Origin of the sequence: Streptomyces luteosporeus, from assembly GCF_039532865.1 — a bacterium.
GTDB lineage: Bacteria > Actinomycetota > Actinomycetes > Streptomycetales > Streptomycetaceae > Streptomyces > Streptomyces luteosporeus.
Genome location: NZ_BAAASL010000024.1, coordinates 57,115 through 102,501 on the forward strand (window position 1 = coordinate 57,115; position 45,387 = coordinate 102,501).

Sequence of the window (45,387 nt, forward strand, 5' to 3'; positions counted from 1 at the left end):
CGCCGAGCATGGTGTTGAAGCTGGTGGCCAGGCGGGTGATCTCGTCCCCGCGGCGGGCCTCGTGGGGGGCCAGCTCGATGCGGTGGGCCGCATCGCGGGTGGCGGCGATGCGCTCGGCGGTCGCGGTCAGCCGCGTCACCGGGCGCAGCGAGGTCCGCGAGGCGGCGTACCCCAGGCCCCCGGCGAGCAGGACGCCCGCGCCGCCGACCGCGCCGAGGAGCAGCCCGGCCTGGCGCACGCCCTGGTCGACGGAGTCGGAGCGCGCCGCGACCTGCAGGGCCTGGCCCGGGCGGCCGGGCAGGGGCGTGGTGAGCATCCGCATCGGACGGCCGTCGTGGGTGATGTCGCTGTAGTACGGGCCGAGGGTGCCGGCGGCGACGCGGCGGGTGGCGCCGGTGACGGGCAGGAGCAGGCCGCCGTGCGGGCCGGGGCCGGGGGCCGCCGGGTCGGCAACCACGACCTGGGCGCAGGCCGGTGCGGCCCGCCACGTGCACTGGTCCCCCAGCACGCCGGGGCCGCTGCCGCGGCTCTGCTGGGCGATGAGCTGGGCCTGCTGGCGCAGCTGCAGGTCGAGCTGGCGCACGAGCTCGTAGCGGATGACGACGTAGGCGGCCGCGAGGACGCCGAGGGCGACGACCGCCACGGCGGCGGTGGTCACCAGGGCGAGGCGGGCGCGCAGGGGCCTGCGGCGCAGCAGTGCTCTCATGGCGTCTCTTCCGGCGTCTCTTTGAGCCGGTAGCCGACGCCGTGCACGGTGTGCACCAGCCGGGAGGCGCCGCCGGCCTCCAGCTTGCGGCGCAGATAGCCGATGTAGACGGCGAGCGAGTTGGACTGCGGGCCGAAGTCGGCGCCCCACACCCGCTCCTGGATCAGCTCCCGCGGCAGCACCTGCCCGGGATGGCGCATCAAGAGCTCCAGCAGGGCGAACTCGGTCCGGGTGAACTCGATGGCCCGGCCCGCGCGCTCGCCGGTGCGGGTGGCCGGGTCGACGGTCAGATCGGCGAAGGCCAGCGGCCCCTCGGGGACGTCCTGCTGCTCGGGCCCGGGAGCTGCGCGGCGCAGCAGGGCCCGCAGCCGGGCGAAGAGCTCGTCGAGCGCGAACGGCTTGACGAGGTAGTCGTCGGCCCCGGCGTCCAGGCCGGCCACGCGGTCGGAGACCGCGTCGCGGGCGGTCAGCACGAGGACGGGCGTACGGTCGCCCAGCTCCCGCAGCCGGCGGCAGACGGCGAGGCCGTCGAGGACGGGCATGGCGAGGTCCAGGACGAGGGCGTCCGGGGGCGCGGCGGCCACGGCGGACAGGGCGGCGAGGCCGTCGGGGGCCTCGCGCACGGTGTAGCCCTCGACGGCGAGGCCGTCGGCGACGGCGGCACGGACGTCGGGATCGTCGTCGACGACGAGGATGGACGGCGGCGGCATGGTGCCCACGATCGCAGACGGCTCCAGTGCGCCCCCGCGCCCCTACGGGGCGCTCAGGTCGTGTCCGGCGGATCCGCCCCGTCAGGGGCGCGGGGAACTGCGCGATCAGCCCCCGACGGCCTGCAGCCGAACACGCCACCCCGGGGCCCGGGCGCGGCACGGTACTCCGCCTGCGGGCGCATCGTGGCTGGTCGCGCAGTTCCCCGCGCCCCTATGGGGCGCTGCATGATCCGCCACGGTGCCCCCTAAGGGGCGCGGGGAACTGCGCGATCGGCCACCGACGGCCCGCAGTCGACGTGCCCGCGTGCCCCGCGCCCCTTACGGGGCTCCGAAAGGGCCTCAGGCCCACTTCGTGCCGGTGAGGCGCTCGTACGCCTCCACGTACTTCGCTCGCGTCCGCTCGACGACCTCCGCCGGCAGCTCCGGCGGCGGCGTCGTGCCGTGGCGGTCCCAGCCGGACGCCGGCGAGGTCAGCCAGTCGCGGACGTACTGCTTGTCGAAGGACGGCTGGGCGCGCCCCGGCTGCCAGGTGTCCGCGGGCCAGAAGCGGGAGGAGTCCGGCGTGAGGACCTCGTCGGCGAGGACGAGCCCGGCCGCGCCGGCCTCGCCCTTCGCGAAGCCGAACTCGAACTTCGTGTCCGCGAGGAGGATCCCGCGCTCGCGCGCGATGTCGCGGGCGCGGCTGTAGACGGCGAGGGTGAGCTGCCGGAGCATGGCGGCGGTCTCGGCGCCGACGCGGCGGGCGACCTCCTCGTAGGAGACGTTCTCGTCGTGCTCGCCGACCTCCGCCTTCGTGGCGGGGGTGAAGATCGGGGAGGGGAGTTCGGAGCCGTCCTCGAGGCCCTCGGGCAGGGCGAGCCCGCACACGGTGCGGCTCTCCCGGTACTCGGCGAGGCCGGAGCCGGTGAGGTAGCCGCGGGCGACGCACTCGACGGGGACCATGTCGAGGTCGCGGCAGATCAGGGTGCGCCCGGCCCAGTCGGCGGGGGCGCCCGCGGGCACCTCGGCGGAGACGACGTGGTGGGGGGCGAGGTCGGCGAGGAGGTCGAACCACCACAGGGAGAGCTGGGTGAGGATCCGGCCCTTGTCGGGGATCTCGGTGGGCAGCACCCAGTCGTAGGCGGAGATGCGGTCGCTGGCGACCATCACCAGGTTTCCGGCGTCGTCGCGGTAGAGGTCGCGGACCTTGCCCGTGTGCAGGTGGACCAGGCCCGGCACCTGGGCCGGCTTGGGCTTCTCGACGAATCCGGACACGCGTCCTCCTGGTGGTTTGTCCAAACACCTCGATTCTGCCGCACGGCCGTGCGCTGCTGCCGGGAGGGGTCAGACGCGTTTGCAGATGCGGTCGAGGAGATTGGCGGTGGCGCGCTGGATGCGCGGGTCGACGTGGCCGGGCCGGTCGAGGGCGGGGGACCAGGCGAAGGTGCCGGAGGCGAAGACGAGCGCGCCGCTGGGGGCGCGGTAGAGCGAGGTCTCCTGGTGGCGGGTGACGCCCTCGCCGTCCTTGTACGGGGAGTGGGTGAGCAGGATGCGGCGGGTGTGCTCGGGCAGGGCGGTGCGCGGGAAGTAGCGGTCGGCCTCGCCGGCGACGAGGCCGGGCAGTTCGTCGCCCTCGCCGGCGCCGGTGGCCTCCCACAGCCAGTGGTCGGCGTTGCGGACGACCATGGGGGCCGGCTCGGGGACGCGGCCGGCGTACTGGATGCCGAGCAGCTGCTGTTCGGCCGGGGCCTGCTCGCGCCACAGGGCGGGGCGCCCGGGGCCGCGGCGCTTGCGGCAGGTCAGCAGCTGGTGGGGGCCGGCCGGGGAGGCGGCGAGCTCCACGCGCCAGTACATGGTGTTGGCGGAGAGGAAGACGAGCGAGGTGCCGCAGTCGCGGGCGTGCTCGACGGAGCGGCGCATCTCGGCCGTCCAGTACTCGTCGTGGCCGGGGAAGACGACGCCCCGGTGGCGTGCCGGATCGATTCGCCCGGCGTGCAGGTCGCGGGTTTCGGCGTAGGCGAGGTCGTAGCCGTAACGCTCGGCCCAGCGGATGAAGTCGTAGGCGTGGCCGACGTGCATGGGCAGGCCGGCGCCGGCGTAGGGGCGGTCGAAGGAGACGGTGGTGGCCGCGCCCTCCTCGCCGAGCAGCCGGCCCTCGTCGTCCCAGGCGTGGTAGAGGCTGGCGCCGGTGCGGCCGTCCTCCGGGTAGAGGTTGTAGGCCTGCCAGGTGATGTCGGGCAGGACCAGCAGCAGGTCGGCGGGCTTGCCGTCGCGAACGGTGAACGGGATGTGGCTGCGGTAGCCGTCGGCGGTGGTCAGCACGGCCACGTAGGCGCCGCTGCTCCAGAAGGCGGGGATCTGCAGCCGCCAGGACAGCCACCAGTGGTGGCAGGAGACGGTGCGCTCGGCGACGAGCGGCGGGGGCTGGACGATGCCGGACAGCCGGGGGCTGGTGGTGATCTTCGCGGCGCCGACGCCGCCGTAGTGCCCGATGCGGTAGATGTCGACGCTGAACTGCTGCGGCGGATCGACGGTGATGCGGAAGTCGATGGCCTCGCCGGGGGCGACGGCGCTGGCGGAGGCGAAGCCCTTGATCTGGCAGTGGACGTCGTCGGCGGCGCGCGGCCCGGGTCTGCGGGGCGGCGGGATGCGGGCCCCGGCGGGGGCCGGGACCGGGTCGACGTACCAGGGGATGATCTGCCCGGTGCCGTCGAAGTAGAACTCGCCGCCGCGCAGCCAGGGCAGGGGCCCCTGCCCGAAGGGGTCCGAGACGGCGTGCGCGAGCGCGCCGGACTCCCAGCGGCGGTTGTGCTCCCTCTCCATGTGCGCTCCCTCCCCTGGGCCACCGCATACCTTTTCGGTTTCCCGGCAGATTCCCAGCAGATCACATGACGCAACCGGTCCGTCACCGATCGTCGGGAAATTCCCCGAAAGTGATGGCTCTGCCCCTACGCTGCGTGATGCCGTCACCCAGCGTCACCGCGCCGGGGCGGTCACACCAGCCGTACGGGCTTCTCCACACGTACCCCGAGGTCGCCCAGCCAGGCCCGCAGGGGCTCGCCGTCGCCGTCCTCGATGAGGCTCAGGACGGAGTGGGCCAGGCCCGCGCAGCGGGCACCGCCGACCATCAGGGCGGGCCCGTCCAGCCAGTCCAGGCCGGGGGTGGCGCCCGCGGTGTCGACGGCGGCGCAGCACACCATGGCCGTCACGTGGTCGGTGAGCAGCTCGCGCCCGCTGCGGGGCGGCTGCAGGGGGAAGAGCGGGGCGAGGCCGTCGACCCAGGTGCCGGCCGGGGAGCCGAGGGCACCGCTTTTGGCGGCGCGCTCCTCGCGGGCCGCCTCGCGGGCGACCGCGGCGCTCAGCCGCAGCTCCAGCTCCTCCCCCACGCCGCCGCCGGCGGGCCCGGTGAGCCGCTCCAGGACCCGGGCGACGGTGGGGGCGCCGGGCGCCGAGTCCTGCGCGGCGGCGGGCGGCGCGGGTGCGGCCTCCTGCGGGCTGCCGGGGGCGGCGCCGCAGGCGGCGATCTCGTCGAGGACGCGGTGCAGGCGGGCGGCCTCCAGGCGCCATTTGCGGTCCACGACCTCCTGCGGGTACTGGCTCCAGGCGACCGGGGACCAGCCGGGGCCGGGCTCGGGCGGGCCGCCGTGGAAGAGCCGGGCGGCCAGCAGGGAGGCGGCCTCGTCGATCAGGCCGGGCTCCTCCAGCAGGTCGCAGGCGGGCCGCTCGCCCAGCCGGGAGGCGAAGCCCTCGGCGAGGCGGTCGCGGCGGGAGAGCTCGGTGAGGGCGGAGACCACGCCGGCGTCCAGCCGGGAGGGCCAGCGGCCCATGCGCCAGGCGGGCAGGGCCACGCGGTTGAGCAGCCGGTCCCAGCCGGCGTAGGCGAGGCCGACCTGCTCCTGGGCGACGATGCGCAGCCCGTAGTCGACGGCCTGGGCGCGCTCGGAGGCGGCCGCGGCCACCCCCCGCTCCATCTCCGCGGCGTGGTCGCGGCAGGCGCGCAGCAGCAGGCGCGCGATCCAGCCCACGAATGCGAGAGGGGGCCGGCCCGCCGCGACGGCCACGGCGGCGTCCAGGCCCCTGACGAAGCGGCGGGCGGCCGCTATGTCGGGGTGGGCGGCCGGGCCCGTGCCGGCCACGACGGGGGCCAGCAGGGCGCGCAGCTCGGCCACGCGCATCCACCACAGGAAGGGCGAGCCGATCACCAGCACGGGCGCGGCGGCCGTGCGCGGGCGCACCAGGGCGAACCGGCGCTGCGGGCCGTGCGCCGGATGGGTGCGGTCCTCCAGCCAGCTGTCGCAGTCGGGCGTGAGGGCTATGGCGGACGGCGGGGGGACCTCCAGCCGGTCGGCGAGGTCGCGCACCAGCCGGTACAGATCGGGGGCGGTCTCCTCGGGGATCGGCACGGTGGGGCTCAGGGCCGGCCGGGCCCGGGCGACGACGGCGGCGACGGCCGCGGTCAGCAGCAGGGCGAGCACGGCGGCCGCGGTGACGGCCGGGCGGGCCGCGGCCCAGGCCGAGCCGTCGGCGATGTGGCCGGTGGCGGAGCCGGCCGCCAGCACGACGGCGGTGGCCGCCGGCAGGAGGGCGAGGGCCAGTGCGGCGCTGCGCACCCGCAGCACCGCCAGGGCTCGGGTGCGCGCGGCCAGCGCGCCTGCTTCCGTACCTGCCACGAGACCGATCACCCCCAGTTGCCTGTCGTGCTCTGCCGAGGTGCGTTGCCTACCACCCCCACTGTGGCACCGGCCACTGACATCGCAATGCCGGTGGGCCGGTCGGGCCGGTGGACCGGCCATGCGCAGCCGCCCCGCGCCGCACCCTAGTTGGGGGCGGGGCGCGCGTCAGCAGGTTGGGCAACCGCTCACCCGATGGAATGGCTTTGGGCAAAGCCTCGTGCGGCGGCCGCGGGGGACGGCCGCACGCCACTCCAAGGGGCCCGGACGGGCGAACGACGGGACGGGGAGCCGGAAAACAGCCCGGAGAACAACCCCAGAACAGCCCGGGAAACAGCCCGGAACAACCGCCGCCAACAACGACCGGAAACGGCCGGAAGCGACCGGCCCGGGAAGCCGGTTCAGGCCGAGGCGGCCGCCTTCTCCGCGATGTCCGTACGGTGGTGGGAGCCGTCCAGCCGGACGCGGGCGACGGCCTCGTAGGCGCGCTCGCGGGCGACGGTCAGGTCCGGTCCGGTGGCGGTGACCGACAGCACGCGGCCGCCGGCGCTCACGATGCGCCCCTCGGCGTCGTGGGCGGTGCCCGCGTGGAGCACGTACGCGCCCTCGACCGCGTCCGCCTCGGCCAGGCCCTCGATCGCGTCACCCTTGCGGGGGGCGGCGGGGTAGCCCTGCGCGGCGACGACGACCGTCACGGCGGCCTCGTCGCGCCAGCGCAGCGGCGGTTCGGCGGCGAGGTTGCCGGTCGCGGCGTTGAGCAGGACGCTCGCCAGCGGCGTGCGCAGGCGGGCGAGGACGACCTGGGTCTCGGGGTCGCCGAAGCGGGCGTTGAACTCGATGACCCGCACGCCGCGCGAGGTGATCGCCAGGCCCGCGTAGAGCAGTCCGGAGAAGGGCGTGCCGCGGCGGCGCAGTTCGTCGACGGTGGGCTGCAGCACCGTGCGCAGCACCTCGTCCACCAGGCCCGGCTCGGCCCAGGGCAGCGGCGAGTAGGCGCCCATGCCGCCGGTGTTGGGGCCCTCGTCGCCGTCCAGGGCGCGCTTGAAGTCCTGGGCGGGCTGCAGGGGCAGCACGGTCTCGCCGTCGGTGATCGCGAACAGCGACACCTCAGGGCCGTCCAGGAACTCCTCGATCACCACGCGCCCGCAGGCCAGCGCGTGCTCCCGGGCGGCGACCGGGTCGGTGGTGACCACGACGCCCTTGCCGGCGGCCAGGCCGTCGTCCTTGACGACGTACGGGGCGCCGAAGGCGTCCAGCGCGGCGTCGATCTCCTCGGCGGTGGTGCACACGTAGCTGCGGGCGGTGGGCACGCCGGCGGCGGCCATGACGTCCTTGGCGAAGGCCTTGGAGCCCTCCAGCCGCGCCGCCTCGCCGGACGGGCCGAAGACGGCGAACCCGCGCTCGCGCAGCACGTCCGCGACGCCCGCCACGAGCGGTGCCTCGGGGCCGATGACCACCAGGTCGGCGCCGAGCCGCCCGGCCAGCTCCGCGACGGCCGCGCCGTCCTGTGCGTCCACCGGGTGCATCTCGGCGAGGGCGGCGATGCCGGCGTTGCCGGGGGCGCAGTGCAGCGCCGTGACGTCGGGGTCGAGGGACAGGGAGCGGCACAGGGCGTGTTCGCGGGCGCCGCCGCCGATGACGAGGACCTTCACGGGTGCCACCCTATTGCCTGCCTTGTGGATCACTACGACTCGGGGGTCGCCGCGTACTCGTAGGAACCTCTTGCCCGCTGTGCGGCGCACTCTTTCGGGTGAGGGCAGGGAGGGACCTCTACCGCATACCCCTGCACTTTGGGACGGAAAAGGCTGGATCTTGTGCGCAACGCCAGCCGTTCGGCGGTAGAAGGGAGGCTGCCCTTGCGGTTAGGGGCGTACGCGAACGCAACCGGATGCGGCACACGGCGGAGAGGGAGTGCAGGGGTGAGCCAGCCTGAGATGCAGCCCGAGGGGCTTCCGCGCGAGCAGGGAGGCCACCAAGGAGGGCAGCACCGGGGCGACCTGCGCGGCCGGACCTTCCCCCTCGGGGACTGGGGCGAGCCCGCCGAGCGGCTGGACGAGTTGTACAGATGGGTGGAGGGCGGTGCCCTCGCCCTGGCCGACTGGTACCTCACGGACCGCGCCTGGAAGCGCCGCTGGGCGCGCGGGCTGCGGTTGGCCACGGCGGCCTTCGCCGTGATCGGGGCCGCGCTGCCGCTGCTGGAGCTGACGAAAGTGCTGCACACGGGATCGGCGTGGGCGTTCCTGGCGCTGCTCGGCGCGGTGGCCTGCGTGGCGTGCGACCGCTACTTCGGGCTGACGTCCGGATGGATGCGGGGGGTGGCCACGGCCCAGGCGGTGCAGCGCCGGCTGGAGGTGCTGCAGTTCGACTGGGCGTCGGAGTGCGTGCGCGAGGTGCTCGGCCCGACGGAGGGCACGGCCAGCGAGGCGGCCGAGCGCTGTCTGACGGTGCTGCGGCGCTTCTCCGAGGACGTCTCGGAGCTCGTGCGGGCGGAGACGGCCGACTGGATGGTGGAGTTCCGGGCGGGCCCGGCGCCCCTGCTGACCCAGTCGCTGGTGGCCTGGGGGCCGCGGGGCGAGGCGGGTGGGCAGGTCGGCCGCTTCCCGCTGCCGCCCCACACCCGGCCGAACATGCCGCGCCAGCGTCCCCCGGAGTCGCCCCGCTGACGCACGGCGGCCGCACGGGCGGCGCGCGGCGGCCGGGTCAGCTGAAGACGATCATCGAGCCCTGGCCCAGGCTGCGCGTCGCCGCCGCGTGCAGTCCCAGCCACACGTGCCGCTCCCGCGCGAACGGACTGTCGTCGTGCGGGGGCGGCGCGGCGCGTTCCTCCAGCGTCGTCGGCCGCCGGGGGGCGGCGGGCGGCGCGGGCGGGTTGGCCGGGTCGATGCCCAGCACCGGTGCCACCGCCTCCAGTTCGCGCAGCAGGCCGTGGCTCGACCCCAAGGGGCCTCCTCCGGCGAGGAGTTCGTCGTTGGACAGCGGGTGGGCGAAGTCGACCGGGACGTACGCGCCGGCGTGGTCGTAGTGCCACACCAGGTGCGACTCCCGGGCCGTCGTCTCGAACATCTCCAGCAACTGCTCGTAGTCGCCGCCGAGTTCGTCCACGGGGGCGACCGGCAGCCCGCAAAGGTTCAGCATGTGGGCGCGCCGCAGGAAGTGCAGCGCGTCGTAGTCGAAGCCGGCGACCGGCGCCACGTCGCCGGACAGCCCGGGCATGTAGCCGAAGACCGGCACCGGTGGCAGTCCGGCCTCGCCGAGCGCCTTGTCGTACGCGGCGATCTCGTCGGCGAAGGGGTTGTCGGGGCTGTGGCACAGCACGTCCACGAGGGGCACTAGCCAGAGGTCACAGGCCAACGTGAGCTCACTTTCGCGTCTCGCCCGTCTGCGGTGGTCGGGACAGCGTAGTGCCGTTCAGCGTTTTGTCACACAGGGACGACAGCGGTCACCTTGCGTCGTCGGCGCGGGTGAGCCCGTCGACGAGGTCGAGGGTGAAGCGGTTGTACGCGTCGACGATCTCCTGCGCCCGGACCACGTCGCGGGCCCCCACCGCCGCCACGAGGTCGGCGTGCCCGTGCCACAGCCGGCCCCGCAGGTCCGGCAGCCGGCGCAGCAGCGGCACCGTGAAGATCCAGCTCTGCACCCGCACCCGGTCCAGGAAGTCGGCTATGTAGGAGTTGCCGACCAGGCCGGACATCTCCCGCCAGAAACGCAGGTCGTACCCGATGAGGATGTCCAGGTCCCCGGCGAGCGCGGCCCGCTCGGCCTCCTCCGCCCGCCGCCGCGCGGAGGCCAGCTGCTGCGGCGTGACCGCGCGCAGCACGTCCTCCGAGCGGCGGAACATGCCCTCGATGATCAAGGTGCGGGCCTCGACCATGTCCCGGAAGTCGGCGTAGGTGAACTCGCGCACCCGGAAGCCCTTGTGCAGCTCGACGTCGAGCAGGTCCTGGGAGCACAGGTCGAGCAGCGCCTCGCGTACGGGTGTGGCGGAGACGCCGTACTGCTCGGCGATCTCCTTGACCGTGAACTGCCGTCCCGCCGGGAGCCGGCCCGCGATGACCTCGTCGAGCAGGGCGTCGGCGATCTGCGAGCGCAGTGTGGTGCGCTTGACAGCCTCGCTGCCGGGCATCTGGTCTTCGTCTCCCCTTCCGGTGGCGGAGAAACGGTACCGGACGCCTGCGGCGGGCCGTGCAGCGCCCCGTAGGGGCGCGGGGAACTGCGCGATCAGCCACCGGCGGCCTGCAGCCGACGCGACACCCCGGGGCCCGGGCGCAGCACGGCGCTTTCGTCTGCGGGCGCGTCGTGGCTTGTCGCGCCCGCGCGGCGGCAGCCGCAGATCGACACTGCCCCGCGCCCCTGCGGGGCACCGGCCACGGCCTACGCCGCCGTGTACGCGTCCGCCACCGTCAGTGCCGTGTCCAGGACCGCGAGGCCCTCCTTCGCCTCCGCCTCGGTGATCGTGCAGGGCGGCACCACGTGCGTGCGGTTCATGTTCACGAACGGCCACAGGCCGCCCTCGCGGCAGGCCGCCGCGAACGCCGCCATGGGGCCGTTCGCCTCGCCCGTCGCGTTGTACGGCACCAGCGGCTCGCGCGTCTCGCGGTCCCGTACGAGTTCGAGGGCCCAGAAGACGCCCGTGCCGCGCACCTCCCCCACCGACGGGTGGCGCTCGGCGAGCTCCGCGAGGCCCGGTCCGAGGACGTCCGCGCCGATGCGGGCCGCGTTCTCGACGATGCCCTCGTCCGCCATCGCGTTGATCGTGGCCACTGCCGACGCGCAGGCCAGCGGGTGGCCGGAGTAGGTGAGGCCGCCCGGGTAGGGGCGGGTCGCGAAGGTGGCGGCGATCTCCGCGGAGATCGCGACGCCGCCGAGCGGCACGTAGCCGGAGTTCACGCCCTTGGCGAAGGTGAGCAGGTCGGGGACGACGCCCCAGTGGTCGGCCGCGAACCAGCGGCCCGTGCGGCCGAAGCCGGCCATGACCTCGTCCAGGACGAAGACGATGCCGTACCGGTCGCAGATCTCGCGGACGCCCGCGAGGTAGCCGGCCGGCGGCACGAGGATGCCGGCGGTGCCGACCACCGTCTCCAGCACGATGGCGGCGATCGTCTGCGGGCCCTCGAAGGCGACGACCTCCTCCAGGTGGGCGAGCGCCCGCTCGCACTCCTGCACCTCGCTCGTGGCGTGGAAGTGCGAGCGGTAGAGGTACGGGCCCCAGAAGTGCACGACGCCCGCGGAGGCCGTGTCGGAGGGCCAGCGGCGCGGGTCGCCGGTCAGGTTGATGGCGGCCGCGGTGGCGCCGTGGTACGAGCGGTAGGCGCTGAGGATCTTGGGGCGGCCGGTGTGCAGCCGGGCCATGCGGACGGCGTTCTCCACGGCCTCCGCGCCACCGTTGGTGAAGAAGATCTTGTCGAGGTCGCCGGGCGTGCGCCGGGCGATCAGCCGGGCCGCCTCGGAGCGGACGTCGACGGCGAAGCCCGGCGCGACGGTGCACAGCCGGGCCGCCTGTTCCTGGACGGCGGCGACGACCTTGGGGTGCTGGTGGCCGATGTTGGTGTTGACGAGCTGGGAGGAGAAGTCGAGGTAGCGGTTGCCGTCGTGGTCCCAGAAGTACGAGCCCTCGGCGCCGGCGACGACCAGCGGGTCGATGAGGTCCTGCGCGGACCAGGGGTGGAAGACGTGCGCGCGGTCGGCGGCCTTGACCGCGGCCTGCGTGCTCTTGCTGCTGCCGGTGCTCACGGGCGACCTCTGATCGGTGTGCGGGGGGCTGGCTGGGCTGGCTGCTGCTGTGCGCCGCAGCCTAGGCAGCCCCCTCGCGGCCCCGCCACCGGCACCGTGTCGCCGCCCTCGCGCCGTGCCTGGACACAGTGCCGGGCGGCGGCGCTCCGCGAATCGCCGGAGCCGCGGGAAATCCGTTTTCGACGGCAATGGGCTGCTACGGTCGATTGCGGTTTTCATGGGGCCGCACCCCATTTGCCATTTGTCATGTGCGCCTGAAGGTCCGTGACCTCGGGCGCACTTCAGTTTTGCTGGAGTACGGAATTCCGCCGTGCGCCCCCGATAAGGAGATCAGCTTGGCTACCGGCATCGTGAAGTGGTTCAACTCGGAAAAGGGCTTCGGCTTCATCCAGCAGGACGACGGGGGCGCCGACGTCTTCGCCCACTACTCGAACATCGCAACGCGCGGCTTCCGCGAACTCCAGCAGGGCCAGAAGGTCACGTTCGACATCACGCAGGGTCAGAAGGGCCCGCAGGCCGAGAACATCGTGCCGACGACCTGAGCGGAGCGGCCGGCTGGCACCCCCGCCCCCGTGCGCCGGGCCGGGTAACCGTACGTCTCCCCGTACCGGATACCCGGCCCCTCCTCGTGCCGCTATTCTCCGCGAGGAAACACGGGGGAAAACCCGGGGGAAGGAGCGCACCCGGTATGGAAGCACTGACACCGGAGGACCCGCGCACGCTGGGCGCCTACCGGCTGCTGGGCCGGCTCGGCGCGGGCGGGATGGGCCGGGTCTACCTGGCCCGCAACGACCGGGGCCGTACGGTCGCGGTGAAACTGATCCAGCCGGAACTGGCGGGGCAGGAGGAATTCCGCCGCCGCTTCCGCCAGGAGGTGCGCGCCGCCCGGCAGGTCGGCGGGGAATGGACGGCGCCCGTGCTGGACGCCGACACCGACGCCGACGTCCCCTGGGTCGCCACCGGCTACATAGCCGGGCCCTCCCTGCGGCAGGTCGTCGACCACGACTTCGGCCCGCTGCCCGAGCGCTCGGTGCGCATCCTCGGGGCGGGCCTGGCCCGCGCCCTGCAGGCGATCCACGCCGCCGGGATCGTGCACCGCGACCTCAAGCCCTCGAACGTGCTCGTCACCCTCGACGGCCCGCGCGTCATCGACTTCGGCATCGCCCGGGCCCTGCAGACGGTCACCGACGGCGGCGGCCTGACACGTACGGGCGCGACCGTCGGCTCCCCCGGTTTCATGTCGCCCGAGCAGGTGCGCGGTGAGCAGGTCACGCCGGCCAGCGACGTCTTCTGCCTGGGTTCGGTGCTCGCCTACGCCGCCAGCGGCCGGATGCCGTTCGGCAGCGCCGACAGCGGGGTGCACGCCCTGATGTTCCGCATCGCCGAGGAGGAGCCCGACCTCACCGGCGTACCCGCCGGGCTGCGCCCGCTCATCTCGGCCTTCCTCGCCAAGGACCCCGCCGACCGGCCCACGCCCGAGCAGGTCGCCGAGCGCACCGGCGTGCAGGACCTGCTGACCGACCTGCGCACCGCCGAGCCCTGGCTGCCCGCCGGCCTGGTGGCCCAGCTCGGCCGGCACGCCGTGCAGCTGCTGAACGTCGAGGGCCCGGCCGGCCCCACCGCGGGCGAGGCGATACCCGCGGCGCACCCGGCACCCGAGCCGCCGACCCAGGTGCAGCCGCCGGCCGTAATGCCACCGCAGCAGCCCACGGTCACCGCACCGGCCGCCCACGGCGCCGCGGGCCCGCCGCAGCCGCCCGCCGGCTACGGGCCGCCGTACCCGGGCCCGTACGGGGCCCCGTACCACCCGCCGACCGTGCAGGTCGCGCCGCTGCCGCCGGCACGCAGCGCGAAGACCCCGTACCTCGTCGCCGCGATCGTCACCGCCGGACTGCTCGCCGGCGGCGGCACGGTCTACCTGCTCAACCACAAGAACCAGGACGGCGGCCACAGCGCCGGCAACCAGGCCGCCCCGCCCGCCCCCGTCTCCTCCGCGCCGTCCTCTCCGGCCTCCGTCCCGGGAGGCACGCTCCCCTCGACGCCGGCCACGCCGCCGCCCGGTACGACGACGCCCGCCGCCACCGGGGCCGAGGCCTTCGCCGGCACCTGGCAGACCAGCTTCGACAGCGGCGGGGGCACCAACCGGCGCACGATCATCGTCTACCGCAGCGGTGCGGGCACCGACGTGACGATCCAGGGCGGCGGCGTCCTCGACGACGGCACGTCCTACACCTGCCAGTGGCGCACGCGCGCCACCGACGGCGGCACGGCCACCACCTTGCACCTGGGGCCGTCCTCCGTCACCCAGGCCAACCCCACCTCGGCCTGCCAGCCCGGGTCCGCCTCGGACCTGGTCCTGCTCCCGGACGGCCGGATGCGGCGCGACTTCGCCGACTCCGGCACGAAGGACGCCTCGCTGGTCTACCGCAAGACCGGCTGAACAACGGGCCGAACGCGACGGCGCCCCGGCGGCCTCGAAGGCCACCGGGGCGCCGTTGCGCGTACGGGGGTTACGACAGGAACGAGTTGATCTCGATCGTCTCGTCGCGGCCCGGGCCGACGCCGATCGCGGAGATCGGCGCGCCCGACATCTCCTCCAGCGCCTTCACGTACGCCTGCGCGTTCTTCGGCAGGTCGGAGAAGGTCTTGGCCTTGGAGATGTCCTCGGTCCAGCCCGGCAGCATCTCGTAGATCGGCTTCGCGTGGTGGAAGTCGCTCTGGCTGTAGGGCAGCTCCTCGACGCGCTTGCCGTCGATCTCGTACGCCACGCAGACCGGGATCTGCTCCCAGCCGGTGAGGACGTCGAGCTTGGTGAGGAAGAAGTCCGTCAGGCCGTTCACGCGGGTGGCGTAGCGGGCGATCACCGCGTCGAACCAGCCGCAGCGGCGGTCACGGCCGGTGGTCACACCGCGCTCGCCGCCGATGACGCGCAGCTTCTCGCCGTCCTCGTCGAACAGCTCCGTCGGGAACGGACCGGCGCCCACGCGGGTGGTGTACGCCTTCAGGATGCCGATCACGCGGTTGATCTTCGTCGGGCCCACGCCCGCGCCCGTGCAGGCACCGCCGGCGGTCGGGTTCGAGGAGGTGACGAAGGGGTACGTGCCGTGGTCGACGTCCAGCAGCGTGCCCTGGCCGCCCTCGAAGAGGACGACCTTGCCCTCGTCGATGGCGTTGTTCAGGATCAGCGTGGTGTCGGCGACGAACGGCTTGATCTGGTCGGCGTAGGCCAGCAGGCCGTCGACGATCTGCGCCGAGTCGATGGCGCGGCGGTTGTAGAGCTTCGCCAGGAGCTGGTTCTTCAGCTCCAGGGCCGCCTCGACCTTCTGGGTCAGGATCGACTCGTCGTACAGGTCCTGGACCCGGATGCCCACGCGGTTGATCTTGTCCGCGTAGGTCGGGCCGATGCCACGGCCGGTCGTACCGATCTTGCGCTTGCCGAGGAAGCGCTCGCCCACCTTGTCGAGGGTGACGTTGTAGGGCGTGATCAGGTGCGCGTTACCGCTGATGAGCAGCTTGGACGTGTCGACGCCGCGCTCGTTCAGCCCGCTCAGCTCGGAGAGCAGGACCGCCGGGTCGACGACGACACCGTTGCCGATGACCGGGGTGCACCCCGGCGAGAGGATCCCGGAAGGGAGGAGGTGGAGCGCGTATTTCTGGTCACCGACCACCACCGTGTGGCCGGCGTTGTTGCCACCTTGGTAGCGCACCACATAGTCCACGGAACCACCGAGCAGGTCGGTGGCCTTTCCCTTGCCCTCGTCACCCCACTGAGCACCGAGCAGCACAAGTGCGGGCACAGGCGTACACCCCTTCCGGGCGGGGCATGTCCAACGTGCACAGGCGGCGTGAGCCCGCTGGTTTCGGGCGTTCACCACCGCCGGAGCCGTCGAACCGGTGCCCCGGATAGACGAAGCCCCTGGCGCAACAGCGACAGGGGCTCTTGCACCGAGAGATTACCTGAGGAAGGACGAAGGTGTCGGCTGCAGACCCGAGCGGAGCGCAGCTGCTCGTCGTCGTCGACCCGGTCGCCAGGCGCGTGGACGGCGAGTCCACGCGGATCGCGCGGGACGTACTGTGCGCCGGAGCGGTGGCCAGAATCGCCCTCCCCGGCGGGCCCGAGGAAGTGGCACGGGCGGTCGCCAGACGCGGCCGCCGCCGCATCGTCGTCATCGGCGACGACCGGGCCCTGCTGCGCGTCGTCGCCCTCCTGCACCGGCGGCGCGAGCTGACCGAGACCCCGCTGGCCTGGGTGCCGGTGGGCGCCCTGCCCACCGTGAGCGTGGCCCGGACCCTGGGCGTGCCGCTCGGGGCCGTGGCGGCCGCCAGGGCCGTCCTGGACGGCGAACAGCACCGGCTGGGGCTGCTGGCCGACGAGGACGACGGCGTCGTCCTGGGCGGGCTCTGGGCACCCGCCACGGCCGCCGCCACGGCCGCCCACCGGCACGCGCCGGCACGCACCCCGGCCGAGGCGGCCGTACGCACCGCCGCCCGCACCGCCCTGACCCTCCTGACCGGGCCCTCCTCCGGGCGGCACACGGTGCCCGGGGCGGGGCTGCGGCTGCGCGTCGAGGCGGACGGGGAGGTCCTGGCCGACCTCGACCGGCCGCTCGGACGGGTGTCCGTCTCCGCCGGGCCGGACGGCGCGGCGGAGGTCGTCGTGCACGCGCCGGCGGCGTCCCCGGAGCCCTTGCGGGTGCGGGCGCGCACGGTGACCCTGTCCGGCCCGGACTTCCGCTACCGCGCGGACAACCGCGTCCGCGGCCCGGTGCGCACGCGCACGTGGACGGCCCTGCCGGAGGCGTGGCGCCTGACGCTGCCACGGGGGTAGCCCGGGGCTCTGCCCCGCCCCGTAGGGGCGCGGGGAACTGCGCGATCAGCCACCGGCGGCCTGCAGCCGAACGCGCCGTCCTGGGGGCCGGGCGAAGCCCGGTGCTTCGTCTGCGGGCGCGTCGTGGCTTGTCGCGCAGTTCCCCGCGCCCCTACGGGGCGCCCGGCGTGACCAACCCCGCCTCGTACGCGAAGACCGCCGCCTGCGTGCGGTCGCGCAGGCCGAGTTTCACCAGGATGCGGCTCACGTGCGTCTTCACCGTCGACTCCGCCACCACCAGGTGCTCCGCGATCTCCGCATTGGAGCGGCCCTTGGCGACGAGCACGAGCACCTCGGTCTCGCGCTCCGTGAGGTCGCCCACGCGTTCGGGCGCGGTCTGCGCCGCCGTGGGGGCGCCGAGGCGGGAGAACTCCTGGATGAGGCGTTTGGTGACGGCCGGGGCGAGGAGGGCTTCGCCGTCGGCGACGATGCGGACGCCGTCGGCGAGCTGCCGGGCGGAGGCGTCCTTGAGGAGGAAGCCGCTGGCTCCGGCGCGCAGCGCCTGGTAGACGTACTCGTCCAGGTCGAAGGTGGTCAGGACGAGCACCTTGGCCCCGGAGTCGGCGGCGACGATCTCGCGCGTGGCCTCCAGGCCGTTCATGCCGGGCATGCGGATGTCCATGAGGACGACGTCGGGGCGCAGTTCGGCGACCTTTTCGACGGCCTGCCGGCCGTCGACGGCCTCGCCGACGACGTCGATGTCGGGCTGGGCGCCGAGCAGGACGGAGAAGCCTTCGCGGACCATCATCTGGTCGTCGACGATGAGCACCTTGATCGTGTTCACGCGGCGGCCTCGGTGGTGGGGGCGACGGGGAGGAACGCGGCGATCTCGTAGCCGCCGTCGGGGGTGGCCCGTGCGGTCATCTCGCCGTCGAGCATGGTGACGCGTTCGCGCATGCCGGTGAGGCCGTGGCCGGCGCCCGGGGAGGGCTTGGCGAGGCGGTCGGGGCGGCCGTTGACGATGCGCAGGCCGAGGCCGACGGGTACGTAGCCGATCTCGACGCGGGCGGTGGCGCCGGGGGCGTGCCGCAGCACGTTGCTGAGGGCTTCCTGGACGATGCGGTAGGCGGACAGCTCCACTCCCTGCGGCAGTGGCCGCACCGCGCCGGTGGTGACGTGTTCGACGTGGAGGCCGGCGTCGCGGACGTTGGCGAGGAGGCCGCCGAGGTCGGCGAGGGTGGGCTGGGGTGCCTCGGGTTCGGCGGCGCCGAAGGCGTCGGGGTCCTCGGAGCGTACGACGCCGAGGACGCGCCGCAGCTCGGTGAGGGCGGCCACGGCGTTCTCCCGGATGGTGGCGAAGGCGGCGGCGAGCTCGGGCGGGGTGTCCTGGACGCGGTAGGGGGCGGCCTCGGCCTGGATGGCGACGACGGACATGTGGTGGGCGACGACGTCGTGCAGTTCGCGGGCGATGGTGGTGCGCTCTTCGAGGAGGGTGCGCCGGGAGCGTTCGACCTCGGTGACGGCGGCCTGGGCGGCGACCTGCTGCTTGGAGTCGCGCAGGCCGCGGACGGCGGCGACGACGAAGAGGACCATGCCGAAGAGGACGGCCATCTGCAGCACGTCCGCGGACCTGTAGCCGTAGCCGTTGAAGGCGCCGAGGAAGGCGCTGAAGCCGATGGTCAGCAGCCACATCTCGGCGGCGACGCGGGGGCGGGTGCGGGCGGCGACGACGGCGGTGACGGCGAGGTGGGAGGCGAATCCGGCGGGGTGCCAGGGGGTGCCGGTCAGCAGGACGCTGGTGACGAAGATGCCGCCCAGGGAGAGCCAGAACGCGCCGATGGGGCGGAAGAGGGTGACGACCAGCGGGGTGCAGGCCAGGAAAGTGAGCAGGAAGCCGGCGGTGCCGGGCTGCCGTTCGAGCATGAACAGGGCCAGCAGTGCCGCGAAGCCGGTGACGACGGCGTGCGGCAGCCAGCGCACGTACCGGCGCAGCCGGCGCGGCGTGCGGCGCAGGAGGGGGTTGTGCTCGGTGAGCGGCGCCATGGGCCGCAGGGCGAACGCCTCGGTGAACAGATCGTGGCGGATGCTGTCCGTGGCGCTCTGCACGACGCGCATCTCGCTGCGCAGGCCGTTGTGCTCGTACGTCTTGTTCACGGCATCAACGGTAGGCAGGGCGGAAGCCTGAGTCGTCAGCTTGCGAGCGGATATACGGGTGTCCCTCTCAAGTACTACGTGGCGCGCCGGCGCAGCACCGCGGCGAGCGTCCAGGCTGCCCGCTCGGCCTCGGCGAAGCGCGTGTAGAGCGGGGAGAAGCCGAAGCGCAGCAGGTCAGGGGGGCGGTGGTCGCCGACGACGCCGCGCCGGAGCAGCTCGTCCATGACCGCGGCGGCGTCGTCGGCGGGGCAGGCGAGCGATACCTGGCCGCCCCGCTCGCGGTGTGCTGCGGGGGTGACGGGCACGGCGCGTCCGGCGGGGACGTACGCCTCGATGCAGGCCAGGAAGAAGTCGGTCAGGGCCAGGCTCTTGGCCCGTACCGCCGCCGGGCGGACGCCGTCCCAGACGTCGAGGGCGGCGTCCAGGGCGAGCAGGGAGAGGATGTCGGGGGTGCCGCAGCGGCCTCGTGTGGCGCCGGGGGCGGGGGTGTGGTCGGCGGCCATGGCGAAGGGGTGGGCGTGGGAGTTCCAGCCGGGCAGGGGTGAGTCGAAGCGTTCCTGCAGGTCGCGGCGGACGTAGAGGAAGGCGGGCGCGCCGGGTCCGCCGTTGAGGTACTTGTACGTGCACCCGGCGGCGAGGTCCACGCCGTGGGTGTCGAGGCCGATGGGCAGGACGCCGGCGCTGTGGCTCACGTCCCACACCGCGTACGCCCCGGCGGCGTGCAGGGCGGCGGTGGTGGCGGGCAGGTCGTGGAGCCGGCCGGTGCGGTAGTCGACGTGGTTGACCAGGGCGGCGGCGGTGCGCGGCCCGGCGGCGCCCGGGATCTCGCCGGCCGGCACCGCGCGCACGGTGCAGCCGGTCAGGCGGGCGGCGGAGCGGGCGATGTAGGCGTCGGTGGGGAAGGTGGTGGCGTCGACGAGGATCTCGTCGCGGGCCCGGTCGCCGTCGTGGAGGCGGACGGCGGCGACGACGGCCTTGAAGAGGTTGACGCTGGTGGAGTCGCCGACGACGACCTGGCCGGGGCCGGCGCCGACGAGGGGCGCGATGCGCTCGCCGACCCGTTCGGGCGCCGCCCACCAGCCGGACTCGGTCCACGAGCGGATGCCGAGCCGCCCCCACTCGTGGCCGACGACGTGCGCGAGGCGCTCGGCGACGCCGTGCGGCAGGGCGCCGAGGGAGTTGCCGTCGAGGTAGGCGACGGCGTCGTCGACGGTGAACGCCGCGCGCAGGGCGCGCAGCGGGTCGGCCGCGTCGCGCGCGGCCGCCTCGCCGGCGAGCGGCCGGTCAGACACGGCTGCGGGCCGTCCACAGTTCGGGGAAGACGTGCCCGGCGGCGCGCTTCTCCAGCCAGGCGACCCCTGCCGAGCCGCCGCTGCCGGTCTTGGCGCCCATGGCGCGGCGGGTGGCGACGAGGTGGTCGTTGCGCCAGCGCCAGACGAGTTCGGCGACCTCGGTGAGGGCCTCGCCGAGGCGGCACTCGTCGCTGTCCTGGTCGCCGGCGTAGATGCGCTGCCAGACGTCCTCGACGGCGGGGCGGGGGGCGTAGCGCTCGGCGACGTCGCGTTCGAGGACGTCGGCGGGCACGGCGTGGCCGCGCCGGGCGAGCCAGTGCAGCACCTCGTCGTACAGGCCGGGCCGGTGCAGGGCGGCTTCGAGTTCGGCGTGCACGCGCGGGGCGCCGCGGTAGGGCACGAGCAGGGCCGGGGACTTCTCGCCCAGCAGGAACTCCAGGCGCCGGTAGGTCGCGGACTGGAAGCCGGAGGCCCCGCCGAGGGCGGCGCGGTAGGAGTTGAACTGAGCGGGCGTCAGATGGGCGAGCGGGCGCCAGGAGTCGTTGAGCGACTGCAGCTCGTAGGTGGAGCGCCGCAGCGCGGCCATCGCCGTGGGCAGGTCGTCCTCGCGCAGGGCGCGGGCGGCGGTGGTCCATTCGTGGACGATGACGGTGAACCACAGCTCCATCACCTGCGTGGTGACGAGGAAGACCATCTCGCCAGGGTCGTCGGACAGCGGGTGCTGGAGGTTGGTGAGGACCTGGGCGCGGACGTAGTCCTCGTACGGCGTGGTGCCCTCGAACTCGAGCTGGGGGGCGGCGGGCAGGGCTGCGTGCGGCATCGCGTGCTCCTCGGCAACGGTTGTTCCCGGGTAGCGGTCCGCCCCTTCCGTCTCGTCCTGGAGCCCCGGTCCCCTGAGCGCATCTTGCGCCGCGGGCACCGCTCACGGCAAGGGTCGTGAGCGGTGCCCGGACACTGCCGTGGCGGCCGGCCTCAGCCGAGGATGTCGGCTGCCGTGGGGGAGCTGTCGCGCAGGAACGTGGAGCAGCGCTCGTACTCCTCCTGCTCGCCGATCGCCTGCGCGGCGCGCGCGAGGGCGTGCAGGGCGCGCAGGAAGCCGCGGTTGGGCTCGTGCTCGAACGGCACCGGGCCGTGGCCCTTCCAGCCGTTGCGGCGCAGCGCGTCCAGGCCGCGGTGGTAGCCGGTGCGGGCGTAGGCGTACGACTCGACGACCCGGCCGGCCTCGTACGCCTCGTCGGCGAGCTGCGCCCAGGCGAGCGAGGACGCGGGGTACTTGGCGGCGACGTCGGCGGGGGCGGTGCCGGAGGCGAGCAGCTCGCGCGGCTCGGGGTCGTCGGGCAGGTGGGTGGGGGGCGGCCCACCGAGCAGGTTCTCGTGAAGGGACATGCCCTCAGTCTGCCGCAGCCCGTCCCGGCTCCTCACCCGGATCGAGCGGCGGCGCACCCACGCCGCAGTGGTAGGTGCACTCGGGGTGGCAGGCCCCGCGCGGGGCGGGCTCGCGCACGGTCGCCCAGGCCAGCACCGACCCGGCCACCAGCGCGCCCGCGCACCACAGCATCGCCCGGTCGAACGCCGCGGAGAAGACGGCCGGGTCCCGGTAAGCGTCCGCGCCCATGCCCGCCGCCAGCGGCAGCGCGGCCACCGCGACGAGACCTGCGGCCCGGGCGGCGGCGTTGTTGATGCCGCTGGCCAGGCCGGCCCGGGCGACGTCGACGGACGCCAGGACGGTCGCGGTGAGCGGCGCGACCAGCGTGACCATGCCCAGGCCCAGCACGAGCAGCGCCGGCAGCACGTCGCGCCAGTACACCGCTCCCGCCCCGACGCGGGTCATCAGCAGCAGGCCCACCGCGCACAGCAGCGGTCCGCAGGTCAGCGGCAGTCGCGGGCCCAGGCGCTGGCCGAGCCGGCCGGCGCGGGAGGACAGCAGCAGCATCATGACGGTGGTGGGCAGCAGCGCCGTGCCGGCCACCAGCGCGGACCAGCCGACGACCACCTGCAGCTGGATGACGGCGAGGAAGAAGAAGCCGCTGAAGGCCGCGTAGACGAACAGGGTGACGGCGTTGACCGCGGAGAACATCCGGATCCGGAAGATCGACACCGGCAGCATGGGGTCGGCCCGCCGCCGCTCGACGACCACGAACGCCACCCCCAGCAGCACCCCGGCCACGGCCGGGACGATCACCGCGGGGGACGCCCCCTTGCCGGGTGCGGCGATCAGCGCGTACGTCACGGCGCCGAGGGCGAGCGCGCCCAGGGCGGCGCCGGCGGCGTCGAAGCGGCCGTGGGCCCGGGGGTCCTTCGTCTCCGGTACGTGGCGCAGGGCGATCGGCACGCACACGGCGGCCACCGGCAGGTTGATCAGGAAGACCCAGCGCCAGCCGGGCCCGTCCACCAGCCAGCCGCCGACGAAGGGCCCCACGGCCGCCGCCACGCCGCCGAGCCCGGACCAGGCGCCCACCGCGCCGGCCCGGTCGTCGGGGTGGAAGACGGACTGGATGAGGGCGAGCGAGCCGGGGGTGAGCAGCGCGCCGCCCACGCCCTGCAGGGCCCGGGCCGCGATGAGCACCCAGGCGCTGGGCGCCAGCCCGCACAGCAGCGAGGCGAGCGCGAACCACACGACACCGAGCACGAACACGCGCCGCCGCCCGTAGCGGTCGCCGAGCGCCCCGCCCAGCAGGATCAGCCCGGCGAGGGTGAGCATGTAGGCGTTGACGGTCCACTGCAGGGCGTCGAGGCCGACGCCGAAGTCGCGGCCGATGTGCGGCAGCGCGACGTTGACGACGGTGCTGTCCAGCAGGGCCATGCCCGAGCCCAGGACGGCCGTGCCCAGCACGGCCCGCCCGGCGGGGGTGCCCAGGCGTACGGCGGGGCCTTCGGCGTGTCCTTCGGCGACGGCAACGGGGTCGCTCATGCCCCGATGGTCCCTCGAACGGCCGCAGGCGGCCACGCGAAGGGCCCGGCACCCCTGGGGTGCCGGGCCCGTGCGCGAGCCGGTGGTCGAGCCGGTGGTTACTTCAGCTTGGTGCCGGTGGAGCGCAGGTCGGCGCACGCCTTGGTGACGCGCTCGGCCATGCTCGCCTCGGCCAGCTTGCCCCAGGTGCGCGGGTCGTAGGCCTTCTTGTTGCCGACCTCGCCGTCGACCTTCAGCACGCCGTCGTAGTTGGTGAACATGTGGGCCGCGACGGGGCGGGTGAAGGCGTACTGGGTGTCGGTGTCGAGGTTCATCTTCACGACGCCGTTCTCCAGCGCGGTGCGGATCTCCTCCTGGGTGGAGCCGGAGCCGCCGTGGAAGACGAAGTCGAAGGGGTTGTCCTTGCCGAAGTGGGTGGCGACGCCCTCCTGCAGGTCCTTCAGCAGCTCGGGGCGGAGCACGACGTTGCCCGGCTTGTAGACGCCGTGGACGTTGCCGAAGGAGGCGGCGAGCAGGTAGCGGCCCTCCTCGCCCAGGCCCAGCGCCTCGGCGGTGCGGATCGCGTCCTCGACGGTGGTGTAGAGCTCGTCGTTGATCTCGTGGGAGACGCCGTCCTCCTCGCCACCGGTCGGGGTGATCTCGACCTCGAGGATGATCTTGGCGGCGGCGGCCTTGGCCAGCAGCTCCTGGGCGATCGACAGGTTGTCGGCGAGGGTCTCGGCCGAACCGTCCCACATGTGGGACTGGAACAGCGGGTTCTCGCCCTTGGCGACGCGCTCGGCGGAGAGGGCCAGCAGCGGGCGGACGTAGCCGTCCAGCTTGTCCTTCGGGCAGTGGTCGGTGTGCAGGGCGATGTTGACCGGGTACTTCTTCGCCACGACGTGCGCGAACTCGGCCAGCGCCACCGCACCGGAGACCATGTCCTTGCTGTACTGGCCGCCCAGGAACTCCGCGCCACCGGTGGAGATCTGGATGATGCCGTCGCTCTCCGCCTCGGCGAAACCGCGCAGGGCGGCGTGCAGAGTCTGCGTCGAGGTCACGTTGATGGCCGGGTAGGCGAACTTGCCTGCCTTCGCCCGGTCGAGCATCTCGTTGTAGACCTCGGGGGTTGCGATGGGCATCTGTCCGCTCCTTGGGGTGTTGCGGGTAAGGGGGCGACGGTCATCGTCGCCCCCATCTTCCCAGACTCGCCGGATTACTCCACATGAGGTCCACCACGCTCATACGAGCAGACCCCTGTTTCACGTGAAACGTCAGCCGAGGTCGAGGTCACCCAGGGTGTAGCCGGTGATGTAGCGCAGGCCGGCGCCCTCGATGGCGGAGGAGGCGCCACGGTCGACGATCGTCGCCACGGCCACGACCTCCGCACCCGCCTCGCGCACGGCCTCGACGGCGGTCAGCGGGGAGCCGCCGGTGGTGGAGGTGTCCTCGACGACCAGGACCCGGCGGCCTTTGATGTCCGGACCCTCGATGCGGCGCTGCATGCCGTGCGTCTTCTGGGCCTTGCGGACCACGAACGCGTCCAGCTTGCGGCCGCGCGCGTGGGCGGCGTGCAGCATCGAGGCGGCGACCGGGTCGGCGCCCAGGGTGAGCCCGCCGACCGCGTCGAACTCCAGGTCGGCCGTGGCGTCCAGCATCACCTGACCGACCAGGGGGGCCGCCTCGGCGTCCAGGGTGATCCGGCGCAGGTCGATGTAGTAGTCGGCCTCCTTGCCGGAGGAGAGGGTCACCTTGCCGTGGATCACGGCCTTGTCCTTGATCTGCTGCAGCAGGGCGTCACGCACGTCGGTCATGGCCATGAGCTTAGGCCAGGGCCCGCCAGCTCCACGTCGTGGAGATCTCCAGCGGATCGATCGGCGTGACGAGCCGGGGGTGGGTGTTGAGGCCGTTCGGCGGACCGGACTGCGGCTCGACGCACACCGCCTCGGCCTGCTCGTCGTAGATCACCACCCACTCGCCCCGGCTGGTCACCGTCAGCTCCAGCGCACCCGGCCAGGTGAGGGTGACCTCGACGCCGTCCGGCATGCCGAAGCAGTCGTCCCACGGGCCCGGGCGGGGCTCGATCCGGCGGCCGGTGGGCAGGTGGTCCTCGCCGCGCTCCTCCTGCCAGGCGGCGCTGAACGCGATCTCGGCGTCCTTGCCGATGCCCAGATTGCGCAGGAACCACGGGTGCCAGCCGGCCTGTGCCGGGAAGGAATCGCCGTACGTCTCCACGCCCATGGTCAGCGTGAGGGAATCCTCGCCCAGCTCCACCATCTGGGTGACGCGGCCCGGGTACGGCCACGGGTCGGCGAGGTCGTAGGTGAAGACGGCCGAGGTCTCGTCGGCACGGGCCGTACGCCAGGGGTTGTCGCGCGCGGTGCCGTGAATGGCGTGCGGGCCGGAGTTGAGCGGCATCTGGTGGACCTCGCCGCCGTTGCGGAAACGGCCGTGGGCGGTGCGGCCGCACCAGGGGACCATGGGGAAGGCGCCGTAGCGCTCCCCCTGCCGCAGGAGCTCCGCTCCGTGGACGCGGAGGCTGCTCAGGCGGCAGCCGTTGGTGGGGTCGACGGTTACGGCGGCGTCGCCGCGGTCCAGATGAATGAGCGTCACGCCTTCGACGATAGGGGCTCTCACCGCCTGCGGCGCAGCGCCCGCCCCACCACCACGGCCCCCGCGATGGCGATCGCCGCCGCCGGGGCGGCCCAGCGCAGGACCGCCGTGCCGGAGGCCGTCTCCGGTGCCGGCACCGGCGCGTAGCGCCCCCGCGGGGGCGCGTGGTCGACTTCCTCCGCGCTGCGGCCGATCATCGTCCGGCGCGCGTGCGCCGCCTCGGCCGGCGGCTCGTCGTCGTCGAGGCCGCCGTCGAGGCCACCTTCGAGCTCGCCGTCGAGGTCGCCGTCGAGCTCGACGTCCTCGAAGGACAGGTCCTCGTCGCGGGCCGGGGACGGCAGTTCCTCCTCCGGCTCGCCGTCCGGGGTGTCCGCCGCGGACTCCTCGCGCAGCTGCTCCGCCAGCTCCTCCGCCAGCGCCGCCGCGAAGCGGTCCAGCAGGCGGCGGGCCGTCGACTCCACCGTCCTGGGGTCGAATTCGGCGAGGCGGCCGGCCGCGCCGACCGAGCCGGTGCACTCCAGCCGCGTCCCGCCGGGCATCTCCTGCGGGTGCGCGCTGAGCGCGAGCGTCACCTTGCCGTTGCCCCGGGCCTCGGTGCCCTCGCCGGAGACCTCGTAGGAGCCGTCCCGCTCGGTCAGCCGCAGGGAGCCGCGGTAGGTGATCGTGGATCCGCCGATGCGCAGCCGCAGCCGCCCTTCGAGTGCGGCGCCTGCCGACGCGTCCTGCTGCAGCCCCGGCACGCACCGGGCGACGCGCGCGGGGTCGGACAGGACCCGCCGCACCGCACCGACGGGATACGGAACGAACACCTCATGCTCCATGGCATGCGAGCCTACCCACCGGGATCCGCAGCGGCGCCGCCCCGGTCGAATCCGATCGAACTTTCCGTCGGAAGACGGTCAGTATCCGACCGTGAAGCGCTCACCCACGTGCTGGGGGTTCTCGATCTCGTCGACGAGGGCGACCGCGTAGTCCTCGGCGGAGATACGGCTGTTGCCCTCCGCGTCGACGACGAGGTCGTTGAGCGCGGTGCGGTACGTACCGGTGCGCTCACCGGGCTCGATGGTGCCCGCGGGGCTGATGTTGGTCCAGCGGACGTCCGTGATGCTGCGGTAGTAGGCGAGCGCGTCCCCGTGCGCGTGCATGATCTGCAGCAGGAAGCCGGGAATGCCCTCCTGTTCCCACACGAGCCTGCCGCCCGGGGTGCGCAGCGAGCCCGCGCCGCCCACGGCGATGAGCCGGGGGGCGTCGGCGCCGAGCTGGCGCACGCCTGCGACCAGGGACTTCGCGGCGGGTTCGATGGTCGCAATGTGACCGGGGCCGTCGCCGCCGCCGACGGCGCTGACGACGACGTCCTTCCCCCGGCCCGCGGCCGCCACGGAGACGGGGTCGAGGACGTCGCCGGTGGTGACGGTGAGGGCCGGGTGCTGCTCGGTGAGCTTGGCCGGGTCACGGACGACGGCCGTGACCTGGTGGCCGCGGTCCAGCGCCTCGCGCAGAATGCGGCTGCCGATCGTTCCGGTGGCGCCGAAAAGCGCGATCTTCGCCATGGGACCTCTCCTGTGTCGTCTGGGCACCGCGGGGGCTGCTGCCCCGGCCGCAGCGGCTGGACTTCCATCAGATCATCGCCGTCGACTCCGGCGCGGCAGCCCACACCGTCGACTTCACCCGTCACGCCCTGGGCGACGGTGCCGTGCTGTGGGTGCGGCCCGGTCAGGTGCAGCAGGTCGGGCCGTGTTCTGCGCGGTGCGGCATCCGGCCACCGACTTCCGCGCCGGCAGGCACCTGCCGGCGACGCAGCACGCCACGGGGTGAGCAGCGGCGTCGCGGTCAGTCGTCGTACCGCGGGTGCATGAGGGTCGACGGCAGCAGGCCGGGCGGGCGGCGGGTGCAGGGCCGCAGGCCCGGGCCGTGCACGCCGGTGGGCTCACGGGCGGCGAGCACGAAGCCCCAGATCCGGGGCCGCTCCCCGGGCCCGGGCGGCCCGGCGGCGGTGTAGGGCGTGGTGCGCAGGCCCACGGAGCGCACGGTCTCGTCGACCGTCCACAGGGTGGGGGAGCCGGCGGGGTCGCCGGTGTCGCCGCTGTGGACGACCATGCGGCCGTCGGGCACGAGGGCCCGGCCCACCAGCCCGTAGAACTCCTGGGAGTACAGCTTGGTGCTGGGCGTCACGCCCGGCCCGGGCAGGTCGGAGACCACCACGTCGTACGGCCCGTCGCCGGCCCAGCGGCCTTCGCGCAGCCAGTCGAAGGGGTCGGCCGTCACGCAGTGGACGCGCCGGTCGTCGTACGCACCGTGGTTGAGGGCGACGAGGTCGGGGTCGGTGCGGGCCAGGCGCAGCACCTCCGGGTCGCGCTCGACGACGGTGACGGCGGCGACGCCGGGGTGGCGCAGCACTTCGCGCACGGCCAGCCCGTCGCCGCCGCCGAGGACGAGGACGCGGTGGTGCGGCCCGGTCATCGCGGGGCGGACCAGCGCCTGGTGGTAGCGGGAGGCGTCGGTGCCGCTGACGCGCAGGTGGCCGTCGAGGAAGAGGGAGACCGGGCGGCCGCTGCCGCCCCCGCCGGTGAGCACGACCTCCTGGACCTCGGAGTGGACGGCCACGCGGACGTCGGCGCCGTAGACGGCGTGCCGGGCGGCGCGCTCGAAGGGGCCGCTGAGCAGGGAGCAGACGGCGAGCACCACCAGCACCAGGCCGTTGGCGGTGAGCAGGGCCCAGCGGGCCCGGGGCCCCAGGTCGCAGCGGAAGAGCCACAGCACCAGGGCGCCGCCCGCCACCGCGTTGACCGCCCCGGTGACCAGCGCGCCGGTGAGCTGGCCGAGAACGGGCAGCAGCAGGAAGGGGAAGGCGAGGCCGCCGACGAGCGCGCCGACGTAGTCGGCGGCGAACAGGTCGGCGACGGCGCCGCCGGCGTCCTGGCGGCGGATGCGCTGGATGAGGGTCATCAGCAGCGGCACCTCGGCGCCGATCAGGACGCCGATGGCCAGGGAGAAGGCGACCAGGGCGAGCCGGGCCTGCCCGTACCAGGCGAAGCAGGCGTACAGCGCCATGGCGGACAGGCCGCCGGTGAGCGCGAGGACGGCCTCGACGACGGCGAAACCGAAGGCGGCCCGGCGGCGCAGCCGCTTGGCGAGCAGGGAGCCGACGCCCATGGCGAAGACCATCACCGACAGCACGACGGACGCCTGGGTGACGGAGTCGCCGATCAAGTACGAGGCGAGGGCGACCAGTTCGAGCTCGTAGACCAGGCCGCAGGCCGCGCACACGAAGACGGTCGTCAGAACGGCGAGGCGGCCGAGCCCGGCCGGTACGGGCAGCCGCGCCGGTACCGGGCGCTGGTGGACCATGCGGTAACGCTACGTCACGAACAAGCACCCACTTGTCACCCACAAGAGTCTAATGCGCGCCCCGGGCGTGACTCGGCCGCCTTTCGGCCGGCCGCCGCGGGGCCGTGTCTCACCGCTCTCACAGGGTGGCGGGCATGCGCACCCCCACCCGGGTCCTGGTGGCCACGAGTCTGCCTTCCTGCGGATAGGCGTGCCAGGTGCGCCAGCCGATCTGGCCGTCGCTGCGCTGGGCGAGGAGGGCGGTGAAGGCGTTGGGGTCGCCGGGAAACGTTCCGGCCAGCCCGTGGGGGTGGTCGGCGACCAGGGCGAGCAGCTCCTGGGCGCGTCCGGTGAACGAGCAGCGCGTGAGCGTCTCCACGCGCGCCGCGAACTCGTACTCCCACGCCCCCACGCGCTTGGCGACCCCCAGCGGCAGGGGGGTTTGGCTGCCGGGTATGCAGGCGACCGTCTCGGAGCAGACGCCGCTCTCCTCGGTGAGTATGACCTGGTGGGAGGCGCCCAGCAGGCGCAACTGGACGGTCGAGCCGGCCAGTTGCAGGTCGAGCACCGCCAGCGCGGGAAGGGGTTCCTTCCCCAGGCACCAGGCGAGGTCGGCGGCGCGGGTGTCGGTGTAGGTGGTCTTGAGGGTGGTGAGCATGGGTCGGCTCCGCGAGCAAGCAATGGAGGGTGGGCCGGCCCGGTCCCGATGGACACCGGCGAGTGGTTCCGCCGCGGTGTCCCGTCGAGGTGCGCCGGCTCATGCCCACATTTGAGGTCCTCGGCTCCGTTCCGGTGGAGGGATCCTTGTACCTCCGCGAGCCCGGGGAATCCGGGGAGGTGCTCTCAACGTGGCTCTGAATGAAAGGGAATCACGAGTGCAGCGGTGCCCACAGCAGTTTTACCCATCATCTGCAAGTTTCCATCCACGCGAGGGCCATACAGTTCAAATGTTCAACAGACCAGCGCACACACGTTCACGGAAATGGCGTTCAGGCCGCGTTCACGAGCTTCTCGACCGCTTCGACCACTGACTTCTCGTGCCTGCAGAAGGAGAAACGCACCCAGTGGGCCGGGGCGCCCGGGCGCAATTGGAAGGCGGACGTGGGAATTGCCACCACCCCGGCGCGCGTGGGGAGTTCACGACAGAATTGCACGCCGTCCGTGTACCCCCACGCGCGGATGTCGGCCTGGACGAAATAGCCCGCCTCCGCCCGGTAGGGGCGCAACCCGGCCCGGGCGAGCCCCTCGGTCAGCAGGTCGCGGTTGCGGCGCAGGGTCTGCCTGAGCTCCCCCGCCCACGCCTCCACGCCCCCCAGGGCCCGCGCGAGCGCCTCCTGGTACGGCGTGCCGGAGGCGTAGGTGAGGAACTGCTTCGCCGCCGCCACCGCGCCGATCAGCGGCGCCGGGCCGCACACCCAACCGACCTTCCAGCCGGTGACGTTGAAGGTCTTGCCGGCCGAGGAGACCGTGATCGTGCGCTCCCGCATGCCCGGCAGCGCCGCGATCGTGCGGTGCTCGCCGCCGTCGTAGACCAGGTGTTCGTACACCTCGTCCGTCACCACCACCAGGTCGTGCTCCTGGCACACCTGCGCGATCGTCTCCAGCTCCGCTGCGGTGAAGACCTTCCCCGTGGGGTTGTGCGGGGTGTTGAGCACCAGCACGCGCGTACGGGCGGTGACGGCGCCGCGCAGGGCGTCCGCGTCCAGCACGAAGCGCTCGCCGTCCTCCGCGAGCGGCACCGGCACCAGGCGCGCCCCCGCGAAGCGGGCCACCGCCGGGTAGGCGTCGTAGCAGGGGTCGAAGGCGAGCACCTCGTCGCCCGGGTCGCACAGCGCGAGCAGGGACGCCGCCAGCGCCTCGGTGGCCCCGGTGGTCACCAGCACCTCGCCCTGGGGCGCGTAGGCCAGCCCGTAGCGCCGCTGCTGGTGCGCGGCCACCGCCTCGCGCAGGGCGGGGAAGCCGTACGCCGGCGGGTACTGGTTGGCGCCGGCGAGCACCGCGTCGGCCACGTCGCGCAGCAGGGCCGCGGGCGCGTCCAGTTCGGGCACGCCCTGGCCCAGGTTGACCGCCCCGGTGCTCCTGGCGAGCTCCGTCATCTCCGTGAAGACCGACACCCCCGTGCCCTGCACCCGCTGCGCCGCGCGGGCCCGCGCGCCCCTGCCCGTACCGCTTCCGGCCGTGGTCATGCCCACTCCCCTGGATCGTCCGGTCGCCGGCCCCGGGGATCGCCCGTGCCGGCGTCGTCGGGATCACCATAGGCGGGCCCGCCCGCGCGCCCCAGGGGTCGCCGCAGCACATCCCGTCGCAGCACACGGGCCGCCGTCCGCGGGGTGCGACACGCCCGGGTGCCGCCGAGCGGGTGGAAGGGGCACCGCTTACGGGCGTTTCCCGGTCGCGCGCGCGAGGCACGCGCGACATGGTCGGTATGCCCGGATCGTCACGTCAGCAGCCCCCCGCATCGCACCGGAGGTGCCCCCGTGTCCGCCGACGCCGCCGCGCCCGTACGGGCTCCGGAGCCGCGCCGCGCCCCGGAGGAGCGCCGCCCGTACAGGGACCGGGTGCTCCAGGCCTTCGACCGGGCCCTGCCCGCGCTCGGCCTGTACGCCGTGGCGCGGATGACCGGCACCATCGCCATGGCCGCCTGGGCCCTGTGGATCGGCAAGCACCCGCGCACGCTGCTGGGCCACCTGTGGGACGGCATCTGGTACGCGGGCATCGCCCGGCACGGCTACGGCCTGGTCGTGCCCTCCCCCACCAGCAAGGGCGTGGTCTTCAACGACCTCGCCTTCTTCCCGCTCTTCCCCGGCCTCGTGCGGGCCCTGACCACCATGCTGCCGATCACGCCGGTCACCGCCGGGCTGCTGGTGTCCGGGGTGTCGGCCCTGGCCGCCGCCTGGGGGCTGTACGCGGTGGGCGAGCACCTGCACGGGCGCCGGGTGGCCACCGCACTGGTGCTGCTGTGGGGGCTGCTGCCGCACGCGATCGTGCAGACGATGGCCTACACCGAGTCGCTGATGACCGCGCTGGCCGCCTGGTCGCTGTACGCGGTGCTCACCGGGCGCAGGCTGACGGCCGGCGTCCTGGCCCTGGCCGCGGGGCTGTCGCGGCCCAACGGGGTCGCCGTGGCCGCGGCCGTGTGCACCGCCGCCGCGCTCGCCCTGTGGCGCGATCCGCGCGCCCGCACCGACCCGCGGCTGTGGGCGGGGGCGCTGCTGGCGCCCCTGGGCTGGGCCGGGTACGTGCTGTGGGCGGGCCTGCGCTCGGGGCACGGGGTGCTGGGCTACTTCGAGGTGCAGCGGCTGTGGGGATCGCGCTTCGACTTCGGCCAGAACGCCTTCGGCTTCGTGCGGCACCTGATCGTCGGGCGGGACTCCCTGGCGTACTACGCCACGCTGCTGATCCTGGTCGTGGCGCTGTTCTCGCTGGTGCTGCTGGCCCTGGACCGGCCGCCGGCCACGCTGCTGGTGTACGTGCTGGTGCTCGTCGTCATCGCGGTCGGCGGCTCCAGCTATTTCGCTTCCAAGCCGCGCTTCCTGATGCCGGCGTTCCCGCTGCTGCTGCCGGCCGCGCTGGCCATGGCGAGGGCCCGGCCGCGCACCGCCGCCCTGGCGACGGCCGCGCTGGCCGGGCTGTCGTTCTTCTACGGGACGTACCTGCTGACGGTCGCCAGGGTCCCGATGTGAAACGGGGCCCTGACGGGAAGCGGGGTCCCGATGGGAAGCGGAGTCCCGATGGGAAGAGCGGGGCTCAGCCCTCGTCGTCCGGCTTGTCGTCGCCGGACTCGAAGTCGGCCTCCAGGCCGAGCTGCTCCACGAGCCACTTGTCGAACTCGATCGAGGCGCGCACCCAGCTGACCGTGCTGGAGACGAAGTGCTCCAGCGCCACCCCGACGCCGATCAGCATCTGCGCCTCGCCGATGAGGCGGACGGTGCCGTCGTCGTGGGTGTGGGTGTAGACCTTCGGCCACAGGGTGCGACGGTTCCAGTCGTCGACGACCTCGAGGATCTTGCCCTTCTCCTCGATGGCGTGCGGACGGTCGTAGAACGTGCGCACGGAGAAGACCTGCTGCTCCTCCTCGCCGCGGAACATGAAGTACGTGCGGAACTGCTCCCACGGAGCGGCGAGGTCGCCCTCCTCGTCCACCACGTACTTCAGCTCCATCTGCTCGAGGAGCTGCTTGATCAGGTCCTGGTCGGGGATGACGGGGCCGGTCGGGCCCGCCTCAGGCTGCGGTTCGGGCTGGCCCCCGAAATTCGGAATCGAGGACGGGTCGATGCTCACCGTTAAATTCCCTTCGTACGGTCTCCCGCCATCCTCCCCCATCACGGGCGGGGGCTGGTACCCCCGCCTCGCCGTATGTCACAGGCTTTTCGCGGCGGCCGCCTGACGTGCGGCGGCGCGGACGGGGGAGACGGTGAGCTCCTGCCCGCCGTCCGCCACCGAAACCCCCACCGTGTCGCCGTCGCGCACCTCGCCCGAGAGGATCGCCCGGGCCAGCCGGTCGCCGATGGCCGTCTGCACCAGGCGGCGCAGCGGGCGGGCGCCGTAGGTGAGGTCCGGCGCGGCGCCGGCCTCCTCCGGCTGCCCCAGCCGGGCCAGCCAGCGCAGGGCATCGGCGTCGACGTCGAGGGTGAGCCGGCGGTCGGCCAGGCGTCGCTGCAGGTGACCGATCTGGATCTCGGCGATGCGCTCCAGCTGGCCGGTGCCCAGCGGGTGGAAGACGACGGTGTCGTCGAGGCGGTTGAGGAACTCGGGGCGGAAGGAGGCGCGGACGGTCTCCAGCACCTTCTCCTTCTTCTGCTCCTCGCTCAGCAGCGGGTCCACCAGGAAGACCGAGCCGAGGTTGGAGGTGAGGATGAGGATGGTGTTGCGGAAGTCGACCGTCCGTCCCTGGCCGTCCGTGAGCCGGCCGTCGTCGAGCACCTGCAGCAGGATGTCGAAGACCTCGTGGTGGGCCTTCTCCACCTCGTCCAGCAGGATCACGCTGTACGGCCGGCGGCGCACCGCCTCGGTGAGCTGGCCGCCCTCCTCGTAGCCGACGTAGCCGGGCGGGGCGCCGACCAGGCGGGCCACCGAGTGCTTCTCGCCGTACTCGCTCATGTCGATGCGGACCATGGCCCGCTCGTCGTCGAAGAGGAAGTCGGCGAGCGCCTTGGCCAGCTCCGTCTTGCCCACGCCGGTCGGGCCCAGGAAGAGGAACGAGCCGGTGGGCCGGTCGGGGTCCGCGATGCCGGCCCGGCTGCGCCGCACGGCGTCCGAGACCGCCCGGACGGCCTCCGCCTGCCCGATCAGCCGCTTGCCGAGCTCGTCCTCCATGCGCAGCAGCTTCTGCGTCTCGCCCTCCAGCAGGCGGCCGGCCGGAATGCCCGTCCAGGAGCCGACGACGTCCGCGATGTCGTCCGGGCCGACCTCCTCCTTGACCATCAGGTCCTTCTCGGCGGCCTCCTGCTCGGCCTCCGCCTCGGCCCGCGCGGCCTCCTCCAGCTCCCGCTCGACGCCGGGGATCTCGCCGTAGAGCACCTTGGAGGCGGTGTCGAAGTCGCCGTCGCGCTGGGCGCGCTCGGCCTGCACCCGCAGGTCGTCCAGGCGCTCCTTGAGCTCACCGACCCGGTTGAGGGACTGCTTCTCCTTCTCCCAGCGGGCGGTCAGCCCCCGCAGCTCCTCCTCCTTGTCGGCCAGGTCGCGGCGCAGCTTGGCCAGGCGCTCCTTGCTGGCCTCGTCCGACTCGTTGTTCAGCGCCAGCTCCTCCATCTTCAGCCGGTCGACCGCGCGCTGGAGCTCGTCGATCTCGACGGGCGAGGAGTCGATCTCCATGCGCAGCCGGGAGGCGGCCTCGTCGACCAGGTCGATGGCCTTGTCCGGCAGGAAGCGGGAGGTGATGTAGCGGTCGGACAGGGTCGCCGCGGCGACCAGCGCCGAGTCGGCGATCTGCACCTTGTGGTGCGCCTCGTAGCGGCCCTTGAGGCCGCGCAGGATGGCGATGGTGTCCTCGACGGACGGCTCTGCGACAAGTACTTGCTGGAAGCGCCGCTCCAGCGCCGGGTCCTTCTCGATGCGCTCGCGGTACTCGTCGAGGGTCGTCGCACCGACCATGCGCAGCTCGCCGCGGGCCAGCATGGGCTTGAGCATGTTGCCCGCGTCCATGGCGGAGTCGCCGCCGGCGCCCGCGCCGACCACGGTGTGCAGCTCGTCGATGAAGGTGATGATCCGGCCCTCGCTGGCCTTGATTTCCGCCAGGACGGTCTTCAGCCGCTCCTCGAACTCGCCCCGGTACTTCGCGCCCGCCACCATCGCGCCCAGGTCGAGGGCGACCAGGCGCTTGTTGCGCAGCGACTCGGGGACGTCGCCCTTGACTATGCGCTGGGCGAGGCCCTCCACGACGGCGGTCTTGCCGACGCCCGGCTCGCCGATGAGGACGGGGTTGTTCTTGGTGCGCCGGGAGAGCACCTGCACGACGCGGCGGATCTCGTGGTCGCGCCCGATGACGGGGTCGAGCCTGCCCTCGCGCGCGGCGGCCGTGAAGTCCGTACCGAACTTCTCCAGCGCCTTGTACGTGCCCTCCGGGTCGGCCGAGGTCACGCGCTGCCCGCCGCGCACGTTCTCGAACGCCTCCAGCAGCCGGGCGGCCGAGGCGCCCTGGCGCGCCAGGAGCTCGCCGGTGGCCCCGCCCTTCGCGGCCAGGCCCATCAGCAGGTGCTCGGTGGAGATGTACTCGTCCCCCAGGTCCCGCGCGCGGTCGGCGGCATCCGCCAGCGCGGCCAGCAGCTCGCGATTGGGCTGCGGCGGCGCCACGGTCGACCCCTGCACGCTCGGCAGGCCCGCCAGCAGCCGCTCGGCGCCCGACCGCAGCGCGGCCGCGTCCGCCTCGACGGCGGCCAGCAGGTCCATCACGTTCTCGTTGTCCCGGCCGGCCAGCAGCGCCAGCAGCAGATGCGCCGGCGTCATGTCGGCGTGGCCCGCCGTGACGGCCCGGTCGTTGGCGGCGCTGAGCGCCTCCCGGCTCTTGTTCGTCAGCTCGGCATCCACGGCCTGCGCTCCTCCTCCTGTCCGAACGGCAGCATTGCCTGGGACAACGTCCGATAAGTTGAGTCTATTCCACTCAACCCGGCAGGGGCAGCCCCCTCACCCGAAAAGTGCAGCGCACACCCGGACGGGCGCGCCCCTCGGCGCGCCCGCCCCTGACCTAACCTGGCCGCATGGCCCTCGACCTCGACGCCCTCGACGCCGCCTACCTCAGCTTCTGGCAGGAGCGGCACGTGTGCACGCTGACCACCCTGCGCCCCGACGGCTCCCCGCACGTCGTCCCGGTCGGGGTCACCTTCGACCCGGACACCCGCACGGCCCGGGTCATCTGCAACAAGAGCAGCCGCAAGGTCGCCAACGTCCAAGCCGCCGGCCCCGCCGGCGCCCGCGTCGCCGTGGCCCAGCACCAGGGCAGGCGCTGGGCCACGCTGGAGGGCCGCGCGGTCGTCCGCACGGAGGCGGACGCGGTGGACGACGCGGTGCGCCGTTACGCGGAGCGCTACGGCCGGACGCCCTCCCCCAACCCGGACCGGGTCCTCATAGAAATCACGGTCACCCGCGCCCTGGGCCGCGGCTGACGGCCTACGCCGTCAGGGGCGCGATCGACCAGCGCCCCGTAGGGGCGCGGGGTGCCGCGCGACGAAGACCTGCCCGACAGACAGGCAGCGCCCCGTAGGGGCGCGGGGAACTGCGCGATCAGCCACTGACGGCCGGCAGTCGACCCGCTACCCCGGCACCCCGTCCGCGGGCACGCCGTGGCTTGTCGCGCAGTTCCCCGCGCCCCTACGGGGCGGAGCCCCTAGTTGGCCTGGACGCGGCGGGTCAGGCGCGTGAGGGTCACGCCGTTGGGGAAGGCCGTGCGCTCGGCGACGTCGAAGACCGTGGGGTCGAAGGCGCCGTCGAAGGCCGGGATCCCGTCGCCGGCGACGACCGGGTAGTTCTTGATCACCAGTTCGTCGATCTCGGGCAGCAGCGCGCCCGCGAGCTTCCCGCCGCCGCAGAGCCAGATGCCCAGCGCGGAGTCCTCCTCCTTGAGCTCGCGCACGAGCGCGAGCGGGTCGCCCGGCACGACGGTGACGGCCGGGTCGATGTCGGCCTGCAGGGTGCTGGAGACGACGTACTGGCGCAGGTGCGCGTACGGGCTGGTCATCCCCGCGTCCAGACCGGGGCGGTACGCACCCAGGCCCATCAGAACCGTGTCGAAGTGCCGGTTCGGCGCATCGGCCACCCCGACCGCCTCACGGAAGGCGGTCGGCACGGTCTCGGGGTACAGCGTGGTGGTCCAGGCGGAGTAGGCGGCCGCTTGCGCCTCGTCGCCTTGGGGGAAGAAGTCGTACTCACCGCCGGGGCCGGCGATGCGCCCGTCGAGGGTGACGGCGACGTAGTAGACGAGCTTGCGCATACGCTGACCACTCCTTGCGTAGTACTCTGATTGAAGTGATCAGAACGTAGTACTACATCTGGAGTGGTGTCAATGGTGAGACGCAACGACGAGCGACGCGCCGCCCTCGTCGACGCTGCGATCGAGGTGCTGGCCGCTGAAGGCGCACGCGGCCTGACCTTCCGGGCGGTCGACACCGCCGCCGCCGTGCCCACCGGCACCGCGTCCAACTACTTCGCCAACCGCGACGACCTGCTCACCCAGGCCGGCGCCCGCGTCTACGAACGCCTCCAACCCGACGAGGCCACGATCACCCGCCAGCGCACCGCCGGCCGCGACCGCGAGACGTACGCACAGCTCATGCGCGAACTCGTCGGCCGCATCGCCGCCTTCCGCACCGGCTACCTGGCCCTGCTCGAACTGCGCCTGGAGGCCACCCGCCGCCCCGAGCTGCGCAAGGTCCTCACCGAGCGCGTCCGCGCCGACATCGACGCCAACCTCGCCTACCACGAGGCCTCCGGCCTCCCCGGTGACGCCACGGCCGTCAAGCTGCTCATCCTGGCCCTCAACTGGCTGATCGTGGAGCAGCTCACCCTGCCGGACGTCTTCACGGAGGAGGAGCGGGAGCAACTGGTGACGGCGGCGGTGGAGCGCATCGTCTCCACCGAATGAACACCACCGGGCCCGGGGCGGTTGCACGCAACCGCCCCGGGCCCCACAGCCACGCTGGCGGGGCCTCACGAGAGCGGCGCTAGCAGCGCTCGCTGCTTCCTCCGCCGGGGAGGAACGTGTCCTTCACCCACCCCATCTGCGAGCCACCCCTCTTGCGCAGATGCGTCCAGGTGCCCTCACTGTTCGTCGTCGTATAGCAGTGGTAGTAGACGTGGTCATCACGGTCGAGCTGGAACAGCACGCTGCACGGGCCGCCGTCGGAAGTGGCATGCGGACCGGAGCGCACATTGACGTCCGTCCGATCGATGTCCGCTTCACCATCCTTGTCCCGGTCGGACCACGCGTGCGAGCAGCCGAACAGGGCGAGCTCCGGCGGCAGCCCCTGCGACGCCTCCGAGGCCTGCGCCACCGGGCTGAGAGCAAGGCCCGGGCCCAAAAGGGCCGCACCGGCGAGAGCGGCGAGCCACGCTGGTCTGTACATGCTCGTTCCCCTTTCCGTCGGGATACCGGAAGTCTGGCAACCAGCCCTTCACGAACGGCACTTGTGTGCGCCTGAACGCACACTCCCTGCTCGGAAGCCCGGCACGAAGGAGACACAGATGCTCCGTATCCACTTCACCGGCGAGGACCTCGCCCGTACGACACTCGCCGAGCACCCCGACCCCCTCTGGGAGGTGTCCATCAGCCTGCACAGACTCCAGCGCCGCGACAGCGGCGTCCTCTTCGCCCCCTGGCGGCGTGACGTCCTGCGCCGCCTGCCCACGGCAGCCACCCGCATGCTCTCCCCCGTCGCCCCCGCGAAGGGCTACTGCCTCGACTTCCTCACCCCGGCCCCGTCGGGCGGCAGCCTCGCCGCCGGCCTCGACCTGCTGCGGTCCACGGAGCGCAGCGCCATCCGCCGCGACCTGCAGGAGTTCCACCGGCAGCACCCCGGACGCCGCTTACCCGCCTGGTGCGCCCACTTGGCCGACGGCACGGAGACCCTCGGGCGCCTGACCGACGCCGTGAAGACCTACTTCGACGCCTGCCTGGCCCCCCACTGGCAGCGCATCGGCAAGGAGATCCGGCAGGACCGCGCCCGCCGCTCCGCCCTGCTCGCCAGGGGCGGCTGGGAAGCGGTGTTCACCTCCCTGCACCCCACGGCACGCTGGAACCCTCCCGTGCTGGAACTGGACTACCCCGACGACCGCGACGTCCACCTCGAAGGGCGCGGCCTCGTCCTGCAACCGTCCTTCTTCTGCCGCTACCAGGCCACCAGCGTCGTCGCCCAGGACATGGCCCCCGTCCTGGTCCATCCCATCGACCACGACCCCGGCTGGGCCTCCGGCGGCGCACCGACGGCCCTGCCCGCCCTGCTGGGACCGGTACGGGCCCGACTGCTGCAGGAGAGCGCCCACGGCCCCGCCACCACGGGCGAACTGGCCCGCCGCACGGGCACCACCGCCCCCAACGCCAGCCGGCACCTCGGCGCCCTGCGCGAAGCGGGCCTGATCCACAGCAGCCGCCGCCGCAACGCGGTCCTGCACGCCACGACGGCGCTCGGCACCGCCCTCCTCAACGGCGCCACCCCCCGCGTACCGGCCTAGTGGCGCGTCCCGGTGCCGCGGGCCCCCCGTAGGGGCGCGGGGAACTGCGCGACAAGCCACGACGCGCCCGCGGATGGGGACCGTGCTTCGGCTGCAGGCCGCCGGTGGCCGACCGCGCAGTTCCCCGCGCCCCTATGGGGTGCCCCCAGCCGCGTCCCGCAGTTCGACGCCACGCAGCACCACAGCGCCCCGTAAGGGGCGCGGGGAACTGCGCGAGAAACCACGACGCGCCCGCAGAAGGGGTGCCGGGGTGCGCGGTCGACTGCGGGCCGCCGGTGGCCGATCGCGCAGTTCCCCGCGCCCCTACGGGGCGCCCAGCCGCCCGCCTTTGGCGGCCCGCACGAGGGCCGCCAGCGTGGCGGGGGCGGTGGTTATGACGACCTCCGGGTCGTCGCTTTCGCGAAGGGCGATGGCGGCCGGAGCCGCCGCGACCTCGACGCAGTCGTTGCCGGGTCCGGTGCCCGAATAGGAGGACTTCTGATGCCTTAACGCAGCGACCTCAACGCACTCGTTGCTGGGCCAAGGCCCAGAGACGTAGGTCTTCAGCCACGTCCTTGGAGTCGCGGCAACCTCCGTGCAGTCGTTGCGCGGGCCTCCTCCGGAGCGCGTGCTCCCCCGCCAGTCACCTCGCATGAGGGCCAACTCCACGCAGGAGTTGTCCGGGCCTGTGCCGGACAGGGAACTCTTCTGCCATACCAGGGGATTCACGACCGCACCTCTTAATGCTCGCGAGCAATGCTCCGGACGAAGTCTCGACTCGCCTCGACTCCGAGCGCCAACCGATCAACCGTCCGCAAGACGGCGCGGTAGCGTTCGAGCTCTTCCTGGGCGTCGAGGAACACGCTGCCGTGCACTTCGTCGATCTGCACGGTGTCGAGCCGGGGGACGCCTCCCGCCATGTATTGCATCGCGTAGCCCATGCAGACGAAACCCTCGGCCGAGAACGGCACTACCCTCACGGTCGTACCGGGCCGTTCCGACCTCGCTGCGATCAGCTCCAACTGCTGGCGCACGACGTTCCGGTCTCCAACCTTCATACGCAGTGCCGCCTCATGGATGAACGCCCTGTAGGGAGGCGGATCCTCGCGATCAAGCACTTCCTGGCGTCGCATCCGGAAATCGACGATGGCGTCAAGGTTGCTGGGCCTGGCCTCCTGCGGCATGTGCGAGAAGATCGCTCGGGTGTATGCCTCAGTTTGCAGGAGCCCTGGGATGTGAACGATCTGCAGCCCGTCGATGCCACTGGCGTGCCACTCCAAAGCAGCGAGATCCAGCGACCGCTGCGGCAGCAGCCCTTGATGCTTCTCCCACCAGCCGCGCTCCTGGCGCCCAGTAAGTTCCGCCAGCGCATCGATGTAGGCGCTGTCGCTGCAGCCGTAATGCATTGCGAACTTCCGCAACCGCTCCTCGCTCACGCCGAGGCGGCCGATCTCAATGTGGCTCATCCGCATGGGCGTTACGCCCAGCTGCGCGGCGGCCTCGCGAGCGGTCAGGCCTGCGCGCTCGCGCATCTTGCGCAACTCGGTACCGAGACGCGCCTGGCGCGCGGTGGGGTTGTTCCTGGGCGGCATGGGGTCAGTCTCCCTGCTGCGAACGGCGTGAGGCCACGCTGTGCCCCGATGGGGCGAACTTCGGCGACTCCGTTGCAGCGGGGCTACATAGCCCCCTACGTTGAGTCGCGTGCCGCACACGCAGCGGCACCGTTCCGGCCCGCGGAAGCGCACCGGGCTGCCCGCAACGCGGCAGCGACCGGCAATGACACCGCTTCGGCCGCCTCACCCCACCGCAGGAGGCGACATGCTGCTGCCCTTCCCCGTCAAGGAAACCGCAGAGCGCATCGAACCGTTCGAGTACAGCCTGCTCGTGCCGCACGACGCGAGAGCGGTCCGCGTCGCTCGTACCACCCTGCGCGCCGCGCTGCTCGCGCACGAGCTGGGCGAACTGATCGGCCGGGCCGAGCTGCTGGCCAACGAGATGCTCACCAACGCCATCGTGCACACGAGCGGCACCGCCGAGTTGAGCCTGTGGTGGTCGGAGTGGCGCGTTCTGCGCGTCACCGTGCGGGACAACTGCCCGCGTCCGCCGACCCCCCGCGCCGTGCGCCCGTACGGGGAGAACGGCCGAGGGCTTCGCCTGCTGCAGGCGCTCGCGGACCGCTGGGGGCACGCCCCCTCCCCCGGCGGCGGAGCCAAATCCGTGTGGTGCGAGATCAGCCGCGCTTGATCGTCAACGCGCCGCTGCCCGTCGACGCGTCGATCCGGTACTTGCCGGAGGAGTCGTTCTCCACCTCGATGTCCTTGCCGCCGCTGCCGGTCTTGGCGCTGACGCGGTACGTGGCGGCCGGAACGGTGACGTCGACCGCCCCGCTACCTGCCGTGGCCTGGACGTCCTGCGGCGCCGACAGCGTGAGGTCGATGGCACCACTGCCCGTCCTGGCCTTCACGGGTCCACCGTGCAGGCCCCGGCCCGTGATGGCACCGCTGTCGGCGCGGACGTCGACGGGCCCGCGGACGTCGACGACGTCGATGGCACCGGAGTCGGTGGACACCGACACCGCACCGGTCTTCTTGAGCGTGAGCGCGCCGCTGGAGTTCTTGCCGGTGACCGGGAGGCCGGCCGGCAGGTGGACGGTGTAGGCGACGGCGCAGTCGTCGCCGCAGCCGCGGAGGACGAGGACGCCGTTCTCGATGCGGTGGGTGGCCCCCTGGGGGCGGTCGCCGCCGTATTCGACGCGGCGGTGGAGGCCGACGTTGGTGCCGCCTTCGTCGCCGATGAGGGTGACGGCGCCGGATTCGTTGTCGATGCGGACGGAGGTGATCTTCTGGGAGATCGTGGTGTCGTCCTCGAAGTCCTTGTTCAGGAGGCTGCCGCAGGCGCTGAGGGCTCCGACGGCCACGCCGGTCGCGGCGAGGGCGGTGATGAGACGGAGACGCGCGCGCATGAGGGTTCCCACCGTTCGTGAAAGAGGATCAGACACGGAGAGGCTATGCGCGGGGGTGGGCGGCGCCCATGGGGGATTCCCCTGATGCACCCCCGACCCGGCCCCTGTCAGGGGCCGGGTCGGGGCGAAGCGCTCAGTGCTTCTTCTGCTCCCGCTTGGGGCGCCAGACGACCAGCGCGCTGGCCTGCTGGACCTCCTGGTACGGGACGAGGTCGCGCCGGTACGAGGCGTGGACGGCGGCCTCGCGCTGCTGCATGGCGGCGGCGGCGCCGTCGACCACGGCCTGGAGTTCGGCCACGCGGGCCTGGAGCGCGGCGACCTGGGTCTCCAGTTCGATGATGCGCTTGATGCCGGCGAGGTTGATGCCCTCGTCCTGGCTGAGCGTCTGCACCTGGCGCAGGAGCTCGATGTCACGGGCGGAGTAGCGGCGGCCGCGACCGGCGGTGCGGTCGGGGGAGACCAGACCGAGGCGGTCGTACTGCCGGAGGGTCTGCGGGTGCAGGCCCGACAGCTGGGCGGCTACGGAGATGACGTAGACCGGCGAGTCGTCGGTCAGCTCGTAGGGGTTGCGTCGACGGCCACTACCTTCCATGGCTCAGGCTCCCTTCGCGGCCTGGAACAGTTCCGCTCGCGGGTCTTCGCTGGCGGTCGCCTCCCGATAGGTCTCCAGGGCTTCCCGGGCCTTGTCGTCGAGGCTGGTGGGCACGGCGACCTCGACGGTCACCAGGAGGTCGCCGCGGGTGCCGTCCTTGCGGACGGCGCCCTTGCCGCGGGCGCGCATCGTGCGGCCGTTGGGGGTGCCGGCGGGGAGCTTCAGGGTGACCGGGGGCCCGCCGAGGGTGGGCACCTTGATCTCGCCGCCGAGGGCCGCCTCCGTGAAGGTGACGGGGACCGTGACGGTGAGGTTGTCGTCCTTGCGCCCGAAGACGGGGTGGGTGCCGACGTGGACGACGACGTAGAGGTCGCCGCTGGGGCCGCCGCGCTCCCCGGGGGCGCCCTTGCCGCGCAGGCGGATCCGCTGGCCGTCGGAGACTCCGGCGGGGATGCGGACCTGCATGGTGCGGGCGGACCTGGCCCGGCCGCTGCCGTGGCAGACGTCGCAGGGGTGCTCGGGGGTGAGCCCGCGGCCCTTGCAGTCCGGGCAGGGGTCGGTCAGCGAGAAGCCGCCGCCTGTGCCCCGCGAGACCTGGCCGGTGCCGACGCAGGTGGGGCACACGCGCGGTGTGCCGTTCTTGTCGCCGGTGCCGGAGCACGCCTTGCAGGCGGCTGCGGAGGACATGCGCAGCGGGACCGTGGCGCCCTCGACCGCTTCGGTGAAGCTGAGGGTGACCTCGGACTCGATGTCCTGGCCGCGGCGCGGCTGGGTGCGGGTGGCACCGCCGCGGTTGAACAGTCCCCCGAAGACGTCACCGATGCCGCCGCCACCGCCGAAGCCGCCGGCACCGCCCTGGGCGCCTCCGAAGAGGTCGCCCAGGTCGAAGTTGAACGAGCCGCCGGCGCCCGGCCCGGCACGGAAGCCTCCGTTGCCGAACAGGGCGCGCGCCTCGTCGTACTCCTTGCGGCGCTTGGGGTCGGCGAGGACGTCGTTCGCCTCGGAGATCTCCTTGAAGCGCTCCTCCGCGGAGGCGTCGCCCTTGTTGGCGTCCGGGTGGAACTCGCGGGCGAGCTTCCGGTACGCCTTCTTGATCTCCGCCTCGGTGGCGTCCTTGGGGACGCCGAGGACCTTGTACAGATCCTTTTCGAGCAAGTCCCTGCTGAGGCTCATCCTCGACGTCCCTCCTTCCTCGTCCTGCGCTGTGCGTCAGCCCTCGTCCGGGCCACCGCTCTCCTCGTCCGACGACTCGTCCTCGGCCTTGGGCTGGGCGCCGGGCTGGGGCTCGGCGACGGCCACCCGCGCGGGGCGGATGGTGCGCTCGCCGATGCGATACCCCGGCTGCAGGATCTGCACGCAGGTCGTCTCGGTGACGTCCGGCGCGTAGCTGTGCATCAGCGCCTCGTGCACCAGCGGGTCGAAGGGCTCGCCCTCCTTGCCGAACTGCTGCAGGCCCATCTTGGCGGCGACCGTCTCCAGGGACTCGGCGACGGACTTGAAGCCGCCGACGAGCTCGCCGTGGTCACGGGCGCGACCGATGTCGTCGAGGACGGGCAGGAGCTCGGACAGGAGGTTCGCGACGGCGACCTCCTTGACCGCAGCGCGGTCCCGCTCGACCCGGCGACGGTAGTTCTGGTACTCGGCCTGGAGCCGCTGCAGGTCGGCGGTGCGCTCCCCGAGCGCCGCCTGGGCCTGGTCCAGCTGTGCCTGGAGGCCTACCTCGACGAGTTCCTCGCCCGTGGGGGCCGGGCCGGCCGGGCCCGCCTGATCGGCGGACCCGGCGGCCTTCGCCGCGTCGTCGGGAGCGGTCGGCTCGGAGGGGCCTTCAGGCTTCTCGTTCTCGTTGAAGCCCGGGGTCTCCTCCGTCACGCCGACGCACCGCCCTTCGGCTTCTCCTCGTCGACGATCTCGGCGTCGACGACGTCGTCGTCGGCCTTGGCCTGCTGGCCGTCACCGGCGGCACCGGCAGCGCCCTGCGCGGCCTGGGCGTCGGCGTACATGGCCTGGCCGAGCTTCTGGCTGACCGCGGCGACCTTCTCGGTGGCGGTGCGGATCTCGGCGGTGTCCTCGCCCTTGAGCTTGTCCTTCAGCTCTGCGACGGCCGTCTCGACCTCGGTCTTGACCTCGGCGGGGACCTTGTCCTCGTTGTCCTTGAGGAACTTCTCCGTCTGGTAGACGAGCTGCTCTCCCTGGTTGCGGGTCTCGGCGGCCTCGCGGCGGCGGTGGTCCTCCTCCGCGTACTGCTCGGCCTCCTGGCGCATGCGGTCGACCTCGTCCTTCGGCAGCGAGGAGCCGCCGGTGACGGTCATCTTCT

Annotated in this window: 44 protein-coding genes and 1 pseudogene (1 of these 45 only partly in view); 10 read left to right on the top strand and 35 right to left on the bottom strand. The window is 73.2% G+C overall.

From position 1 onward, the window contains the following. The 6 genes from ABD361_RS26105 to purD all read right to left on the bottom strand — a co-directional run. Nucleotides 1-706 carry the 5' portion of a sensor histidine kinase gene (locus ABD361_RS26105; RefSeq protein WP_344438600.1) on the bottom strand. 695 nt of this gene lie to the left of the window's left edge, so only the first 706 of its 1,401 coding nucleotides appear in the window; the start codon lies at nt 704-706; its stop codon lies beyond the left edge, outside the window. After that, a complete protein-coding gene (locus tag ABD361_RS26110; RefSeq protein WP_344438602.1) occupies nt 703-1,416 on the bottom strand; it encodes a response regulator transcription factor in 714 nt (237 codons plus the stop codon). The genes ABD361_RS26105 and ABD361_RS26110 overlap by 4 nt, the downstream gene beginning before the upstream one ends. A gap of 339 nt (nt 1,417-1,755) precedes the next feature. Continuing rightward, complete coding sequence (locus ABD361_RS26115) at nt 1,756-2,670, bottom strand: phosphoribosylaminoimidazolesuccinocarboxamide synthase (RefSeq protein ID WP_344438604.1); 915 nt, start codon at nt 2,668-2,670, stop codon at nt 1,756-1,758. 69 nt (nt 2,671-2,739) lie between these two features. Beyond that, a complete protein-coding gene (locus ABD361_RS26120) occupies nt 2,740-4,218 on the bottom strand; it encodes a N,N-dimethylformamidase beta subunit family domain-containing protein (RefSeq protein WP_344438605.1) in 1,479 nt (492 codons plus the stop codon). A 170-nt stretch (nt 4,219-4,388) separates the two neighbouring features. Then, nucleotides 4,389-6,074 (bottom strand): M48 family metalloprotease, encoded by a 1,686-nt coding sequence (locus tag ABD361_RS26125; RefSeq protein ID WP_344438678.1) that lies wholly within the window; start codon nt 6,072-6,074, stop codon nt 4,389-4,391. Nucleotides 6,075-6,466: 392 nt separating this feature from the next. Beyond that, nucleotides 6,467-7,717: a phosphoribosylamine--glycine ligase gene (purD, locus tag ABD361_RS26130; protein WP_344438607.1), complete on the bottom strand. Its 1,251-nt coding sequence runs from the start codon at nt 7,715-7,717 to the stop codon at nt 6,467-6,469. A gap of 282 nt (nt 7,718-7,999) precedes the next feature. Here purD and ABD361_RS26135 point away from each other — a divergent pair, with 282 nt between their 5' ends. Further along, nucleotides 8,000-8,728 carry an SLATT domain-containing protein gene (locus tag ABD361_RS26135; RefSeq protein ID WP_425583326.1) on the top strand — a complete coding sequence of 243 codons (729 nt, stop codon included), beginning with the start codon at nt 8,000-8,002 and terminating at the stop codon, nt 8,726-8,728. A 37-nt stretch (nt 8,729-8,765) separates the two neighbouring features. On the opposite strand, the gene ABD361_RS26140 is transcribed toward ABD361_RS26135, so the two are convergent. The 3 genes from ABD361_RS26140 to ABD361_RS26150 all read right to left on the bottom strand — a co-directional run bounded on the left by ABD361_RS26140 (nt 8,766) and on the right by ABD361_RS26150 (nt 11,795). Then, nucleotides 8,766-9,416, bottom strand: a complete 651-nt coding sequence (locus tag ABD361_RS26140; RefSeq protein ID WP_344438609.1) for a hypothetical protein — start codon at nt 9,414-9,416, stop codon at nt 8,766-8,768. Nucleotides 9,417-9,504: 88 nt separating this feature from the next. Further along, entirely contained in the window at nt 9,505-10,188 is a 684-nt protein-coding gene (locus ABD361_RS26145) for a GntR family transcriptional regulator (RefSeq protein ID WP_344438610.1), read from the bottom strand. Nucleotides 10,189-10,436: 248 nt separating this feature from the next. Beyond that, the gene (locus tag ABD361_RS26150; protein WP_344438612.1) at nt 10,437-11,795 is read right to left on the bottom strand and encodes an aspartate aminotransferase family protein; all 1,359 of its coding nucleotides are present in this window, start codon (nt 11,793-11,795) and stop codon (nt 10,437-10,439) included. A gap of 335 nt (nt 11,796-12,130) precedes the next feature. On the opposite strand from ABD361_RS26150, the gene ABD361_RS26155 reads away from it, so the two are divergent. Then, the gene (locus ABD361_RS26155; protein WP_344438613.1) at nt 12,131-12,337 is read left to right on the top strand and encodes a cold-shock protein; all 207 of its coding nucleotides are present in this window, start codon (nt 12,131-12,133) and stop codon (nt 12,335-12,337) included. A gap of 146 nt (nt 12,338-12,483) precedes the next feature. Then, a complete protein-coding gene (locus tag ABD361_RS26160; RefSeq protein ID WP_344438614.1) occupies nt 12,484-14,235 on the top strand; it encodes a serine/threonine-protein kinase in 1,752 nt (583 codons plus the stop codon). 70 nt (nt 14,236-14,305) lie between these two features. On the opposite strand, the gene ABD361_RS26165 is transcribed toward ABD361_RS26160, so the two are convergent. Continuing rightward, nucleotides 14,306-15,592: an adenylosuccinate synthase gene (locus tag ABD361_RS26165; protein WP_344438615.1), complete on the bottom strand. Its 1,287-nt coding sequence runs from the start codon at nt 15,590-15,592 to the stop codon at nt 14,306-14,308. A 176-nt stretch (nt 15,593-15,768) separates the two neighbouring features. Between ABD361_RS26165 and ABD361_RS26170 the strand changes: the two genes are divergently transcribed. Next, nucleotides 15,769-16,623, top strand: coding sequence for a diacylglycerol kinase (locus ABD361_RS26170; RefSeq protein ID WP_344438617.1), 855 nt, complete (start codon nt 15,769-15,771; stop codon nt 16,621-16,623). 151 nt (nt 16,624-16,774) lie between these two features. Here the strand turns inward: ABD361_RS26170 and ABD361_RS26175 are convergent, their stop codons facing one another. From ABD361_RS26175 to ABD361_RS26225, 11 genes are all read right to left on the bottom strand, one after another. Next, nucleotides 16,775-17,446, bottom strand: coding sequence for a response regulator (locus ABD361_RS26175; protein WP_344438619.1), 672 nt, complete (start codon nt 17,444-17,446; stop codon nt 16,775-16,777). Next, nucleotides 17,443-18,717, bottom strand: coding sequence for a sensor histidine kinase (locus ABD361_RS26180; RefSeq protein ID WP_344438680.1), 1,275 nt, complete (start codon nt 18,715-18,717; stop codon nt 17,443-17,445). Before ABD361_RS26180 ends, ABD361_RS26175 begins: the two co-directional genes overlap by 4 nt. 113 nt (nt 18,718-18,830) lie before the next feature. Next, nucleotides 18,831-20,048, bottom strand: a complete 1,218-nt coding sequence (locus ABD361_RS26185; protein WP_344438620.1) for a kynureninase — start codon at nt 20,046-20,048, stop codon at nt 18,831-18,833. After that, entirely contained in the window at nt 20,041-20,868 is an 828-nt protein-coding gene (locus ABD361_RS26190; RefSeq protein WP_344438622.1) for a tryptophan 2,3-dioxygenase, read from the bottom strand. The genes ABD361_RS26185 and ABD361_RS26190 overlap by 8 nt, the downstream gene beginning before the upstream one ends. A gap of 152 nt (nt 20,869-21,020) precedes the next feature. Continuing rightward, nucleotides 21,021-21,434, bottom strand: a complete 414-nt coding sequence (locus tag ABD361_RS26195) for a DUF3151 domain-containing protein (protein WP_344438624.1) — start codon at nt 21,432-21,434, stop codon at nt 21,021-21,023. Between the two features lie 4 nt (nt 21,435-21,438). Continuing rightward, nucleotides 21,439-22,959, bottom strand: a complete 1,521-nt coding sequence (locus ABD361_RS26200; protein WP_344438625.1) for an MFS transporter — start codon at nt 22,957-22,959, stop codon at nt 21,439-21,441. Nucleotides 22,960-23,057: 98 nt separating this feature from the next. Continuing rightward, entirely contained in the window at nt 23,058-24,080 is a 1,023-nt protein-coding gene (fbaA, locus tag ABD361_RS26205) for a class II fructose-bisphosphate aldolase (RefSeq protein ID WP_344438628.1), read from the bottom strand. 132 nt (nt 24,081-24,212) lie between these two features. Continuing rightward, entirely contained in the window at nt 24,213-24,758 is a 546-nt protein-coding gene (gene pyrE / locus ABD361_RS26210) for an orotate phosphoribosyltransferase (protein ID WP_344438630.1), read from the bottom strand. 4 nt (nt 24,759-24,762) lie between these two features. Beyond that, on the bottom strand, nt 24,763-25,542 hold the full coding sequence (locus ABD361_RS26215) for an aldose epimerase family protein (RefSeq protein WP_344438682.1): 780 nt from the start codon (nt 25,540-25,542) through the stop codon (nt 24,763-24,765). A gap of 29 nt (nt 25,543-25,571) precedes the next feature. Beyond that, nucleotides 25,572-26,372: an SRPBCC domain-containing protein gene (locus ABD361_RS26220; protein ID WP_344438632.1), complete on the bottom strand. Its 801-nt coding sequence runs from the start codon at nt 26,370-26,372 to the stop codon at nt 25,572-25,574. 78 nt (nt 26,373-26,450) lie between these two features. Beyond that, nucleotides 26,451-27,101, bottom strand: a complete 651-nt coding sequence (locus ABD361_RS26225; protein WP_344438634.1) for an NAD(P)-dependent oxidoreductase — start codon at nt 27,099-27,101, stop codon at nt 26,451-26,453. A 56-nt stretch (nt 27,102-27,157) separates the two neighbouring features. Here ABD361_RS26225 and ABD361_RS30740 point away from each other — a divergent pair. Then, nucleotides 27,158-27,274 (top strand): annotated as a pseudogene (locus tag ABD361_RS30740) (AraC family ligand binding domain-containing protein); the annotation flags it as partial. A 107-nt stretch (nt 27,275-27,381) separates the two neighbouring features. On the opposite strand, the gene ABD361_RS26235 reads toward ABD361_RS30740, so the two are convergent. The 3 genes from ABD361_RS26235 to ABD361_RS26245 form a co-directional block, all read right to left on the bottom strand. After that, a complete protein-coding gene (locus ABD361_RS26235) occupies nt 27,382-28,899 on the bottom strand; it encodes a polyamine aminopropyltransferase (RefSeq protein ID WP_344438637.1) in 1,518 nt (505 codons plus the stop codon). Between the two features lie 118 nt (nt 28,900-29,017). Continuing rightward, complete coding sequence (locus tag ABD361_RS26240) at nt 29,018-29,536, bottom strand: DUF2617 family protein (RefSeq protein ID WP_344438639.1); 519 nt, start codon at nt 29,534-29,536, stop codon at nt 29,018-29,020. Between the two features lie 331 nt (nt 29,537-29,867). Then, on the bottom strand, nt 29,868-31,064 hold the full coding sequence (locus tag ABD361_RS26245; RefSeq protein ID WP_344438640.1) for an aminotransferase class I/II-fold pyridoxal phosphate-dependent enzyme: 1,197 nt from the start codon (nt 31,062-31,064) through the stop codon (nt 29,868-29,870). Between the two features lie 291 nt (nt 31,065-31,355). Between ABD361_RS26245 and ABD361_RS26250 the strand changes: the two genes are divergently transcribed. Next, nucleotides 31,356-32,561, top strand: a complete 1,206-nt coding sequence (locus ABD361_RS26250; protein ID WP_344438642.1) for a hypothetical protein — start codon at nt 31,356-31,358, stop codon at nt 32,559-32,561. Nucleotides 32,562-32,625: 64 nt separating this feature from the next. Here ABD361_RS26250 and ABD361_RS26255 read toward each other — a convergent pair whose 3' ends face one another. Further along, nucleotides 32,626-33,159, bottom strand: a complete 534-nt coding sequence (locus ABD361_RS26255) for a YbjN domain-containing protein (protein ID WP_344438644.1) — start codon at nt 33,157-33,159, stop codon at nt 32,626-32,628. Nucleotides 33,160-33,237: 78 nt separating this feature from the next. Continuing rightward, nucleotides 33,238-35,904 carry an ATP-dependent chaperone ClpB gene (gene clpB, locus ABD361_RS26260; RefSeq protein ID WP_344438646.1) on the bottom strand — a complete coding sequence of 889 codons (2,667 nt, stop codon included), beginning with the start codon at nt 35,902-35,904 and terminating at the stop codon, nt 33,238-33,240. A gap of 170 nt (nt 35,905-36,074) precedes the next feature. On the opposite strand from clpB, the gene ABD361_RS26265 reads away from it, so the two are divergent. Beyond that, nucleotides 36,075-36,479: a pyridoxamine 5'-phosphate oxidase family protein gene (locus ABD361_RS26265; protein WP_344438648.1), complete on the top strand. Its 405-nt coding sequence runs from the start codon at nt 36,075-36,077 to the stop codon at nt 36,477-36,479. Between the two features lie 221 nt (nt 36,480-36,700). Here ABD361_RS26265 and ABD361_RS26270 read toward each other — a convergent pair whose 3' ends face one another. Beyond that, nucleotides 36,701-37,303, bottom strand: coding sequence for a dihydrofolate reductase family protein (locus tag ABD361_RS26270; RefSeq protein ID WP_344438650.1), 603 nt, complete (start codon nt 37,301-37,303; stop codon nt 36,701-36,703). A 72-nt stretch (nt 37,304-37,375) separates the two neighbouring features. Between ABD361_RS26270 and ABD361_RS26275 the strand changes: the two genes are divergently transcribed. Further along, nucleotides 37,376-37,954, top strand: a complete 579-nt coding sequence (locus tag ABD361_RS26275; protein ID WP_344438652.1) for a TetR/AcrR family transcriptional regulator — start codon at nt 37,376-37,378, stop codon at nt 37,952-37,954. Nucleotides 37,955-38,033: 79 nt separating this feature from the next. Here the strand turns inward: ABD361_RS26275 and ABD361_RS26280 are convergent, their stop codons facing one another. Next, entirely contained in the window at nt 38,034-38,435 is a 402-nt protein-coding gene (locus ABD361_RS26280; RefSeq protein WP_344438654.1) for an SH3 domain-containing protein, read from the bottom strand. Between the two features lie 118 nt (nt 38,436-38,553). Here ABD361_RS26280 and ABD361_RS26285 point away from each other — a divergent pair, with 118 nt between their 5' ends. Continuing rightward, nucleotides 38,554-39,540, top strand: coding sequence for an ArsR/SmtB family transcription factor (locus ABD361_RS26285; RefSeq protein WP_344438656.1), 987 nt, complete (start codon nt 38,554-38,556; stop codon nt 39,538-39,540). 303 nt (nt 39,541-39,843) lie between these two features. Here the strand turns inward: ABD361_RS26285 and ABD361_RS26290 are convergent, their stop codons facing one another. Then, the gene (locus ABD361_RS26290; RefSeq protein WP_344438684.1) at nt 39,844-40,173 is read right to left on the bottom strand and encodes a DUF397 domain-containing protein; all 330 of its coding nucleotides are present in this window, start codon (nt 40,171-40,173) and stop codon (nt 39,844-39,846) included. An 86-nt stretch (nt 40,174-40,259) separates the two neighbouring features. Next, nucleotides 40,260-41,111 (bottom strand): helix-turn-helix domain-containing protein, encoded by an 852-nt coding sequence (locus ABD361_RS26295; RefSeq protein WP_344438658.1) that lies wholly within the window; start codon nt 41,109-41,111, stop codon nt 40,260-40,262. 226 nt (nt 41,112-41,337) lie between these two features. Between ABD361_RS26295 and ABD361_RS26300 the strand changes: the two genes are divergently transcribed. Further along, a complete protein-coding gene (locus ABD361_RS26300; protein ID WP_344438660.1) occupies nt 41,338-41,763 on the top strand; it encodes an ATP-binding protein in 426 nt (141 codons plus the stop codon). On the opposite strand, the gene ABD361_RS26305 is transcribed toward ABD361_RS26300, so the two are convergent. The 5 genes from ABD361_RS26305 to ABD361_RS26325 all read right to left on the bottom strand — a co-directional run. Then, the gene (locus ABD361_RS26305) at nt 41,750-42,481 is read right to left on the bottom strand and encodes a DUF4097 family beta strand repeat-containing protein (protein ID WP_344438662.1); all 732 of its coding nucleotides are present in this window, start codon (nt 42,479-42,481) and stop codon (nt 41,750-41,752) included. The two genes, ABD361_RS26300 and ABD361_RS26305, sit on opposite strands and share 14 nt — an antisense overlap. Before the next feature lie 133 nt (nt 42,482-42,614). After that, a complete protein-coding gene (locus ABD361_RS26310; protein WP_344438664.1) occupies nt 42,615-43,073 on the bottom strand; it encodes a heat shock protein transcriptional repressor HspR in 459 nt (152 codons plus the stop codon). Between the two features lie 3 nt (nt 43,074-43,076). Further along, on the bottom strand, nt 43,077-44,246 hold the full coding sequence (gene dnaJ, locus ABD361_RS26315) for a molecular chaperone DnaJ (protein ID WP_344438666.1): 1,170 nt from the start codon (nt 44,244-44,246) through the stop codon (nt 43,077-43,079). A gap of 36 nt (nt 44,247-44,282) precedes the next feature. Continuing rightward, nucleotides 44,283-44,942, bottom strand: coding sequence for a nucleotide exchange factor GrpE (grpE, locus tag ABD361_RS26320; RefSeq protein ID WP_344438668.1), 660 nt, complete (start codon nt 44,940-44,942; stop codon nt 44,283-44,285). Further along, nucleotides 44,939-45,387 (bottom strand): Hsp70 family protein (locus ABD361_RS26325; protein ID WP_344438670.1); only part of this gene is annotated, 449 nt, incomplete at its 5' end. The genes grpE and ABD361_RS26325, both read right to left, overlap by 4 nt.

Coding starts and splice junctions, on each gene's coding strand:
- ABD361_RS26310 (WP_344438664.1), bottom strand. CDS start 43,073: ATGGAAGGTAGTGGCCGTCGACGCAACCCCTACGAGCTGACCGACGAC.
- ABD361_RS26145 (WP_344438610.1), bottom strand. CDS start 10,188: ATGCCCGGCAGCGAGGCTGTCAAGCGCACCACACTGCGCTCGCAGATC.
- fbaA (WP_344438628.1), bottom strand. CDS start 24,080: ATGCCCATCGCAACCCCCGAGGTCTACAACGAGATGCTCGACCGGGCG.
- ABD361_RS26265 (WP_344438648.1), top strand. CDS start 36,075: ATGGCCCTCGACCTCGACGCCCTCGACGCCGCCTACCTCAGCTTCTGG.
- ABD361_RS26240 (WP_344438639.1), bottom strand. CDS start 29,536: ATGCTCACCACCCTCAAGACCACCTACACCGACACCCGCGCCGCCGAC.
- ABD361_RS26135 (WP_425583326.1), top strand. CDS start 8,000: ATGCAGCCCGAGGGGCTTCCGCGCGAGCAGGGAGGCCACCAAGGAGGG.
- dnaJ (WP_344438666.1), bottom strand. CDS start 44,246: ATGAGCCTCAGCAGGGACTTGCTCGAAAAGGATCTGTACAAGGTCCTC.
- ABD361_RS26245 (WP_344438640.1), bottom strand. CDS start 31,064: ATGACCACGGCCGGAAGCGGTACGGGCAGGGGCGCGCGGGCCCGCGCG.
- ABD361_RS26225 (WP_344438634.1), bottom strand. CDS start 27,101: ATGGCGAAGATCGCGCTTTTCGGCGCCACCGGAACGATCGGCAGCCGC.
- ABD361_RS26300 (WP_344438660.1), top strand. CDS start 41,338: ATGCTGCTGCCCTTCCCCGTCAAGGAAACCGCAGAGCGCATCGAACCG.
- ABD361_RS26235 (WP_344438637.1), bottom strand. CDS start 28,899: ATGGTCCACCAGCGCCCGGTACCGGCGCGGCTGCCCGTACCGGCCGGG.
- ABD361_RS26280 (WP_344438654.1), bottom strand. CDS start 38,435: ATGTACAGACCAGCGTGGCTCGCCGCTCTCGCCGGTGCGGCCCTTTTG.
- ABD361_RS26160 (WP_344438614.1), top strand. CDS start 12,484: ATGGAAGCACTGACACCGGAGGACCCGCGCACGCTGGGCGCCTACCGG.
- ABD361_RS26190 (WP_344438622.1), bottom strand. CDS start 20,868: ATGCCGCACGCAGCCCTGCCCGCCGCCCCCCAGCTCGAGTTCGAGGGC.
- ABD361_RS26220 (WP_344438632.1), bottom strand. CDS start 26,372: ATGGAGCATGAGGTGTTCGTTCCGTATCCCGTCGGTGCGGTGCGGCGG.
- ABD361_RS26180 (WP_344438680.1), bottom strand. CDS start 18,717: ATGCGCGTCGTGCAGAGCGCCACGGACAGCATCCGCCACGATCTGTTC.
- ABD361_RS26270 (WP_344438650.1), bottom strand. CDS start 37,303: ATGCGCAAGCTCGTCTACTACGTCGCCGTCACCCTCGACGGGCGCATC.
- ABD361_RS26295 (WP_344438658.1), bottom strand. CDS start 41,111: ATGCCGCCCAGGAACAACCCCACCGCGCGCCAGGCGCGTCTCGGTACC.
- ABD361_RS26275 (WP_344438652.1), top strand. CDS start 37,376: ATGGTGAGACGCAACGACGAGCGACGCGCCGCCCTCGTCGACGCTGCG.
- ABD361_RS26290 (WP_344438684.1), bottom strand. CDS start 40,173: ATGCGAGGTGACTGGCGGGGGAGCACGCGCTCCGGAGGAGGCCCGCGC.
- ABD361_RS26285 (WP_344438656.1), top strand. CDS start 38,554: ATGCTCCGTATCCACTTCACCGGCGAGGACCTCGCCCGTACGACACTC.
- ABD361_RS26195 (WP_344438624.1), bottom strand. CDS start 21,434: ATGTCCCTTCACGAGAACCTGCTCGGTGGGCCGCCCCCCACCCACCTG.
- ABD361_RS26110 (WP_344438602.1), bottom strand. CDS start 1,416: ATGCCGCCGCCGTCCATCCTCGTCGTCGACGACGATCCCGACGTCCGT.
- ABD361_RS26305 (WP_344438662.1), bottom strand. CDS start 42,481: ATGCGCGCGCGTCTCCGTCTCATCACCGCCCTCGCCGCGACCGGCGTG.
- pyrE (WP_344438630.1), bottom strand. CDS start 24,758: ATGGCCATGACCGACGTGCGTGACGCCCTGCTGCAGCAGATCAAGGAC.
- ABD361_RS26200 (WP_344438625.1), bottom strand. CDS start 22,959: ATGAGCGACCCCGTTGCCGTCGCCGAAGGACACGCCGAAGGCCCCGCC.
- ABD361_RS26120 (WP_344438605.1), bottom strand. CDS start 4,218: ATGGAGAGGGAGCACAACCGCCGCTGGGAGTCCGGCGCGCTCGCGCAC.